Origin of the sequence: Eubacterium ventriosum, assembly GCF_025150745.1 — a bacterium.
Taxonomy (GTDB): Bacteria; Bacillota; Clostridia; order Lachnospirales; family Lachnospiraceae; genus Eubacterium_G; species Eubacterium_G ventriosum.
Genome location: NZ_CP102282.1, coordinates 1,718,600 through 1,776,270 on the forward strand (window position 1 = coordinate 1,718,600; position 57,671 = coordinate 1,776,270).

The 57,671-nt window shown below is 33.8% G+C and carries 53 protein-coding genes, 1 riboswitch and 1 other annotated feature (2 of these 55 running past the window's edge); of the genes, 43 read left to right on the plus strand and 10 right to left on the minus strand.

Annotated elements, in window-relative coordinates:
* The 3 genes from NQ558_RS07685 to NQ558_RS07695 form a co-directional block, all read left to right on the plus strand.
* Window positions 1-62, plus strand: partial view of an Ig-like domain-containing protein gene (locus tag NQ558_RS07685; protein ID WP_005362988.1) — the 3' portion only. Its footprint begins 1,540 nt before the window's first position; only the last 62 of its 1,602 coding nucleotides appear in the window; its start codon lies beyond the left edge, outside the window; its stop codon occupies window positions 60-62.
* Between the two features lie 203 nt (window positions 63-265).
* The gene (locus NQ558_RS07690; RefSeq protein ID WP_005362987.1) at window positions 266-964 is read left to right on the plus strand and encodes an ABC transporter ATP-binding protein; all 699 of its coding nucleotides are present in this window, start codon (window positions 266-268) and stop codon (window positions 962-964) included.
* A 10-nt stretch (window positions 965-974) separates the two neighbouring features.
* A complete protein-coding gene (locus NQ558_RS07695) occupies window positions 975-3,224 on the plus strand; it encodes an ABC transporter permease (protein WP_005362986.1) in 2,250 nt (749 codons plus the stop codon).
* A gap of 46 nt (window positions 3,225-3,270) precedes the next feature.
* On the opposite strand, the gene NQ558_RS07700 is transcribed toward NQ558_RS07695, so the two are convergent.
* On the minus strand, window positions 3,271-4,374 hold the full coding sequence (locus tag NQ558_RS07700; protein ID WP_005362984.1) for a prephenate dehydrogenase: 1,104 nt from the start codon (window positions 4,372-4,374) through the stop codon (window positions 3,271-3,273).
* Between the two features lie 329 nt (window positions 4,375-4,703).
* On the opposite strand from NQ558_RS07700, the gene NQ558_RS07705 reads away from it, so the two are divergent.
* The 14 genes from NQ558_RS07705 (at window position 4,704) to NQ558_RS07770 (ending at window position 21,610) form a co-directional block, all read left to right on the plus strand.
* Window positions 4,704-6,779 (plus strand): elongation factor G, encoded by a 2,076-nt coding sequence (locus tag NQ558_RS07705; protein ID WP_005362983.1) that lies wholly within the window; start codon window positions 4,704-4,706, stop codon window positions 6,777-6,779.
* A gap of 156 nt (window positions 6,780-6,935) precedes the next feature.
* Window positions 6,936-7,191 (plus strand) — a binding site (T-box leader).
* 122 nt (window positions 7,192-7,313) lie between these two features.
* Entirely contained in the window at window positions 7,314-7,403 is a 90-nt protein-coding gene (gene trpF / locus NQ558_RS13210) for a phosphoribosylanthranilate isomerase (protein WP_005362982.1), read from the plus strand.
* 18 nt (window positions 7,404-7,421) lie between these two features.
* Window positions 7,422-8,627: a tryptophan synthase subunit beta gene (gene trpB / locus NQ558_RS07715; protein WP_005362981.1), complete on the plus strand. Its 1,206-nt coding sequence runs from the start codon at window positions 7,422-7,424 to the stop codon at window positions 8,625-8,627.
* Entirely contained in the window at window positions 8,620-9,393 is a 774-nt protein-coding gene (gene trpA, locus NQ558_RS07720; protein ID WP_005362980.1) for a tryptophan synthase subunit alpha, read from the plus strand. Before trpB ends, trpA begins: the two co-directional genes overlap by 8 nt.
* Window positions 9,394-9,570: 177 nt before the next feature.
* Window positions 9,571-9,676: riboswitch (TPP riboswitch) on the plus strand.
* Window positions 9,677-9,744: 68 nt separating this feature from the next.
* Window positions 9,745-10,566 (plus strand): hydroxyethylthiazole kinase, encoded by an 822-nt coding sequence (thiM, locus tag NQ558_RS07725; RefSeq protein ID WP_005362976.1) that lies wholly within the window; start codon window positions 9,745-9,747, stop codon window positions 10,564-10,566.
* On the plus strand, window positions 10,553-11,200 hold the full coding sequence (thiE, locus tag NQ558_RS07730; RefSeq protein WP_040447092.1) for a thiamine phosphate synthase: 648 nt from the start codon (window positions 10,553-10,555) through the stop codon (window positions 11,198-11,200). Before thiM ends, thiE begins: the two co-directional genes overlap by 14 nt.
* A gap of 8 nt (window positions 11,201-11,208) precedes the next feature.
* On the plus strand, window positions 11,209-11,874 hold the full coding sequence (locus NQ558_RS07735) for an HAD family hydrolase (protein WP_005362972.1): 666 nt from the start codon (window positions 11,209-11,211) through the stop codon (window positions 11,872-11,874).
* Between the two features lie 449 nt (window positions 11,875-12,323).
* Window positions 12,324-13,112, plus strand: coding sequence for a bifunctional hydroxymethylpyrimidine kinase/phosphomethylpyrimidine kinase (gene thiD / locus NQ558_RS07740; protein WP_005362970.1), 789 nt, complete (start codon window positions 12,324-12,326; stop codon window positions 13,110-13,112).
* A 21-nt stretch (window positions 13,113-13,133) separates the two neighbouring features.
* The gene (gene cytX / locus NQ558_RS07745) at window positions 13,134-14,303 is read left to right on the plus strand and encodes a putative hydroxymethylpyrimidine transporter CytX (RefSeq protein ID WP_005362968.1); all 1,170 of its coding nucleotides are present in this window, start codon (window positions 13,134-13,136) and stop codon (window positions 14,301-14,303) included.
* A 70-nt stretch (window positions 14,304-14,373) separates the two neighbouring features.
* Window positions 14,374-16,044 (plus strand): PP2C family serine/threonine-protein phosphatase, encoded by a 1,671-nt coding sequence (locus NQ558_RS07750; protein WP_040447091.1) that lies wholly within the window; start codon window positions 14,374-14,376, stop codon window positions 16,042-16,044.
* A gap of 141 nt (window positions 16,045-16,185) precedes the next feature.
* Window positions 16,186-17,598: a hypothetical protein gene (locus NQ558_RS07755; protein ID WP_040447089.1), complete on the plus strand. Its 1,413-nt coding sequence runs from the start codon at window positions 16,186-16,188 to the stop codon at window positions 17,596-17,598.
* 33 nt (window positions 17,599-17,631) lie between these two features.
* Complete coding sequence (leuS, locus tag NQ558_RS07760; RefSeq protein WP_005362960.1) at window positions 17,632-20,046, plus strand: leucine--tRNA ligase; 2,415 nt, start codon at window positions 17,632-17,634, stop codon at window positions 20,044-20,046.
* Between the two features lie 121 nt (window positions 20,047-20,167).
* Complete coding sequence (locus NQ558_RS07765; protein WP_005362958.1) at window positions 20,168-21,286, plus strand: Ig-like domain-containing protein; 1,119 nt, start codon at window positions 20,168-20,170, stop codon at window positions 21,284-21,286.
* Between the two features lie 6 nt (window positions 21,287-21,292).
* Entirely contained in the window at window positions 21,293-21,610 is a 318-nt protein-coding gene (locus NQ558_RS07770) for an HTH domain-containing protein (protein WP_005362956.1), read from the plus strand.
* A gap of 69 nt (window positions 21,611-21,679) precedes the next feature.
* Here the strand turns inward: NQ558_RS07770 and NQ558_RS07775 are convergent, their stop codons facing one another.
* From NQ558_RS07775 to NQ558_RS07785, 3 genes are all read right to left on the minus strand, one after another.
* On the minus strand, window positions 21,680-21,973 hold the full coding sequence (locus NQ558_RS07775; RefSeq protein ID WP_005362955.1) for a hypothetical protein: 294 nt from the start codon (window positions 21,971-21,973) through the stop codon (window positions 21,680-21,682).
* 14 nt (window positions 21,974-21,987) lie between these two features.
* Window positions 21,988-22,344: a hypothetical protein gene (locus NQ558_RS07780; protein WP_005362953.1), complete on the minus strand. Its 357-nt coding sequence runs from the start codon at window positions 22,342-22,344 to the stop codon at window positions 21,988-21,990.
* A 203-nt stretch (window positions 22,345-22,547) separates the two neighbouring features.
* Window positions 22,548-22,781, minus strand: coding sequence for a hypothetical protein (locus NQ558_RS07785; protein ID WP_005362949.1), 234 nt, complete (start codon window positions 22,779-22,781; stop codon window positions 22,548-22,550).
* A gap of 73 nt (window positions 22,782-22,854) precedes the next feature.
* Here NQ558_RS07785 and NQ558_RS07790 point away from each other — a divergent pair, with 73 nt between their 5' ends.
* From NQ558_RS07790 to ppk1, 6 genes are all read left to right on the plus strand, one after another.
* Entirely contained in the window at window positions 22,855-23,841 is a 987-nt protein-coding gene (locus NQ558_RS07790; RefSeq protein ID WP_005362948.1) for a S8 family peptidase, read from the plus strand.
* A 90-nt stretch (window positions 23,842-23,931) separates the two neighbouring features.
* Window positions 23,932-25,140 carry an NADP-dependent isocitrate dehydrogenase gene (locus NQ558_RS07795; protein WP_005362946.1) on the plus strand — a complete coding sequence of 403 codons (1,209 nt, stop codon included), beginning with the start codon at window positions 23,932-23,934 and terminating at the stop codon, window positions 25,138-25,140.
* A gap of 143 nt (window positions 25,141-25,283) precedes the next feature.
* Window positions 25,284-26,480, plus strand: coding sequence for a hypothetical protein (locus tag NQ558_RS07800; RefSeq protein ID WP_005362944.1), 1,197 nt, complete (start codon window positions 25,284-25,286; stop codon window positions 26,478-26,480).
* A 138-nt stretch (window positions 26,481-26,618) separates the two neighbouring features.
* The gene (locus NQ558_RS07805; RefSeq protein WP_005362942.1) at window positions 26,619-28,352 is read left to right on the plus strand and encodes an ABC transporter ATP-binding protein; all 1,734 of its coding nucleotides are present in this window, start codon (window positions 26,619-26,621) and stop codon (window positions 28,350-28,352) included.
* A 214-nt stretch (window positions 28,353-28,566) separates the two neighbouring features.
* Window positions 28,567-29,643 carry a 6-phosphofructokinase gene (locus tag NQ558_RS07810; protein ID WP_040447087.1) on the plus strand — a complete coding sequence of 359 codons (1,077 nt, stop codon included), beginning with the start codon at window positions 28,567-28,569 and terminating at the stop codon, window positions 29,641-29,643.
* Window positions 29,644-29,666: 23 nt separating this feature from the next.
* Window positions 29,667-31,892 (plus strand): polyphosphate kinase 1, encoded by a 2,226-nt coding sequence (gene ppk1 / locus NQ558_RS07815; RefSeq protein WP_242652144.1) that lies wholly within the window; start codon window positions 29,667-29,669, stop codon window positions 31,890-31,892.
* A 931-nt stretch (window positions 31,893-32,823) separates the two neighbouring features.
* Here ppk1 and arcC read toward each other — a convergent pair.
* Both arcC and abc-f read right to left on the minus strand, forming a co-directional pair.
* On the minus strand, window positions 32,824-33,756 hold the full coding sequence (gene arcC, locus NQ558_RS07820) for a carbamate kinase (RefSeq protein ID WP_005362938.1): 933 nt from the start codon (window positions 33,754-33,756) through the stop codon (window positions 32,824-32,826).
* A 69-nt stretch (window positions 33,757-33,825) separates the two neighbouring features.
* Entirely contained in the window at window positions 33,826-35,745 is a 1,920-nt protein-coding gene (gene abc-f, locus NQ558_RS07825; protein ID WP_040447085.1) for a ribosomal protection-like ABC-F family protein, read from the minus strand.
* A gap of 185 nt (window positions 35,746-35,930) precedes the next feature.
* On the opposite strand from abc-f, the gene NQ558_RS07830 reads away from it, so the two are divergent.
* The 5 genes from NQ558_RS07830 (at window position 35,931) to NQ558_RS07850 (ending at window position 40,483) form a co-directional block, all read left to right on the plus strand.
* Window positions 35,931-36,566 carry a redox-sensing transcriptional repressor Rex gene (locus NQ558_RS07830; RefSeq protein WP_005362934.1) on the plus strand — a complete coding sequence of 212 codons (636 nt, stop codon included), beginning with the start codon at window positions 35,931-35,933 and terminating at the stop codon, window positions 36,564-36,566.
* Window positions 36,567-36,569: 3 nt separating this feature from the next.
* Window positions 36,570-38,051 carry a bifunctional ADP-dependent NAD(P)H-hydrate dehydratase/NAD(P)H-hydrate epimerase gene (locus NQ558_RS07835; protein WP_005362932.1) on the plus strand — a complete coding sequence of 494 codons (1,482 nt, stop codon included), beginning with the start codon at window positions 36,570-36,572 and terminating at the stop codon, window positions 38,049-38,051.
* Window positions 38,051-39,238: an alanine racemase gene (gene alr / locus NQ558_RS07840; RefSeq protein ID WP_005362931.1), complete on the plus strand. Its 1,188-nt coding sequence runs from the start codon at window positions 38,051-38,053 to the stop codon at window positions 39,236-39,238. Before NQ558_RS07835 ends, alr begins: the two co-directional genes overlap by 1 nt.
* Window positions 39,239-39,314: 76 nt before the next feature.
* Window positions 39,315-39,662 carry a type II toxin-antitoxin system PemK/MazF family toxin gene (locus NQ558_RS07845; RefSeq protein ID WP_005362929.1) on the plus strand — a complete coding sequence of 116 codons (348 nt, stop codon included), beginning with the start codon at window positions 39,315-39,317 and terminating at the stop codon, window positions 39,660-39,662.
* Window positions 39,663-39,754: 92 nt separating this feature from the next.
* Window positions 39,755-40,483: a YebC/PmpR family DNA-binding transcriptional regulator gene (locus NQ558_RS07850; protein ID WP_005362927.1), complete on the plus strand. Its 729-nt coding sequence runs from the start codon at window positions 39,755-39,757 to the stop codon at window positions 40,481-40,483.
* Window positions 40,484-40,653: 170 nt separating this feature from the next.
* Here the strand turns inward: NQ558_RS07850 and NQ558_RS07855 are convergent, their stop codons facing one another.
* Window positions 40,654-41,274, minus strand: coding sequence for a hypothetical protein (locus NQ558_RS07855; protein ID WP_005362925.1), 621 nt, complete (start codon window positions 41,272-41,274; stop codon window positions 40,654-40,656).
* A gap of 304 nt (window positions 41,275-41,578) precedes the next feature.
* On the opposite strand from NQ558_RS07855, the gene NQ558_RS07860 reads away from it, so the two are divergent.
* The 5 genes from NQ558_RS07860 to NQ558_RS07880 all read left to right on the plus strand — a co-directional run bounded on the left by NQ558_RS07860 (window position 41,579) and on the right by NQ558_RS07880 (window position 47,525).
* On the plus strand, window positions 41,579-43,147 hold the full coding sequence (locus tag NQ558_RS07860) for an O-antigen ligase family protein (RefSeq protein WP_198006744.1): 1,569 nt from the start codon (window positions 41,579-41,581) through the stop codon (window positions 43,145-43,147).
* A gap of 87 nt (window positions 43,148-43,234) precedes the next feature.
* Window positions 43,235-45,532: a fibronectin type III domain-containing protein gene (locus NQ558_RS07865; RefSeq protein ID WP_005362922.1), complete on the plus strand. Its 2,298-nt coding sequence runs from the start codon at window positions 43,235-43,237 to the stop codon at window positions 45,530-45,532.
* Window positions 45,532-46,011, plus strand: coding sequence for a 23S rRNA (pseudouridine(1915)-N(3))-methyltransferase RlmH (gene rlmH / locus NQ558_RS07870; protein ID WP_005362921.1), 480 nt, complete (start codon window positions 45,532-45,534; stop codon window positions 46,009-46,011). Before NQ558_RS07865 ends, rlmH begins: the two co-directional genes overlap by 1 nt.
* A 338-nt stretch (window positions 46,012-46,349) precedes the next feature.
* Window positions 46,350-46,913: a DUF3793 family protein gene (locus tag NQ558_RS07875; RefSeq protein WP_040447082.1), complete on the plus strand. Its 564-nt coding sequence runs from the start codon at window positions 46,350-46,352 to the stop codon at window positions 46,911-46,913.
* A 189-nt stretch (window positions 46,914-47,102) separates the two neighbouring features.
* Entirely contained in the window at window positions 47,103-47,525 is a 423-nt protein-coding gene (locus tag NQ558_RS07880; protein WP_005362917.1) for a flavodoxin, read from the plus strand.
* Window positions 47,526-47,678: 153 nt separating this feature from the next.
* Here NQ558_RS07880 and NQ558_RS07885 read toward each other — a convergent pair whose 3' ends face one another.
* Window positions 47,679-48,848, minus strand: a complete 1,170-nt coding sequence (locus NQ558_RS07885; RefSeq protein WP_005362916.1) for an FprA family A-type flavoprotein — start codon at window positions 48,846-48,848, stop codon at window positions 47,679-47,681.
* Window positions 48,849-49,070: 222 nt separating this feature from the next.
* Between NQ558_RS07885 and NQ558_RS07890 the strand changes: the two genes are divergently transcribed.
* On the plus strand, window positions 49,071-49,514 hold the full coding sequence (locus tag NQ558_RS07890; protein ID WP_005362914.1) for an RrF2 family transcriptional regulator: 444 nt from the start codon (window positions 49,071-49,073) through the stop codon (window positions 49,512-49,514).
* An 89-nt stretch (window positions 49,515-49,603) separates the two neighbouring features.
* The gene (locus NQ558_RS07895; protein WP_005362912.1) at window positions 49,604-51,088 is read left to right on the plus strand and encodes an AAA family ATPase; all 1,485 of its coding nucleotides are present in this window, start codon (window positions 49,604-49,606) and stop codon (window positions 51,086-51,088) included.
* Window positions 51,089-51,309: 221 nt separating this feature from the next.
* Here NQ558_RS07895 and NQ558_RS07900 read toward each other — a convergent pair whose 3' ends face one another.
* Entirely contained in the window at window positions 51,310-52,491 is a 1,182-nt protein-coding gene (locus NQ558_RS07900) for a polysaccharide deacetylase family protein (RefSeq protein WP_005362911.1), read from the minus strand.
* 137 nt (window positions 52,492-52,628) lie between these two features.
* On the opposite strand from NQ558_RS07900, the gene NQ558_RS07905 reads away from it, so the two are divergent.
* From NQ558_RS07905 to NQ558_RS07940, 8 genes are all read left to right on the plus strand, one after another.
* Window positions 52,629-53,480 (plus strand): ATPase, T2SS/T4P/T4SS family, encoded by an 852-nt coding sequence (locus tag NQ558_RS07905; protein ID WP_005362910.1) that lies wholly within the window; start codon window positions 52,629-52,631, stop codon window positions 53,478-53,480.
* Window positions 53,471-53,992: a stage III sporulation protein AB gene (locus tag NQ558_RS07910; RefSeq protein WP_005362908.1), complete on the plus strand. Its 522-nt coding sequence runs from the start codon at window positions 53,471-53,473 to the stop codon at window positions 53,990-53,992. The genes NQ558_RS07905 and NQ558_RS07910 overlap by 10 nt, the downstream gene beginning before the upstream one ends.
* 8 nt (window positions 53,993-54,000) lie before the next feature.
* Window positions 54,001-54,195: a stage III sporulation protein AC gene (spoIIIAC, locus tag NQ558_RS07915; protein WP_005362907.1), complete on the plus strand. Its 195-nt coding sequence runs from the start codon at window positions 54,001-54,003 to the stop codon at window positions 54,193-54,195.
* 15 nt (window positions 54,196-54,210) lie between these two features.
* Window positions 54,211-54,591, plus strand: a complete 381-nt coding sequence (locus tag NQ558_RS07920; RefSeq protein ID WP_040447081.1) for a SpoIIIAC/SpoIIIAD family protein — start codon at window positions 54,211-54,213, stop codon at window positions 54,589-54,591.
* Window positions 54,592-54,675: 84 nt separating this feature from the next.
* A complete protein-coding gene (locus NQ558_RS07925) occupies window positions 54,676-55,824 on the plus strand; it encodes a stage III sporulation protein AE (protein WP_005362905.1) in 1,149 nt (382 codons plus the stop codon).
* A 55-nt stretch (window positions 55,825-55,879) separates the two neighbouring features.
* Window positions 55,880-56,194 (plus strand): stage III sporulation protein AF, encoded by a 315-nt coding sequence (locus NQ558_RS07930; protein ID WP_005362904.1) that lies wholly within the window; start codon window positions 55,880-55,882, stop codon window positions 56,192-56,194.
* Window positions 56,166-56,711 carry a hypothetical protein gene (locus NQ558_RS07935; RefSeq protein WP_005362903.1) on the plus strand — a complete coding sequence of 182 codons (546 nt, stop codon included), beginning with the start codon at window positions 56,166-56,168 and terminating at the stop codon, window positions 56,709-56,711. Before NQ558_RS07930 ends, NQ558_RS07935 begins: the two co-directional genes overlap by 29 nt.
* Window positions 56,712-56,723: 12 nt before the next feature.
* Entirely contained in the window at window positions 56,724-57,404 is a 681-nt protein-coding gene (locus NQ558_RS07940; RefSeq protein WP_005362901.1) for a SpoIIIAH-like family protein, read from the plus strand.
* Window positions 57,405-57,442: 38 nt separating this feature from the next.
* On the opposite strand, the gene NQ558_RS07945 is transcribed toward NQ558_RS07940, so the two are convergent.
* Window positions 57,443-57,671: the 3' portion of a metal-dependent transcriptional regulator gene (locus tag NQ558_RS07945; protein ID WP_005362899.1), read on the minus strand. It continues 137 nt past the right edge of the window; the window shows 229 of its 366 coding nt (coding positions 138-366); its start codon lies off the right edge, out of view; its stop codon occupies window positions 57,443-57,445.

Below are 57,671 nucleotides of genomic sequence, written 5' to 3' on the forward strand. Positions count from 1 at the left end.
ATTCAAATACAAAACTTAACAGTGATAAGACACCGGCATATGCCATTGAAATAGGAAAATAAAAGATTGTGAATATCCCACAATTCTAAGTGTAAATAGCACAAAGAATTGTGGGATATTTTTTTTGACAAAAAATAATAACGGTGCTATATTTTATGTAGTTAGTAAATACTAACACGAATAAGACATATATAATTTCTAAAAGGGCAATCTAATTTGCAAAAGATATATCTAAAAAACATATTTAATTTGAAGGGAGAAGAATATGTATCTGGAACTAAAGGATATTAAAAAGTCATTTGGAACAGGGGAGAACATAACTCAGGTTTTAAAGGGGATTAGTTGTGGTATAGAAAAAGGGAAGATATGTGTGTTACTTGGACCATCAGGTTCAGGTAAATCAACACTTCTTAATATCATAGGTGGAATTGAAAAGGCAGACGGGGGAAGTATTTCAATTGATGGCGAGCTAATGGAGTCAATGAATGAAAAGAAACTTTCTCTTTATAGAAGAAAGCATTTGGGATATGTATTTCAGTCTTACAACTTGATTCCAAATCTTACAGTTAGGGAAAATATTGAAGTTGGAGCTTATTTAAGCAGTAATCCATTACCTATTGATGATATGATTAAAACTTTAGGTTTATGGGAACACCAGAATAAGACTCCAAATCAGTTATCAGGTGGACAGCAGCAGAGAACTGCCATTGGTCGTGCGATTATAAAGAATCCGGGCATTCTTCTCTGTGATGAACCAACAGGAGCCCTTGATTACAACACTTCAAAAGAGATATTAAAGTTAATTGAAGATGTAAATAAGAAATATGGAAACACTGTAATTCTTGTTACGCATAATGATGCCATAAAGAATATGGCTGATTATGTAATTAAGTTAAAAGACGGTCAGATTAGAAAGACAGACATTAATGAAAATAAAATACCTGCAATGGAATTAGAATGGTAAGGAGGCAGACATGAAAAATCCTCTTAATAAAAGATATTTCAGAGAATTAAAAAATGATTTTGGCAAGTATATAGCACTGTGCCTCTTTCTTATAGTTACCATTGGATTTTGTTCAGGATTTTTAGTTGCCGATGGAAGTATAAAGGGCGCATATGATGAAAGCTTCGAGAAGTACAATATAGAAGACGGTCATTTTATTCTTGCAAAAGAAGCAGACAGCAGCCTTATAGATAAGCTTGAAAAAGAAAATCTTTCAATAGGTCAGTTGTTCTATAAGGATGTGGACAGAAAGAATAATCACACAATCAGATTATACAAGAATCGTACTAAGGTTAATAAAGCATGTTTAATGGATGGCAATATGCCAAAGGCAGATGATGAAATTGCAATTGACAGACTTTATGGAGAAAATAATAATATTGTAATTGGCGATAAAATCGATATAGGTAATAAAGACTACAAAGTTACTGCCTATATTGCATTATCAGATTACAGTGCATTATTTAAAAACAATACTGATATGATGTTTGATGCAAATAAGTTCTCAGTTGCTATTGTAACAGACAAGGCTTTTGATGATGTAGAAACAGAGGCGAAGTATTGTTATACATGGAATTATACTAGTGATTCAGAAAAGAATATGTCAGACAAGCAACTTACAAAAAAATCTGAAAAGATTCAGGATATTCTTACAGAATCAGGTCTTTTGACAGATTATGTTTTACAAAGAGATAATCAGGCAATTAATTTTACAGGTGAAGATATGGGTGGCGATATGGTAATGGTTATGGTATTACTTTATATCGTTATGGCAATTATAGCTTTTGTATTTGGTATAACAACAAGAAATACAATTGAACAGGAAGCAGGAGCAATCGGAACACTTAGAGCTTCAGGTTACACAAAACAGGAAATGGTAAGACATTACTTCGTATTGCCGGCACTTATTACTTTTATTGCGGCAGTAATCGGTAACATCCTTGGCTATACAGTAATGAAATTTTATGTTGCTTCAATGTATTACGGAAGTTATTCACTTCCAACTTATGTAACAAAATGGAACGCAGACGCTTTCATTCTTACAACTGTAATACCTTGCATAATTGTATTTGTTGTAACATTAATTGTACTTAATGTTTCACTTAGAATTTCACCGTTACAGTTTTTACGTCACGACTTAAAGAAAAACAAGAAGAGCAAAGTAGTAAAACTTCCAAACTTTAAGTTCAAAACAAGATTTAGATTAAGAATAATTTTTCAAAATACATCAACGTATATAACATTATTCTTAGGAATATTGTTTGCCAGCGTCCTTCTTATGTTTGGTATGATGATGTCACCTTTACTTACAAACTTTAAGGATAGAGTATTGGATTCAAAAATTGCAAACTACCAATATATTTTGAAAGCACCAATTGAAGTAGATGACAAAGATACTGAAAAGTATGCAGTATCAGCACTTAATACAACAGACAGCGAAGAAGAAATAACAATATATGGTGTTAACGAAGATTCTAAATATATTAACACTAAGAACATTCCTGACACAAGGAATCAGGTACTTGTATCTAAAGGATATATGGAGAAGTATGGTTTAAAAGAAAACCAGACAATAGAGCTTAAAGAAAAATTTGGCAGTAAAAAATACAAATTTACAATAAAAGGAACTTACGTTTATCCGGCATCATTATGTATCTTTATGACAAGAGAGAACTTTAACAAAGTATTCGATAAGGATAAAGATTATTTCTGTGGATATTTTTCAAATAAGAAGCTGGATATAGATGATATGTATGTGGCATCAATTATTACTGAAAAAGACTTAACAGTTATGTCAGACCAGTTAGAAGACTCAATGGGGCAGGCATTTTATTTGTTCTGGGGATTTGCCACATTAATCTATATCATAGTAATCTACATCCTTGCAAAGATGATTATAGAAAAGAACAAACAGTCAATTTCAATGATAAAAATTCTTGGATACACAGACAAAGAAGTAAGCTCACTTTACAACATTGCCACAGCAATAATAGTTATTGCATCAATGATTATATGCGTGCCAATGTCAGCATATATAATTAAATATATATATTATGTAATGATGAAAGATTTTAATGGATGGCTTGATTACTATATTGCACCATGGATATATCCGGGTATGGTATTAATAGGCGTTGTATGTTACTTTGTGGTTCATATAATTCAGATGAAGAAAATCAAGAAAATACCAATGGAACAGGCACTAAAGAATGTGGAATAGAAAGGAAGCAAATGCCCCCTCAAAACGAGGGGGCAAAATTATAACTCTATTTTCTTTTTATTACATTATATCTATGGCGTTCAAGTTGTTCCACAGCTTTGTTGGCTGATGTTTCATCATAGAATGAAATCTTTAATACGCCATCTTCAAATTCTCTATTATGTATAATGCCGATGTTTTTGATGCTGACTCCGTTTGTTGCAAGTATTGTGGCAATTGTAGCTATTGCACCGGATTCATCTATAATGTTGCAGTAAACATTGTAGCTTCTTGAAATAAGACTGTTGTTACGGTCTTCAATGCTGTCGCGGTAGTCACGGCTTTCTGAAATTAAATCAAAAATGCCCTGTCCCTTATGCTGGTCAAGGTCTTCTTTAATTTCAAGAAGGCTGTCAATATATTTCTGTAACATGTCACTAATATTAGTATTGTTTGTCATACAAATCTGTTCCCACATTTCAGGTGAAGAAGAAGCAATTCTTGTAATATCCTTAAAACCACCGGCTGCCATAGTTTTCATATATTCATTTTTTGAATCATTATGCTTAACCAGATTAACAAGGCTGGCAGCAATAAGATGTGGCAGGTGACTGATTGTAGCAACTACCTTATCATGTTCTTCATATGATATATTAATTGGAATAGCCCCAATACCCTGAACGATTTCAGTAAACTCTTCAACACGCTCTTCACTAACAGCGTCAGTAGGAGTAATGGCATAGTATGCATTTTCAACCAGACGGTCATTAGCATAAGTGTAGCTTGTTTTTTCAGAACCGGCCATTGGATGTCCGCCAATAAAATTTTTCTCCAGCCCAAGTTCTTCAACAGCCTTATGGATATTGCCTTTAACACTTCCCACGTCAGTGATAATGCAATCATCTTTTATAATATCTTTAAGAATCTTTAAATATTCAACATTTTTTTCAACAGGAGTGCAAAGAAAAATATAATCACACTCATTAAAAGTTTCATTAACTTGTGGAACAGCAATATTGGCAGTTCCGTCATTGATAGCCATAACTCTAGGCTCAGCGCTTCGATTGTATACAATAATCTTACAACTTGGGTAAACACGTCTAAGTGCCTTGGCAATTGAACCCCCTATTAAACCAATTCCTACAAATCCAAAAGTAATATGTTCTCTCATAACTCTATTAAACTCTGATAAATCAGATTTCCTCCTCCTTTAACTTTAACGCTTTAAAGTTTAACACTTTAAAGTCAAAACTGCAAGCATAAATTTAGAATTATCTAAAATTATTAAAAAAATATATTCTAAAATATAAAAACTAAAAAACAAAGTTATAAATATATAATAAAAACAGTAGATACAAATTAAAAAATTAGAGAACCCCAAAAATTTGCTTACACGGCTTGTTAAAGATTTAACTTTGTTGTAAAGAACCGGCATATAGAGTAAAATATATTACATAGAATTGTAACGGATTTTAAAAATTAAATAAGGAGGCCGGATTTATGAACGTATATGAAACATCCAGTATTAGAAATGTTGTTTTTCTTGGTCACGGAGGATCAGGAAAGACTACTTTGGCAGAAGCCATTTCTTATTCTACAGGAGTAATTACCAGAATGGGACGGGTGCAGGACGGTAATACTATCAGTGATTATGATAAGGAGGAGATTAAACGAAAGTTTTCCATAAATGCTTCAGTTATACCGGTAGAGTGGAATGGTTTGAAGATTAACATTCTTGACGCACCGGGATATTTTGATTTTGTGGGTCAGATGGAAGATGCAATGAGTGTTGCTGATGCAGCAGTTATTGTTGTAAATGGCAAGGCGGGAATCGAAGTTGGAACAATTAAGGCTTGGGAGATTTGTGAGAGAAGACAGATTCCAAGAATATTCTTTATTACCAACATGGATGATCCTAATGCTAAATATATGGAAATCGTGGAGCAGTTGAAAGAAAGATTTGGAAAGAAAGTGGCTCCATTCCATTTGCCTATTATTGAAGATGGAAAGTTAACAGGATATGTTAACGTGGTAAAAATGGGAGGCAGAAAGTTTACCGACGACCTTGGAAGCTATACGGAAAGAGATATTCCTGAGGATTTAACACCAGAACTTGAACCTTGTAGGGAACAGTTAATGGAAGCAGTGGCAGAATCAGACGAAGATCTTATGGATAAATATTTTTCAGGGGAAGAATTTACATACGAGGAGATTTCAATGGCTCTTAGAAGAAGTGTTATCAAGTGTGACATTGTTCCGGTACAGATTGGCTCAGGAGTAAATTGTCAGGGCGTTAACAGCTTTCTTCAGACTTGCGAGAAATATTTTCCATCAGCAGATAAAGCTGAAGTAATGAAGATTGCCATAAACTTAGAAACAGGAGAAGAAGTTATAGGTGATTTTGATTGGAACAAACCTGTTTCAGCATATGTATTTAAAACTATAATGGATCCTTTTGTTGGTAAGTATTCTCTTGTAAAAGTTAGAACCGGAGTGTTGTGTGCAGGGGATACAGTTTACAACGCCACAAAAGATGTAGAAGAAAAACTAAGTAAGCTTTACGTAATGCGTGGCAAGAATGTAATAGAGGTTCAAAAACTATACGCAGGAGATATTGGAGCAATTGGCAAGCTTGCCAGCACAAGAACAGGAGATACCTTATCAACTAAGGAATGGCCTATAGAATATCATCCAACAACAATGTCAAAGCCTTATACATATGTAAGATATAAAGCAGTTAACAAGGGTGAAGAAGAAAAAATAGCCCAGGCTTTAAACAAGCTTACAATTGAAGATTTAACATTGAAGGTGGTTGTAGATGATGAAAATAAGCAGACATTACTTTATGGAATAGGTGAACAGCAGTTAGAAGTTGCAGCATCTAAGCTTGAAGAAAGATATAAGGTTAAGATTACATTAGAGAAACCTAGAATTGCTTTTAGAGAAACAATAAAGAAGAAAGTTCAGGTTCAGGGCAAACACAAGAAACAGTCAGGTGGTCATGGTCAGTATGGAGATGTTGTAATGGAATTTGAGCCGTCAGGAGATTTGTCGAAACCTTATGAGTTTGAGGAGAAGATTTTTGGTGGAGCAGTTCCAAGAAATTATTTCCCTGCTGTAGAAAAAGGTATTCAGGAATGTGTTAAAGCAGGTCCACTTGCGGGGTACCCTGTAGTTGGAATTAAGGCTACTTTAATTGATGGCTCATATCACCCTGTTGATTCATCTGAAATGGCATTTAAGATGGCTACAGTATTAGCATTTAAGAAAGGTTTTATGGAAGCTAACCCGATATTGCTTGAGCCTATTGCACTTTTAAGCGTTACAGCACCTGATAAATATTCAGGAGACATAATGGGCGATTTAAATAAGAGAAGAGGAAGAATAACTAACATGATTCCAACAGATACAGGAAAGCAGATTATAGAGGCTGAAGTCCCAATGTTAGAATTGTCGGGTTATTCAACTTCACTACGTTCAATTACCGGAGGAAGTGGAGATTTTGAATATGTAGTATCAAAATACGAGCAGGCACCGGCAGATGTTCAAAACAGAGTGATTGAAGAGCAGAAATAATCAAACTTAAAAAACAAAAGACTACGATGTCTAATTAAGTAATGCAATGAAATCAAAATAAAGTAAAAATAGTGAAATAATAAAAATAATCAATTGATTAGATAAAAATAGTCATTGATTTTTAGAAAAAAACAATATAGAATTGTCCCAACAGTGATTAAACCGTTGATCGGGAGTAAGTAGTTACAAGAGATGTTTTTCAGAGAGTTGTCGGTTGGTGTGAGACAATAAACTATCAGTAATGAATGGACCTGAGAGGGCAGCTTGAAACCAATATGATAATCATAGGAAGTAGACGCTGACGGATCCTTACCGTTATAGAAGGTAGCATATGATGGTATGCAATGAGTGAATGTGTTATACATTAATTTGGGTGGCACCGCAGAAGTTTATTATAGCTTTTGTCCCTTTACGAGAAGTAGAGGGATGAAAGCTTTTTCTTTTGTCCCAAAATAAAAATAAGGAGGACAACATGAAAACACAATCGTTTAACGAAATCGAAAATTTGACTAAAGAGTACAGTATGATTCCAATATGCAAGGAGATTTATGCAGCGGAGTTGAAACTGACGGAATTAAGGACAAAGAAAAAATCAAAAAAGTAATAGAAATTGTAAGGCAATAATTGCAGATAGGAGATAAAATGAGCGATACAAATAATACAAACTCAAAAGGACGATTTGGAAGATATGGCGGACAGTATGTTCCGGAAACATTAATGAACGCAGTAAATGAATTGGAAGAAGCATATAATCATTACAAGGACGATCCTGAATTTAATAAGGAATTAACAGACCTTTTAAATAACTATGTAGGCAGACCATCTTTGCTTTATTATGCAGAAAAAATGACAAAGGATTTAGGTGGCGCAAAGGTTTATTTAAAGAGAGAAGATTTAAACCATACAGGTTCTCACAAACTTAACAATGCCATGGGTCAGGTTTTACTTGCAAAGAAAATGGGAAAAACAAGAGTTATAGCTGAAACAGGTGCAGGACAGCATGGTGTGGCAACAGCAACGGCAGCAGCTTTAATGGGAATGGAATGTGAAGTCTTCATGGGAAAAGAAGACTGCCAAAGACAGGCACTTAACGTATTTAGAATGCAACTTTTAGGAGCAAAAGTTCATCCTGTAACAAGTGGAACAATGACATTAAAAGATGCAGTAAACGAAACTATGAAGGAATGGACTAACAGAATTGATGACACACATTATGTTTTAGGTTCAGTAATGGGACCACACCCTTTCCCGACTATTGTACGTGATTTTCAGGCAATAATCAGCAAGGAAATAAAAGAACAGTTAATGGAAAAAGAAGGCAAATTACCTGATGCAGTAATCGCCTGTGTAGGCGGCGGTTCAAACGCAATCGGTGCTTTCTACAATTTCATTGAAGATAAAGACGTTAAATTAATCGGTTGTGAGGCAGCAGGACTTGGAGTTGATAATCCAAAGAACGCAGCAACAATGGCTAACGGTTCAGAAGCTATTTTCCACGGAATGAAGTCTTTATTCTGCCAGAATGAATATGGTCAGATTGCCCCTGTTTATTCAATTTCAGCAGGACTTGATTATCCGGGAATCGGACCTGAACATGCAATGCTTCAGGCAGAAAAAAGAGCAGAATATGTGGCAATTACAGATGAAGAAGCAGTTGATGCTTTTGAATATTTGTCAAAAACAGAAGGAATTATTCCTGCAATTGAAAGTTCTCACGCAATTGCATATGCAATGAAGTATGTGCCAACTTTGGACAAAGATAAAATCGTAGTAGTTAACGTGTCAGGTCGTGGTGACAAGGACGTGGCAGCAATAGCAAGATATAGAGGAGTACAGATTTATGAGTAAAATAAAAGAAGCATTTAAGAATGGAAAAGCATTTATACCTTTTATAACAGGAGGAGATCCTGACCTTGAAACAACAAAGAAACTTATTATTGAAATGCAGAATGCAGGGGCAGATATAATTGAAGTGGGAATACCTTTTTCAGACCCAATCGCAGAAGGACAGGTTATTCAGAAGGCAGATTTAAGATCATTGGAAGCAGGCTGTACAACAGATAAGTTAATGGATGCTTTAATTGAAATAAAAGACCGGATTCATATTCCATTAGTTTTTATGACATACATAAATGTTATTTACAAATATGGGAAAAAGAAATTTATGGACAGGTGTAGTGAATGTGGAATTTGTGGAATAATTGTTCCGGATTGTCCTTATGAAGAAAAAAATGAACTTTTGCCTGAATGTACAGAGGCAGGAATTGAATTGATTTCTATGATAGCTCCAACATCTCACGACAGAATAAAAATGATTGCAAAGGAAGCTCAGGGATTTCTTTACTGCGTATCTTCACTTGGAGTTACAGGTGTTAGAAAAGAAATAAAAACAGACATTAACGGAATGATTGAACTTGTTAAGGAAGTTTCAGATGTACCTTGTGCAGTAGGTTTTGGAATTTCCACACCAAAGCAGGCAGAAGATGTATGCAAATATGCCGACGGAGCAATTGTTGGCAGTGCTATTGTAAGAATTGTGGCAGAACATGGAAAAGACAGTGTACAATATGTTTCACAGTATGTAAAAGAAATGAAAGAGGCTGTAAGAAAATAGAATTAATCAATAGAATTAGGTGTCAAAAAGCCAGAAGTTTATTATACGGATTAATATAAGCTTTGCACTCCCACAATTCTTCCATATAATAATAAATATCTATTGAATTATTTTCCAATAGGTTATAAAATATACTCTGTAAAGTGCTTATGGACACAGAGAAAAAGGAAAATTTAATAATTATAACAGGGGAGCTTGTAGGCAGGCTGAGAGGAAGTAATCAACTTCGACCCATGAACCTGATTTGGATAATGCCAACGTAGGAAGAAATCAATTTTAAGATTCATTGCGGACAGACCAAATAGGTTTGTCCTTTTTCTTTTGTGAAAAATTAAATTCAGGAGGACAAAGATGTTTAAAGAATGTTTAGAAAATGTTAGAAAGAATGTGCCATTAGTACACAATATTACAAATTATGTAACAGTAAATGATGTTGCAAATGTTTTACTTGCCTGTGGAGGAAGCCCTATTATGTCTGATGACATTGATGATGTGGTAGATATTACATCTATTTGTGGTGGACTTAACATTAATATTGGAACATTAAACAAGAACACTATTCCTTCAATGTTTGCAGCAGGAAAGAAAGCAAACGAATTAGGTCATGTTGTTTTACTTGACCCTGTTGGAGCAGGAGCAAGTGCCTTAAGAACTAACACAGCTAACGAACTTATGAAAAAAATAAAGTTTGATGTTGTTAGAGGAAATATTTCAGAAGTTAAGACTTTAATGGTTGGAAGTGGAAGTACTAAAGGTGTTGACGCTGACGTAGCCGATAAAGTTACAGATGAAAATCTTGAAGAAACTATTTCTAAATTAAAAGCTTTTTCAAAAGCAACAGGAAGCATTATTGCCGTAACAGGAGCAATTGACTTAGTTTGCAATAGTGAAAAATGCTATGTAATAAGAAATGGTAAGCCACAGATGAGTTCAATTACAGGAACAGGTTGTCAGCTTTCAGGACTTATGACAGCATATTTAGTAGCTAACTCTGAAAACAAGTTAGAAGCAGCCGCAGCTGCAGTTTGCTTAATGGGACTTGCAGGAGAGATTGCTTATGACAGAATGCAGGATGGTGATGGCAACTCAACATACAGAAACAGAATTATTGATGCTATCTACAACATGGATGGAGAAACATTGGAAAAAGGAGCAAAATATGAAATCAAGTAATACTACAACAGATGAGTTATTACTATATGCAGTAACAGACAGAGCCTGGCTTGGAAACGAAACACTTTATGAACAGGTTGAAAAATCATTAAAGGGTGGAGTAACTTTTGTACAGCTTAGAGAGAAAAAACTTGATGAAGAAAGTTTTTTACAGGAAGCCATTGAAATAAAAGAGTTATGCAAAAAGTATAACGTTCCATTTGTAATAAATGATAATGTAGACATTGCCATAAAAATGGATGCAGACGGAGTACACGTTGGACAAAGCGATATGGAAGCAGGAGACGTTAGAAAGAAACTTGGTCCTGACAAAATTATTGGCGTTTCAGCCCAGACAGTCGAACAGGCAATTTTAGCTGAAAAACACGGAGCTGACTACTTAGGAGTTGGAGCAGTATTTCCAACAGGCTCAAAAGATGATGCAGAAGATGTACCTTTTGAAACATTAAAAGCCATATGTGAAGCGGTAAGCATACCAGTAATCGCAATTGGCGGAATAACAAAGGACAACGTAAAAGAACTTGCAGGAAGCGGTATTTGCGGAATCGCAGTAATAAGTGCCATATTTGCAAGCAAAGACATAGAAACTGCAACAAAAGAACTAAAAGTCAACACAATAAAAGCTGTAAAGTAGGAGAACAAATGTCAACAGGATTTATATTTGATGTAGATGGAACAATACTAGACTCAATGGGAATATGGATGAACGTAGGAGAACTATATCTAAAAGATATGGGAATAAAGGCGGAACCAAATCTTGGAGAAATTCTATTCGAAATGACAATGAATGAAGGTGCAGAATACATACAAAAAAAGTATAATCTAAACCTTACAACAGAAGAAATATGCACCGGAATAAACAACCGTGTATACAAATTCTACGAAAAAGAAGCAATGCCAAAACCAAAAGTTATCGACTTTATAGAACAAGCCTACGAGAACAAAATCCCAATGACAATAGCAACGTCAACAGACAGACCAATGATAGAAGCAGCTTTCAAAAGACTGCACATAGACAAATATTTTAAAAAAATATTTACCACGACAGAGGTTGGGTATGGAAAAGACAAACCGGACATCTTCATAAAAGCAATGGAAGAAATGGGAACAACACCAAAGCAAACATGGCTATTTGAAGATGGAGCATACTCAATAGAAACAGCCAAACAACTAGGCATAAAAACAATAGGAATCTACGATCCTGCAAGCGAAAAAGACCAGGAAAAAATAAGAAACCTAACAAACATCTACATAAAAAATTGGACAGAACACAAAACCCTACTTAACCAAATACAAAACAACAAGTAGAAACAACCTAAACAAAAAACAACAGGGAAAAACTATTTAATCAAAAACAAACAACAGGGTTTCCTATTATTCAAACAAACAATAATAAACCCTGACAAAGCGATAAATTGGGGGCACCACCTTATATCGCTATACAAAACACAAGCCAACCTAAAAGGAACAACTTGTGAACCACAAAAACTAAAAACTTACAGGCAAAACATTATATAGTGAAAGTACTATTATCACCGGCGGAAGAAAATTTTGAAAACAAACAATAGGCAGATTTTGGCAATTTTGCGAGCATAGTGTAAAGCGAGAAACCTACTGTTTGAGCCGTAGGCGAGTTTAGGTTTTCGCTTTACAATAGACGGCGGAGCAAAATAACAAAATCAACGTGTTTGTGACAAAATTTTCTTTCGCCGGTGAGGAAAACTATCAGTAAAGTTTTGCCGGAAAAGGAGAAAAGAATGAACACAGCATTAACAATTGCAGGAAGTGATTCTTGTGGAGGCGCCGGAATACAAGCAGACATAAAGACAATGACAGCTAATGGAGTTTATGCCATGAGTGCTATTACAGCCTTAACTGCTCAAAATACAACCGGCGTATCAGACATCTATGAAGTAAGCCCTGAATTTTTACAGGCACAGCTAAAAGCTATATTTGAAGACATAACACCGGATGCCATAAAAATAGGAATGGTATCATCAAGTGACTTAATCAAAACAATAGCTAAAAGCCTAAAAGAATACAATGGAAAGAACATAGTTCTTGATCCCGTTATGGTTGCAACAAGCGGAGCAAAATTAATAAGCGATGATGCCATAAGCACTTTAAAGGAATACTTAATTCCTTTGGCAACAGTAATAACACCAAATATTCCGGAGGCAGAAGTATTATCCAATATGGAAATACATAACGAAGAGGAAATGATAAAGGCAGCAGCAGTTATTAGCGAAAAATATGACTGCGCCGTATTATGCAAGGGCGGTCACAGCATAAATGATGCCAACGACCTTCTTTACAGAAACGGTGAATACAAGTGGTTCTATGGTAAGAGAATTAACAATCCTAATACACATGGAACAGGATGTACACTTTCCAGTGCCATAGCTTCAAATCTTGCAAAAGGCAGAGATTTGGATACATCAGTGGAAAAGGCAAAAAAATATATTTCAGGAGCATTATCAGCAATGCTTGATTTAGGAAAAGGCAGTGGTCCTATGAATCATGCATTTGCAATTAAGTGCGACTAAAAAAGGAAAGAGGTACATAAAATGGATAAAAAAGGGACATCAATATTTAGTAATAGTTTAATTTGGTTTGGAGCAGGTGTATCAATTGCAGAAATTGTAACAGGTACATATCTTGCTTCACTTGGAATGGAAAAAGGCATTCTTGCGATTATTATCGGACACTTAATTGGCTGCTCACTTTTATTCCTTGCAGGAGTAATCGGTGCAAAGACAAAGAAAAGTGCAATGGAAACAGTAAAGATAAGTTTCGGTCAGAAAGGAAGTATTCTGTTTTCAGTATTAAATGTTATTCAATTGGCAGGATGGACAGCCATTATGATTTATGACGGCGCACTTTCAGCCAACGGAATTTTTAATACAGGAAACTGGGTGTGGTGCATTGTAATCGGTGTACTTATTATTATTTGGATTTTTATTGGAATAAAAAACATCGAAAAAGTAAATGTTGTTGCAATGACAGCTTTATTTATTCTAACAATTATTTTGTGTAAAGTTGTTTTCTTTGACAACGGTGTGGCAACAAGTATTCCTGATGATGGATTAACGTTTGGTGCGGCAGTAGAACTTGCAGTAGCAATGCCACTTTCCTGGCTTCCATTAATCAGTGATTACACAAGAGAAGCAGAAAAGCCAATTAAGGCAACAGCAGCAAGTGCCATTGTTTACGGAGTTGTAAGCTGTTGGATGTATATAATTGGAATGGGTGCAGCTATTTTTGCACAGAATGCAGGAATCGACCAGATAATGTTAAAGGCAGGTCTTGGAATAGCAGGACTTCTTATAATTGTTTTTTCAACAGTTACAACAACATATTTGGATGCATATTCAGCAGGTGTTTCAAGTGAAACAATCTTTAGCAAAATTAATGGAAAGTATATGGCAATTGCAGTAACAATCGTTGGTACAATAGCAGCAATTATTTACCCAATGGACGATATTACTGATTTCCTTTATTTAATAGGTTCAGTGTTTGCACCTATGATTGCAATTCAAATTGCAGACTTCTTCATTATCAAAAACAATAGCGAAGATAAAAACGTTGAAATTACAAATATTATAATCTGGGTTATTGGATTTATTCTATACAGATATCTTATGACAGTTGATATAATTGTTGGAAATACATTGCCTGATATGGCAGTTACTGTTATTATATGTATTATAGTCAGTAAATTTAAAAAGGCTAAATAAGTAGCGCAGATTATTTTGACTTAAAGAACAATCATATATAATCTGTGCCAAATGGGAAATGGAGAAATGTATGATTAATTATGGATTTTCAATAAAAGGAAAGTCCCACAGTACCAGAAATATGGCCTGTCAGGACGCTAATAAAGTAATACAACTTAATAATGGATGCTCAGTAGGTTTAGTAGCTGACGGTGTAGGAAGTGCAAAATCTTCCGATATAGGAGCAAAGATTGCAGTAGAAAAAGCAGGAGAATATTGTAGTGAAAATATTAATTCCGGTATGAATTTAGACCAACAATTGCAGGTATTAAAGGATTCTTTTTCTTATGCATTAAATAGCATTAACCAGTATGCAACAGAGAACAATGCACAGATTGAAGATTTCGATACAACTCTTAGCGGAGCGATTTATGATGGACAAAGCATTGCTTATGGACACGCCGGGGATGGTGGCATAGTTGTAAAAAAGAATGACGGAACTATGGATATCATAACTGAACAGCAACAGGGTGAGAACAAGCAGTATGTTAAGCCATTGAGAGCAGGAGAAGGCAGTTGGAGCTTTGGAAAGTTAGATAACAACATTGCTTCAGTTATGCTTGTTACAGATGGTATTCTTAATGAACTTATTTCACCATTTTTGTTAAATGCCACAGACAGTGTTGCAAAAGCAACAGGTCAGAAGAAAGTTTACAATTCAGCAGCAGAATTTCTTATGAATCCTGACTGTGTTATGAATAATAAGTCATTTAACAATCCTAAGAACATTCTTGAAAGTTTCTTAGACGGAGATATGGACAGAAATGTTTTTTCTAATTGCTTGAAGAATGGATATAGTAAGTTTTTCGACGAAAATCTTACAAAAAGATTGTGCGACGGAATGGCTAAGTATAGCTATCCTGTTTGGGCAATAGACCAGATTACAGACGACAAAACTGTTGTATGTATGATGAATGAACAGGCAAAGGTTTCATGCCAGCCACCTGCATTTTACAGCGAACCGGATTGGCAGGGATTAAAAACCACATATGAGAAAATGGTTCATCCTGAAAAATTTGCTAATGAACAGCCTAAGAAAGATTTGGAAAGTACACAGCAGATTAATACAGACAACAATGCCAAAAAGCAAAGTCAGAACAAACCTAAGTCAGAAGACAATGCTAAGAAGCAGTCTGACAATAATAAAAACAAAACAAAAAAGACAAAGAAAACTAAGACTAAAAAGACCAGAGGCAGAAGCAAAAAGTCAAGAGGAGGCATAAGCACTCCAAGCTTAGGTCGCAGGGAGAGAAGAGGAAGAAGAGGCAGACGTCAGAGAAAGCAGCATCATTTCTTCACTAACCTGTTATTATTCTTAATTCTTATTTGTATGGCTGCAGCAGTTGCAGTGGGAGGTTTGTTTGTATATAAACGTTATTACCAGAATAGAAATAATAATGATAGCCAGACTGAAAGTGTAAATAAGAATAGCAAGTCAGATACAAACAGTGGAGATTCAAACGGAAGCGATGATGTAGGTTCTGATAATGGTTCAGATAGTTCAACTGGAAGTGATTCAGGAAGTTCAGATGACAGTTCCAGTGGAAGTTCAGAAAAGTCAGATAGCGATTCTAGTGGAAGTTCTGATTCAGGAAGTTCAAGCTCAGATTCATCTAATAACGGAAGTAGTAGCGATTCATCAGATTCAGGTGACAGTTCATCAAGCGATGGCACTGATTCACAGGCAGTTGATGGAGAATAATATCCTACAAAAATAATATAAAATAAAAAGGTTTCTTGAAAAATGCTCACAATGATGTATAATATTGTGGTATGCGTAGGCATTTTTTTAGAAGCCTTTTTCTTTTAATAACAAAATACCTACAGATTTAGGGGTACTAAGTTGAATATTAAAGATTTATTAAAAAGTAAAAAGTTTAAAAATATACTGATAACAATAGTAGAAATTCTTGTTGTGGCAGGAATAATATTTGCAGCGTTAATGTATATGCAAAGCAAGATTAACAAAGATGCAGATAAGACCAGCGGTGTTGGAAATAATATCGCCAAAGATGAAGAAGAGGAAACAGTACAGAAACAAGCAGATGAATTTTATTTGCAGATTAATATGGCAAAGAATGTTATGGTAGTCTACAGATATGATGCTGACAAGAAGAACAAGACAGCCTATAAGATTTTTCCATGCACATTGGGAGAGAATGTTAAAAAGGGCAAATACAAAACTGAAAAGAGCTATTCATGGGTTAAAAACAATGGATGGCACAGGTACAATACTTTATATACTTATTCAGCATGGATTCAGTCAGCAGAATATAGCGACAGATATCCTGATACTTTAGTTAAGAAATCTTATGATTCAGTAGGTAAGAATAAGAAAGTTGACAAGTCAATTATTTTGTATGCATCAGATGCAGCTTGGGTTTACAATAACTGTAAGAACAAGACAGTGCTTGAAATAGTGAAAGGTTCAAAGAAAGACCAACTTCCACTACAGGTTGGAAAAAAGACTGAAACAAACAAGTATTGTGGATGGGATCCTACAGATCCTGATAAAAGCAATCCATACTTGAAGAAAGCTAATGGCACAATAGCAACAGGATACACACCTGTTAATGTTGAAAAAGGTGAAAAGATAGATTATTTTAGTAACCTGTTAGCATTAGATGAAACAGGAAAGAATATTACAGGAAAGCTTAAGTATAATAAGATTGATTCTTCCAAAACAGGAACATCTAAAGTGACATATACTTACAAGCTTAAATCAGGTAAGAAGATAACAGCTTCATTATCATACAAGGTAGTTGATACAACAAAGCCTAAGGTTACATGTTCTAAGACTCAGTTTACTTATGAAGTAAAAAGCAAAGACCAAAAGGATATGAACAAGGAATCTAACGCTAAGGCTATTAAAGAAATGGTTAGAAAGTATGTATCCTGTAATGAAAGTGACGTAACAATCACAATAACAACAGTTGATCCATTGGAATTAAAGGAAGGCAACTTCCCGGTTTCAATTAAGGCACAGGACAAGGCAGGAAACGTTGGCTCATGTCAGGTAATGTGTGAAATAAAAGTAAAAGAATCTGAGGGTAATAAGCGATTTGAACCGTCAAAGGCTCAAAAGAAGAAACTTAAGCTTCCTAAGGAGACTACAAAGAAGTCTGAAAAAACAACAAAGGAAAAAAAGACTAAGGAGAAAGCAACAAAGAAGGAAAGCGAAACAACAAAAAATGTTAAGCAGCCTGAAACAACTAAGTCTTCTAAGAAAGACACAACAACAATAGCTAAAGATTAAATTTTTATACATATTTTTAGGAGGAAATAAATTATGGCAACACCTTATAATCATAAGGAAATTGAAAAAAAGTGGCGTCACAATTGGGATGTAACCCCTATTAATAAAGACACTACAAAACCCAAATATTATTGTCTTGATATGTTCCCTTATCCATCAGGATCAGGACTTCATGTAGGACATTGGAGAGGATATGTTATTAGTGATGTATGGAGTAGATATAAGATGCTTCATGGTTATCATATTATTCATCCTATGGGATGGGATGCTTTTGGTCTTCCGGCAGAAAACTATGCTATTAAGATGAAGACACATCCAGCTATTTCAACAGCAGCTAATATTGCAAACATTAAGAGACAGATTAATGAAATTGCTTCTCTTTATGACTGGGATATGGAAGTTAACACAACAGATCCTAAGTTCTATAAATGGACTCAGTGGATTTTTGTTCAGATGTTTAAGAAAGGACTTGCTTACGAGAAAGAAATGCCAATTAACTGGTGTCCATCATGTAAGACAGGTCTTGCTAACGAAGAAGTTGTTAACGGATGCTGTGAAAGATGTGGAGCAGAAGTTACAAAGAAGAACCTTAAGCAGTGGATGTTAAAAATCACAGCTTATGCTGACAGACTTCTTGCAGATTTAGACAAGCTTGACTGGCCTGAAAAAGTTAAAAAAATGCAGGCAGATTGGATTGGAAAATCATATGGTGCAGAAGTTGACTTTAAATTAGAAAACTCAGATGAGAAGATTACAGTATATACAACAAGACCTGATACACTTTACGGTGCAACATTTATGGTACTTGCTCCTGAACATACTATGGCAAAATCTCTTGCAACAGATGAGACAAGAGCAGATGTTGAAGCATACATTCAGATGGCAGCTAATAAGTCATCTGTAGACAGACTTCAGGGAAAAGAAAAAACAGGTGTATTTACAGGAAGTTATGCAATTAACCCATTAAACGGTGCAAAGGTTCCAATCTGGCTTTCAGATTATGTACTTGCTGACTATGGTACAGGTGCAATTATGTGTGTTCCTGCACATGATGACAGAGACTTTGCTTTTGCAACTAAGTTTAACATTCCAATTATTCAGGTTATTGCAAAAGATGGTAAAGAAATCGAAAATATGACAGAAGCTTACACAGAAGCTGTAGGTACTATGATTAACTCAGGTGAGTGGAATGGTATGGAATCTTCTGTTCTTAAAAAAGAAGCTCCTCACATTATTGAAGAAAAAGGATTTGGTAGAGCTACAGTTAACTATAAATTACGTGACTGGGTATTCTCAAGACAGAGATATTGGGGTGAACCTATTCCAATCGTACATTGTCCTGACTGTGGAGCAGTTCCGGTTCCTGAAGATCAGTTGCCATTATTATTACCTGACGTAGAATCATATGAACCAACAGGTACAGGTGAATCACCACTTGCAGCAATAGATGAATGGGTTAACACAACTTGTCCTTGCTGTGGAAAACCTGCAAAGCGTGAAACAAATACAATGCCACAGTGGGCAGGATCATCATGGTATTTCTTAAGATATATTGATAATAAGAATGACAAAGAACTTGTTTCAAGAGAAAAAGCTGACAAGTATCTTCCTGTAGATATGTACATCGGTGGTGTTGAACATGCAGTTCTTCACTTACTCTATTCAAGATTCTATACTAAGTTCTTACATGATATCGGAGTAGTTGATTTTGACGAACCATTTAAGAAATTATTTAACCAGGGTATGATTACAGGTAAAAATGGTATTAAGATGAGTAAATCAAAGGGTAACGTTGTTTCACCTGATGATTTGGTAAGAGATTACGGATGTGACTCATTAAGACTTTATGAAATGTTTGTAGGACCACCTGAACTTGATTCAGAATGGGATGAAAGAGGAATTGATGGTGTATATAGATTTATCACAAGATTCTGGAAGTTAGCAGTAGATAGTATTGAAGCTAATGTTGAGCCAACTAAGGAAATGATAAAACTTCGTCACCAGATGGTTCATACAATTACAAGACGTCTTGAAGACTTTAGTTTAAATACAGTAGTTTCAGGTTTTATGGAATTTAATAACAAGTTTATTGAATTAGCTAAGAAAGAAGGCGGAATTGACAAAGAAACAATTCAGACTTTCGTTACATTATTAGCTCCATTTGCACCACATATCGGTGAAGAATTGTGGGAAAGACTTGGAAACACAGGTAGCGTATTTGAAAACAACAAGTGGCCTGAAGCTGACGAAGAACTTATGAAGGATGATGAAATCCAGGTTCCTGTTCAGATTAACGGTAAGACAAAAGTTGTAATCAGTGTACCTGCTGACATCTCAAAGGATGACGCTATTGCTCAGGGTAAGGAAGCATTAGGCGACAAGTTAACAGGAAACATTATTAAGGAAATTTATGTTCCGGGAAGAATTATAAATATAGTTGCTAAATAATTAAGTATTTAGTTGAAAAGCTGTTGTTAGGTTGTGATGACCTGATGGCAGCTTTTATCTTTATAGACAAGAAATACCAAGTGTGATAAAATTTTGAAAAAGATAACGTTTAGGGGGCAATATGAAACAGATAAAACATAATCTAAAATTCATCATATCAATAGCAATCTTAATAATGGTTACATTTATAACTAATTGTTATTTGGTAAAAGCAGATGAAACAAAAAATCCAAGTATAAATTCAACAATTACTTTTTATGGAAATATGTCAAACGAAAAGGGCATAATTTTGAAATGGTCTAAAGTACCAAAGTCAAAGGGTTATGTTATTTACAGAAATAATAAAAAAATAGCTACAATAAAAAGTAATAAAATAAAAAACTATACTGACAAAAAAGTTAAGGCAAGAAAAAAGTATACATACGAAATCGCTCCTTATACGGAAGTTAAGGGAAAGAAAGTCTTAGGTGTAAAAAGCTATAAAATAAGAGTGAAAGCAACTAAAAGAAACGCTAAAAAAATCAACCCGGCAAGAGTGGTAATTCCTGATCTTTATTATGAAGATAATTACTATGTAGGTTTGTATGAAAGTATAAAATTACATGCAAAAGCAAGAGTAAATAAAGGATTAAAAAAGAAGAAAGTATATAACAGTAATCTTGTTTGGAGTAGCTCAGATGAAAGTTTGGCAACAGTAGATCAAAAAGGTGTCGTTACGGCTAATGATAATAGGAAAACAGGAACGGTCTATATTACAGCCAGAGCAGTAAACGGAGTGAAAAAGATTATAAAAGTGGATGTGATGAATTATTATAATCCTGTCAAATTTAAAAATTATAAAGTTGTTCCAGAAGAATTAGCACCTTTATTTGGAAAGTACAAGAATGAAATGTGCGATATAGCTACATATTTTGCTTTTGATAATAAAATTAGTAATGTGAAAATTGACTTAGAAGAAGATGGATTGTCGGTAAAAACACAACCTGAAATAAAATTAAATGAAAAGATAGAAAAGTCATTATACACTGTTATGAATGATTTGTGCCTTCATTTTGAAATTAAAGATGGTTATTTAAAAGTAACTTACAACGATTACTTTTCAGATGGAAGTATTTTTAAATATAATATTATTTGTTGTATTGACAAGGCATCAGAAGAAAAATTTAAATATCAAATTGGTTATGCAAAACTATGTGAGCGTTGGTATTATAGCGAAGAGAGAAAATATAATATGGAGTAAGAGGTTATGGAATTACAGGACAAAAAATATAGGATTTTAGATATTTTCTTTAGACTTCTTAAAGGCGAGTTTGTGTCTGTGAGACAGTTGGCGGATGAATATTCTGTTTCAGGCAAAACGGTTTCCAGAGATATAAATGAAATAAGGGCATATTTATCTGAGAACGAATATAGAAACGGAAACGCCCAGATTGAATATTCCCATAGGGAGAAGGCATATTATTTGTCTATGGATGATTTTTTGTCCAGTAAGGAATTGCTGGTGCTTATAGAAATTTTAATAGCAAGCCGTTCTTTGCCGAAAGACAGTATGGAAGAAATATGATTACAGTGTACAAAGTCATTCATCCACTTGTGATGAAACAAAAGAGGATGAGTGACTTTGGGACACACATCAATTCATTTTCTTTCGTTTCCCAAGCATGCTTACCATCCTTTTTATGGTATCAATTCTTTTGATTTCCTCAGGCGACATATCAGCTTTTAGAACTTCAAGTATGGCATCTGTTTCTTTGTCGGTGAAGTTTATGCCATTTTTGGATGCCTGATTAGTTTCTTTAATAAAATATGTAAGCATTTGCTTTGCATCCATATCTCCTGCACCATTTAATATTTTAGTTAGAACTTCCATTTTTTCAGTAGAAATATCTGAAAGTATAGGATTTTCCATCCATTTGTTATTAATCATAGAACCTCCTTAAATCACATACCAAACATATCCATGTATCCGCTTAAAATATCCTGCTTTGCCCCGTCATCCATATTCATCATTTCTATAACAGTCATTAAAGTTTCAAGAGTTTCCTTGTCCCCGTCATTTAAAAATTCCTTAATATCTTCAAGCATACTTTCAAGCCCTTTATGATTGGCATTCATAGTTGCAATGGAAACATTTTGGTTAACACGAAAGGTATTTTCAAGCTCTATAAACTTGATATAAACCCCGAGAACAGTTGCAAGATTATTATCAATATAAGGGATTATGGCTTTTACTAACTGCATAGTCTGATTAGTTACCATGGAATCGAATTTTGTTTGCATAAAACGGTTGTTTTCCATATAACCATAATCCCCCCGGATAATATTGTGTTGTCTGTTTTATTAAGTTTATGCTGTAAAAACAAATAAAATACTAAATTAAAAATATGCGCACATAATACTTGTAAGTAAAACAAACAGGTTTGTGTCTTCTATATTATTGTATAAAAGAGCGTTTTTGGTCAGACATAGAAAGTCGTATTGGTAAAAGTCGTTGTCATCAACTAGCAGCCGCAACCACAGCCGTTTCCATTACCAAAGAATGAACCACAACCGCCACAGCAGCTAAGAAGCAAAATAATCCAGATAATGCTTGAGCAGTCATTACCGCCACAACCACAGCCTGAGCCGTTGCCACAACCTCCACAACACAAAAGTATAAGGATAAGGAGTAAACAGTTGTTGTTTCCACCGTCTCCGCAACCACATCCACAGTTTGTTGCTGCTAAATCACTCATTTTGAATCTCCTAATTTTTGTTTACACTAAAGTATATGTAACCTGACCTGTTCCGGTTACAAAAAAATAAAAAATGTTAAAAAGCTACAAGGACAAAAGCAAAAATAAGCCATATATTATAGTAGAAATATCAGATAAAATAATGGTAAATATAATGAAGAAGGTAAGACAAATTCTAAACATAGATAGTTTGCACAAAAATAATATAATGGGAGAAAATGTGACAGTTGCAGTCCTTGATACGGGAATATACAATCATCCTGATTTTGGGGAAAGAATAATAAAATATAAGGATTTTGTAAACGGAAAAACAGCCATTTATGACGATGAGGGACACGGAACTCATGTAACGGGAATACTGGCAGGAGATGGAAAAATGTCTAACGGCTTTTTTAAAGGAATTGCGCCTAAGTCGGACATAGTATCACTGAAGGTTCTTGATAAAAGAGGCATTGGCAAGGAAGATAACGTAATAAGTGGAATTTGGTGGATTATTGATAATGGAAAGAAATATAACATAAAAGTGGTTAACATATCTTTTGGCACATTTAATAAAGAGGGAAATAATAAGAAATTAATTGAGGCTGTGGAACTTTTATGGGACATGGGATATGTTATTATAGCTGCAGCAGGAAATAATGGACCGGAATATGGAACTGTGTCAATTCCCGGAAGCAGTAAGAAGATAATTACAGTTGGGGCATTAGATGATAATATTAAGATGATAGTAAACGGTAGGATTACAAAGAATTACTCAGGTAGAGGTCCAACAAAAGAGTGCGTTCAAAAACCTGATATTTTGGCTCCGGCCAATGGCATATACAGTTGCAGTAATGGCATAAAGTCAGGATACAGCTATGTACCAAAAAGCGGAACATCAATGGCAACACCTATAGTTTCAGGCGTGATTTGTATGATTTTAGGCATTAATAAGGAAATGTCTAACATACAATGCAAGAAGTTGATAAGGAATACGGCAATTGATTTAAAAATGGAAGGAAACAGGCAGGGCTGGGGAAAAATCAACCCTGAAAAAATGGTTAATTTTTGTAAGAAATAAAAAAAAAGCAGGGGAATTTGTTTACTTTAGCAATGTAATTAGTTATAATCTAGTGGAGTAGTTTGATAGCTTAATTTAGGAGGAAATATAATGGAAAAGATTAAAATGACAACTCCATTGGTAGAAATGGATGGCGATGAAATGACAAGAATCCTTTGGAAAATGATCAAAGAAGAATTGTTATTACCTTTTGTTGATTTAAAGACAGAATATTATGATTTAGGACTTGAGTATAGAAATGAGACTAATGACCAAGTTACTTTTGATTCTGCAGAAGCAACTAAGAAATACGGTGTAGCTGTAAAATGTGCAACAATCACACCTAACGCAGCAAGAATGCCGGAATACCATCTTAAGGAAATGTGGAAGAGTCCTAATGGTACTATTAGAGCTATTCTTGACGGAACAGTATTTAGAGCACCTATCATTGTAAAAGGTATTGAACCATACGTAAAGAACTGGAAGAAGCCTATTACAATTGCAAGACACGCATATGGTGATGTTTACAAGGGTGTTGAAATGAAGATTCCTGCAGCAGGCAAGACAGAACTTGTTTACACTAACGAAGCAGGAGAAGAAACAAGAGAATTAATTCACGATTTTAAGGGTGCAGGAATTATCCAGGGTATGCATAACTTAAATGAATCTATAGAAAGTTTTGCAAGAAGTTGTTTCAATTTTGCATTAGATACAAAGCAGGATCTTTGGTTTGCAACAAAAGATACAATTTCAAAGAAATATGACCACACATTTAAAGATATTTTCGCTGAAATTTTTGAAGCTGAATATAAAGAAAAATTTGATGAAGCAGGAATTGAATATTTCTACACACTTATTGACGATGCAGTAGCACGTGTAATGAGATCAGAAGGTGGATATATTTGGGCTTGTAAGAACTATGACGGTGATGTAATGTCAGATATGGTTGCAACAGCATTCGGTTCATTATCAATGATGACATCAGTACTTGCTTCACCACAGGGTTACTACGAATATGAAGCAGCTCACGGTACAGTACAGAGACATTATTACAAGTACTTAAAGGGTGAAGAAACATCAACTAACCCTATCGCAACAATTTTTGCATGGTCAGGAGCTTTAAGAAAACGTGGAGAACTTGACAAACTTCCTGAACTTATGGAATTTGCAGACAAGCTTGAAAAGGCATGTATCGACACAATTGAAAATGGCGAAATGACAGGAGATTTATATTTAATTTCAACACTTGAAAACAAGAAGAAATTAAACACAGAAGAGTTCATTATGGCTATTAGAAAGACATTAGAAGGATTAATGTAGGGTAATAAATATTAGAACGTGTCCAAAGGTTATTTTTCTACCATTGTACAAGCACAGATGGGAAAGACCTTTTGACACTGTGATAATATTTTATTATATAGTTTCTATTATTAATAAGGTTAAAAACGAAGGGAGAAGGGAATATGAAAATTAGTAAGAAGATTTCAGTAATTACATTGGCAGCATTGTTTTCATTGTTATTTGCAATGACAGCTTTTGGTGCAACAGGAAAGGTTACAGGATTAAAGCAGGAGAAGGCTTCAACTACTACTGTAAGTATTGCTTGGGATAACTATTTAGGAACTAATGTGAAATATATAATTGAAACATCTTATGATAATCAGACTTTCACAAGAACAGATTCAAGTTATTCAGCATCAGATTTACTTTATGTTAAGGCATTAAAGCCTGTTTATGTAAGAGTAAAGGCTGTAAGTACTACTAATGAGAACACAGTTTATGCTATTTCTGATTCAATTCAGGTAGCATCAGTACCTGCTGATGTTAAGGATTTAAGACAGACAACAGCTACAACATCAAGCATAACAATTAGTTGGACAGCTAGTGAAGGTGCTACATCTTATGAGATTGTCAGATTTGTAAATAATAATGAATATGTAGTAGGTTCAACAACATCAACTACATATACAGTAGACGGTTTTAACAACAAACTTCAGAACGATACTTGCGTTGGTGTAAGACCTGTTAGAACAGTTAATGGATTTTCTGCAAAGACAACAGGATTCTATAATACGGAATACTTGAGTCCATATAAGATTAATCTTGTTCCTGAAAAGGTTCAGGGATTAGCAATTACAAACTATTATAATTCTTTAAAAGAGGTTACATTTGGGTTTACACAGCCTGAATACCACGATGGTTATGTATATGAACTTTACACATACAAGAATAAGAAAGTATCTTCAGGTAATATTACAAGTACATCATACAATCTTTTAAAGAACATTAAGAACCAGTTCTACAAATTACGAGTAAGAGCTTATGTAACAATTGATAACAAGAACTACTATGGTGCATGGTCTGATTACACAGTTTTTGCATTACAGCCAAAGGTTGGACTTAAGAAATCAGGTAAGAAGTTAAAGATTACTTGGAAGAAAGTTAGTGGAGCAAAGAACTATACAGTTTACATGTCTACATCAAAGACTGGTGGTTACAAGAAACTTACTACAACAAAGAAGCGTGCTTATACAGCTAAAAAATTCAAAAAGAAGAAGCTTAATAAGAAGAAAACATACTATGTTTATGTAGTGGCAAACAGAAAAGAAGGCAAGAAAACTTATAAATCAAAAGCAGTTAACTGCTATTATTTATACTAAAAGTATTTGCCTGTAACGATTGCAGGTAGTAACAAAGGGATCGTCGTGGTGGCGGTCCCTTTATGATAAAAAATATTCAATAAGATATTGGTATTTTAAAAGAAATTGAGCAAAATATATTTAAGGCAGGAAGAGAAAATGTTAGAGAATTTAAAGAAACTTGTGTCATATTACAAACCTTATAAGAAAGTTTTTCTGGCAGATATGTTTTTTGCAATAATGGCATCATTTATAGCATTGCTAATACCGCTGGTGGTAAGATATGTTACGGCAAAAGTAATATATATGCCAGCAGAACAGGTTGTAAAAACAATGATTATCATAGCTATCGTTGTAGGAATTTTGATTTTGTTCCAGTGTTATTGTAATTATTACATTGCCAATTATGGTCACGTAATGGGTGCAAAAATCGAATATGACATGAGAGCAGAAATATTTGGACATTTTCAAAAATTATCTTTTTCATTTTATGACGATGAAAAAGTAGGACAGTTAATGTCAAGAATAACATCGGACCTTTTTGACATTACTGAATTATTACATCATGGCCCGGAAAACGTAACCATATCAGTAATAAAGATTATAGGAGCTTTGGCAATTCTTTTAAGCATAAATGTAAGACTTGCTCTTATAGCATTTTTATTAGTTCCATTTATGCTTGTTTACGCATATTTCTTTAATAAGAAAATGAAACAGGCGTTTAGAGTTAACAGAATTAAAATAGCGGAAATAAACGCACAAATAGAAGACAATCTTTCAGGAATAAGAGTGGTAAAATCTTTTGCCAACGAAGACTTGGAAAATAAAAAATTTAAAGTGGGAAACGATGCTTTCCTTGAAGCAAAAAAGAACAACTATAAGTATATGGGTGGATACAACTCAGGACTTACAGCTTTTACAACAATGATTAATCTTCTTGTTATAGTTTCAGGGGGATTAATGATAACTAAGGACATGATATCTGTAACAGACCTTGTTACATTTTTATTATATATAAATATTTTTACAGATCCTATTAAAACGTTAATTGATTTTACGGAACAGTTTCAGAATGGATATTCAGGATATGAAAGATTTCTACAGATTCTTTCAATTGAACCTGAAATTAAGGATAGTGAAAACGCAGTTTCAATAAGTAATGTTAAAGGTGACATTAAACTTGAAGATGTTTCATTTAAGTATAATGACAGCTCTCATAGAGTTTTGAAGCATATTAATCTGGAAGTTAAGGCAGGCTCTTATGTGGCACTTGTAGGTTCATCAGGAGCAGGTAAGACTACACTTTGCAATCTTATTCCAAGATTTTATGAAGCCACAAGTGGAAAAATAACTATTGATGGAAAAGACATTAAAGACATAAAATTAAAAGATTTAAGAGATAATATAGGTATAGTGCAGCAGGATGTTTACCTTTTCGTTGGAACAGTTTATGACAATATCAGATACGGTCGCCCTGATGCTACAAGAGAGGAAGTAATTGCGGCGGCAAAAGAAGCTAATGCGTATGATTTTATAATGTCACTTCCAAATGGCTTTGAGACAGATATAGGACAGAGAGGTATTAAGCTGTCAGGCGGACAGAAACAGCGAATTTCAATAGCAAGAGTATTCCTTAAGAATCCTCCAATATTGATTTTTGATGAGGCAACATCTGCACTTGATAACGAAAGTGAAAAGATAGTACAGGAATCAATGGAAAAACTGGCAAAGAACAGAACAACAATGGTAATTGCCCATAGATTGTCTACTATAAGAAATGCAGAAAAGATTCTGGTTTTAACAGACAAGGGAATAGAAGAACAAGGTACACATAAGGAATTAATGGACAAACATGGAATATACTATGATTTGTACAATGTGATTGAAAAATAAAAATGTCACATAAAAAGATATTGCACAATATCATTTAAAAGTGTACTAGAAAACATATAACAAAGAGACAAAATAATAGAATATTTAACACGGATTTAACCAAACCCGGACAGAACATTTACATTGATATAGTAATATTGAAGAGACATATGATTGGAATGTTCTGCCGGGTTTTCTTTTATTATAATAAAACAAAAAATCAGGAGGTGCGGTTGTGATTAAAGTCGGAATACTTACAAGTGGTGGAGATTGTCAGGGATTAAACGGAGCAATGTATGGATTGGTTAAAGGATTAACTGAAACCAATAAGGATAAGGTTGAAATTTATGGAATTTTGGACGGTTACACAGGTCTTATTAATGGTGATTATAAGAAAATGAAGCCGGAAGAGTTTGAGAATATTTTAAATTTGGGAGGCTCCATCCTTGGAAATTCAAGACAACCATTTAAGAAGATTAATGAGCCTGATGAAAAAGGCAGAAACAAAGTAGAGGCAATGATTTCTAATTATAAAAAGATGGAACTTGATTGTCTTGTGGTTTTAGGAGGAAATGGTTCCCACAAAACAGCAAATCTTTTGTCAGAGAAGGGCTTAAACATTGTAACTCTTCCAAAAACTATAGATAATGATATTAACGGAACAGATATGACTTTCGGATTTCAGTCAGCCATTGATATTGCAACAAGAACTCTTGATGAGTTGCATACAACGGCAAAGTCACACGGAAGAATTATGATTGCTGAAATTATGGGAAATAAGGCAGGCTGGCTTACGTTATATTCAGGAATAGCAGGAAAGGCAGATGTAATCTTAATACCCGAAATTCCATATAATATTGAGAAAATAAGCCAATATATAAAAGATAAGCTTAAAAATGGCAGAAAGCATATTATTCTTGCAGTGGCAGAAGGAATTATTTCACAGGAAGAGACAAAGCTTTTAAAGAAAGAACTTAAGCAGAAAAGAGCAAAAGACGGATATATTTCAGCAGGCTACCGTTTGGAGGCTGAACTTAGTGAAAAAATTGACGGCGAAGTTAGAGTTGTTGTACCGGGCCATATTCAAAGAGGTGGTAATCCTTGTGCTTTTGATAGAGTTCTTACTTCAAGAATCGGTGTTAAAGGTGCAGAACTGATCCTTAATAAGCAATATGGAAGAATGGTGGCCGTACAAAGCAACAATATTACAAGTGTGCCATTAAGTACAGCGGTTGAAAAACCAAAACGTGTAGATCCAAATGATGAAATTATAAGACAGGTTAGAATGTTAGGCATATGCTTAGGAGATTAATAAGTAAACTCAGGTGGTTTAAAATGGAAATAAATAAGAAAAACGAAATAGACGTAACTGAAAATAATCCAATCATAGAGAAGAATAAAGGTCCTCAGCCGGAAATGAAAAGTGGGTTACAGGAAAAGAAAAACTTAAAGGCAGAAGGAACAAAAGCTGAAAATGTAAAAGAAGTTGTTAGAGGAAAGCACAAAGTTTTGCCTTGCTATGATAACAGGGAATTGTCATGGCTTAAATTTAATGAAAGAGTTTTAGATGAAGCCAGTGATGAAGATGTTCCGTTGTGTGAAAGATTAACTTTCGTAAGTATTTTTTCAACTAATCTTGACGAATTTTATAGAGTTAGAGTAGGCTCAATTTATGATCAGATGATTATTTCTGACAAAAAAAGAGAAAACAAAACTTATATGACATCAAGCGAGCAGTTAGAACATATTTTTAAAAGAACGAAGGAATTGTTAAAGAAGAAAGAGCATATATATAATGACTTGATGAAAGAAGTTAAGAATTATGGCGTGCAAATTGTAAATTTTGATAAACTTTCAAAAGAAGAAAAAGATGGAATGGAGAATTATTTTAAGAATAATGTTATGCCGTTATTATCTCCACAGGTAATTGGAAAGAAGCATCCATTTCCATTCCTAAATAATCAGGAAATATATGCTGTTGCACTTCTTGAGTCCAAAAACAATGATAAGATTTGCATTGTTCCTTGCAGAAGTAGTGTTTTTAACAGGCTTGTTCAAATAGTGCCGGGTAGTGGCAGATATATGCTTATTGAAGAACTTATACTTCATTATATGCCTATGATTTTTGAAAACTATACAGTAAAAAGCAAGTCTTTAATAAGAATTACAAGAAACGCAGACATTGATATTGATGAGATTTTTGCAGACGAAGATATTAGCTACAGAGAATCAATGGAAGAAATGATTAGAATGCGTACAAAGCTTTGTCCAATAAGAATGGAATATTCAAGAGTGTTAGATGAAAAGGTTATTAGAAGTCTTTGTAAAGAATTAAATCTTAAAAAAGAGCAGACTTTCCATCAGGAAACACCACTTGATTTTGATTTCGTATTTAAGATTCAGGATATGCTTAGAAACAGAAAAGAATTATTCTTTAAGAGAAGGATTCCGCAGGTTTCTACAGCAATTGACAAAACACAACCTATGATTGATCAGATTGAAAAGAAAGACATTCTGTTAAGTTATCCTTTTGAAAGCATGACAAGTTTTATTAATCTTTTAAAGGAAGCTGCCGCAGATCCAAATGTTGCTTCAATAAAGATGACTCTTTATAGAGTTGCCAAAAACTCACAGGTAGTTGAGGCTTTAATTGACGCGGCCGAAAACGGAAAAGAAGTTGTGGTAATGGTTGAACTTAGAGCAAGATTTGATGAACAGAACAATATTGAGTGGTCAAGGAGAATGGAAGATGCAGGATGCAGAATTATTTACGGAATCGACCATACAAAAGTTCATTCAAAAATTTGTCTTATTTCATATAAGAAAGACAATCAGGTTAAGCATATTACACAGGTTGGAACAGGCAATTATAACGAGAAGACATCAAAACTTTACACTGACTTGTCACTGATGACAGCTAACGAAGATATTGCTAAAGAAGTAGCAGAAGTCTTCAACAAAATATGTTTGGAACAGGTAGTTGAAGAAACAGAGCATCTTCTTGTATCACCTAAATGTATGCAGAGCAAAATAGTGGAGCTTATTGACAATGAAATCGAAAAAATAGCAGAAGGTAAGGAAGGATACATAGGATTTAAGTGCAACTCACTTACTGATAAAGTTATAATTAAAAAACTTATTGAAGCTTCTAACAAAGGTGTAAAGGTTGATATGGTTATAAGAGGAATTAGTTGTCTTATAGCCGGCGTTCCGGGATATACCGAAAACATAACAATAAAAAGTATAGTTGGAAGATATCTTGAACATTCAAGAATCTATATTTTCGGTAAGGAGCCTTTGGACAAAATATATATATCTTCAGCAGACTTAATGACAAGAAACACAGTCAGAAGAGTAGAAGTTGCTGCACCAATATACGATGAAGCAATAAAGAAACGTATAAGAGGTATGTTTAACATAATGCTTTCAGATAACGTAAAAGGAAGAAGAATGAAGCCTAATGGAAAATATTGCAAAGACGAAATCACAGGCGAAGCAATCAATTCACAGGAATACTTTTTTGAGGAAGCTTATGGAGAACATAAGCTAGAGAAATATTGAATGGTTAATTGATTTCCTGACAGCTTTTTCTTTGGAAGTAAGGTGATTCTTTGAAGATTTATCTTCTCATTTTCCGTACTAAGTCGTCCGGGGCGGTGTCCACGCCACGGGGTACAGTATACTTATGATTGTTGTAGGAATTACGTGTCATATGAAAGAAATATTGTGACACACGTAATTTATTGAAGAAATCTTTGATATTTTGCCTGCGATTACGTGTCATTTGAAGTAAATGCTGTGTCACACGTAATTTAATGAAGAAATCTAGAAAATTCGTCTGCGATTACGTATCATATGAAGTAAATGCTGTGTCACACGTAATTCAATGAAGAAATCTAGAAAATTCGTCTGCGATTACGTGTCATTTGAAGTAAATGCTGTGTCACACGTAATTTAATGAAGAAATCTAGAAAATTCGTCTAAAATTACGTGTCATATGAAAGAAATATTGTGACACACGTAATCAGAAGCAAAAAGCTTGCTATCACGTGAAAAATTACGTGTCAGCAAAAGAAATTATCATATGACAAGTAATTGAAAATACAATTACGGATTGTGAGACAAAATCACTCCTGGAAAACGTAAAATATGTCAATTTTCTTCTCCAATAACCACCGATTACGGAATCTAGCAACCGAAACACTATATAATCCGTAAATCATAGAAAAAAGCTTGTCTGTTCGTCACCGATTACGGAATCTAGCAACTGAAACGCGCTATATAATCCGTAAATGAAAGAAAAGGTTTGTCCCAATCACTGGTGATACAATACCGACACAATATTCTGACAACAAAAAACACAGGGCTGATTCACAGCCCTGTGCCATTGTCATTATATCTTGTTTTAATAATGGTATTAATATATCCAAATATCAATATATTAATATATCAATATATCCAAATACCAAATATCAATATATCCAAACCTGAATTATTCAATTATTGTTCCGACTTTTCCACGGATTCCTTCTTTAGCTTTTGAAAGGTTTGTAATTATAGCCTTACGTCCCTTGCCGGCTAATACGAATGAAAGTGAAGCATCAATCTTAGGTAATGATGTTACAGGATCAAAGTGTCCTTCATCGATTAACTTCTGAGCTTCTTCAGCAGTAAGGTTCTTTAATTCCTCCTGTGTGCCGTTGTTGTCGATTGTAAGGTAATCGTTTGATGTAAGAATCATAAGAGCAGAAGCGTCTAACATGTCAGCTAACTTAGCTGCTGTGTAGTCTTTTTCAATAACTGCGCTGGCACCCTTTAAACCTGTACGCTGTTCAAGAACAGGAATTCCGCCACCACCTGCTGCAATAACAAGCTGGTGAGCATCAACTAAAGCCTTGATAGCATCAATTTCATAAATATCAATAGGCTTAGGGCTGGCAATTATTCTTCTATAACCATCCTGATCCTCTTCGTATTCAACATAGTTACCTTTCTTCTTTTCGTTTTCAGCTTCTTCCTTAGTCATTAATCTGCCGATAACCTTAGAAGGAGCATTGAAAGCTCTATCGAAAGGATCAACACGAACCTGAGTGATAATAGTACTTACAGGTTTGTAAATTCCTCTGTGAAGTAATTCAGTACGAATAGCATTCTGAAGGTCAAAACCGATATATCCCTGACTCATTGCACCACAAATTGACATAGGAGCAACTGTTCTGTCAGGATCAAGTCTTGAATATTCAGTCATGGCTGTCTGAATCATACCAACCTGTGGTCCATTACTGTGAGTAATAATAACTTCATATTTTTCTTCTACTAAATCAGCAATAGCCTTTGCTGCTGCCTTTACACGTTCCTGCTGCTTAGGAAATGATTCACTGAAAGCATTTCTTCCTAAAGCAACAACTACTTTTTTATTCTCCATAATACTGTCTCCTTAAACGTAAAAACTATAAAATTATTTTAAGATAAATTAGCACAAAATGCAATATTATTAGTCAAGTTGGTCAGATAAAATCTCCCATTGATCCATAAGTTCATCTAATCGTTCGCTTATTTCATTCTGTTCTTTGCTAATTTCGTTAAGTTTTGCGGAATTAGTGGAAACAGCAGGATCTGCTAATAACTCATCCAGTTCATTTAATCTGTCTTCTTTTTCTTTAATTTCTTTTTCGACTTTTGAAATATCATTTTTCAATTTCCTAGTCCTTGCGGCTTCAGCCTTCCTTTCTAAATAATCCTGCTTGCCGGAAGAAGTAGAAGTAACTTTTTTCTCCTTTTCAATGGCAGGCGCATATGTTTTGGTTAACTCTTCGCATTTTTCTTCGTAATAATCGTAGTTGCCAAGATAGTTAATTATTTTAGTATTTGTAAGTTCAAGAATTCTTGAAGCAGTCTGGTTAATAAAATAACGGTCATGAGATACATAGAAAACAGTTCCGGTATAATTATTAATGGCATTTTCAAGAATTTCTTTAGATGTCATATCCAAATGGTTAGTAGGTTCGTCAAGGATAATAAGATTAGCCTCTGAAAGCATAAGCTTAGCAAGAGAAAGACGACCTTTTTCGCCTCCGCTTAAATCCTTTACAAGTTTGAAAACATCATCTCCGGTAAACATAAAAGCAGCAAGAGTATTTCTAATCTTAGTATTAGTCATATCAGGGTAAGCATCAGCAATTTCCTCGAATAGAGTGTTAGAATCTTCAAGGTTGTGATGTTCCTGATCATAATATCCTATATGAACGTTAGTACCAAGCTTTACAGTTCCGGCATCAGCACTGATAATATCATTAATAATCTTAAGAATAGTAGTTTTTCCTGTTCCGTTATCGCCAATTAAGGCAACGTGTTCACCACGTTTGATTTCAAAACTAATATCAGAAAAAAGATGAAGATTATCAAATGATTTTGAAAGTCCTTCAACTGTCAAAACATCATTACCGCTTATACAGTCAGGTTCTAACTTAATATTCATTACATCTTTTAATTCTTCAGGTTTATCAATTCGTTCCATATTGGCAAGAGCTTTTTCACGGCTTTCAGCACGCTTATAGAACTTTTCCTGCTTATAAGAACGAAGCTTTGCAATAACCTCTTCCTGGTGCTTGATTTCACTTTGCTGTTTCAGGTAAAGATTCAGCTGTGCCTGACGTAATTGTTTTTTCTTAACCGAAAAATCAGAGTAGTTGCCATCATAAACGTGGCAGTGTGTATTTTCAATTTCAATTACCTTAGTAACTATTTTGTCGAGAAAATATCTGTCGTGGGCAATTATGAGAACTGCACCATTATAGTTAGATAAATATGTTTCAAGCCACTTGATTGAAGTAAGGTCTAAGTGGTTGGTAGGTTCATCAAGCATAATAATGTCAGGCTTTTCAAGAAGAAGCTTGCAAAGGGCAACTCTTGTTTTCTGACCGCCGGAAAGAGTGCCAACCTCTCTGTTAAAGTCATCCTCAGTAAAACCTAAACCTTTAATAACACCTTCGATTTCACTTTTGTATGAATAACCATTAAGTAATTGAAAGCGATGTTCCAAATTAGTGTAATTTTCCATAAGTTTGTGGAGTTCATCACCTGAAACACCGGACATTGCCTTTTCATATTCAACAAGTTTCTTTTCCATATTTATAATATCAGCCTTAACGGATTTTACTTCATCATAGATTGAATTGTGTGAAGCAAGATCTTGGTACTGAGCAAGATATCCTATAGTCTTGTTTTTACCAAGGGTGATTGTACCGTTATCAGCACTAAGTTCACCCATTATAATTTTCATAATAGTAGATTTTCCTGCTCCGTTATTACCGACAATGGCAGCTTTCTCACCATCATTTACGAAAAAAGAGCAGTCGTCCAAAATTGTATCTACACCGTAAGATTTAGATATATGATTACATGATAATATCATGATAAATCCTCCTAAAGTATTTGTGTTTGCTAACAGTGAACAGTTTACCATAAAAAGACAAAATTTTAAACATATTAGAATGACAAATATTTGACAATCTTTAGGCTAATAACTATAATTGAAACTATATATTGTAGTCTGGGGATAGTGTCGGATTACAAGCACTTAAGCAAGGAGAATAATTAATGAACAAAATATCAAAGGCGGTGGTTACAAGGCTGCCCCGATATTATAGATATTTAGATGAGTTGCGCCAGCAGAATGTGGAGCGTATATCTTCTAAGGAACTGAGTAAACTTATGAATGTAACTGCTTCTCAGATTAGACAGGATTTAAACAATTTTGGTGGTTTCGGGCAGCAGGGATACGGATATAATGTACAGTATCTATATGATGAAATCGGAAAACTTTTAGGACTTGATGTAAAGCACAAGATGATAATAGTTGGAGCGGGAAATCTTGGTCAGGCTATTGCAAACTACGGTAACTTTAGAAACAGAGGATTTGAAATTGCTGCATTGTTTGACAAGAATCCTGATTTAATAGGAAAGAAAACAGCTCACGGTCAGATTTTGGATATTGCAGATATTTATGATTATGTAAAAAAAAATAATGTGGAAATTGTTGCATTAACATTGCCAAAGGGACCGGCTAAAAAGATAGCACAAAAGCTTGTAGAGTGTGGAGTAAAGGCTTTTTGGAACTTTGCACATACAGATTTAAGTTTTTCAGACGATATTATAGTAGAAAATGTTCACTTATCAGAAAGTTTAATGAAGCTTACATATAGAATTTCAGAAAAGAACGATTCTAAGGAGTAATATATGAAAAATATTGTTACAGGTACAGATATGAAAAAGGTAGACAGTTATACCATTAATACAATTGGAATACCGTCATTGGTTTTAATGGAAAGGGCTGCACTGAGTGTGGCAGAGATTGTCTGCAAAAACCAGTTAAAGGATAAGAAAATACTTGTGGTAGCAGGTGTTGGAAACAATGGGGCAGATGGTGTCGCAATCTGTCGAATATTACATTTAAAAGGTTACAACACAGAGTTGTACATTTTAGGTGACATATCAAAAGCCAGTACAGAATTTAAACAGCAGCTTTCCATTGCACATAATATTGGAATTAACATAGTTGGTGATTACAACGATGCAGATGTTATTATTGACAGTATTTTTGGAGTAGGCTTATCCCGTAATGTGGAAGGTGTATATAAAGATGTTATTTCAAAAATCAATAAGGGAAGGAACATTGTATATTCAGTTGATATTCCGTCAGGTGTTAGTGCGGACACAGGTAAAATCTGTGGCGTTGCAGTAAAGGCTAATTGCACTGTAACTTTTGGAAGTTATAAAATTGGTACTGTTTTATATCCTGGAGCAGAATATTGCGGTCAGGTTGTTGTGGCAGATATCGGATTCCCTCAGGAAGCTTATGAACAGATAGAAGAGCAGGTTAAAACTGCAACATTAGAGGATTTTAATTTTATTCCACCAAGACCTAATTATTCTAATAAAGGCACATATGGCAAGATTTTGATTATCGCAGGAAGTAAGGATATTTCCGGTGCGGCGGTTCTTTGTGCTGAAGCGGCATTTAGAGTTGGGGCAGGATTAGTTCGTGTATTTACTGCAGAACAGAACAGACAGATTATTCAAAGATTACTTCCGGAAGCAATGGTGAATACTTATGATGTACATCATTTTAATATGAAATCATTGGAAGCATGCCTTAAGTGGTGTGATGTTGTTGCCATTGGACCGGGAATTGGAACAGGCGTAATTCAAAAGAACATGATTGAAAAAGTTCTTGAATATAATTTGCCAACAGTTATAGATGCAGATGGGATTAACAATATTTCAGAAGACGAAAGATTGAAAAAGAAGTTACACAAGAATGTTGTAATTACACCTCATTTGGGAGAAATGAGCAGATTTTTAAATATTCCGGTTGAGGAGATTGCTTCTAATCTGATTAAATATGGAAGAGAAGTTAATTATAAATATAACATTAACTGTATTTTAAAGGATGCAAGAACAGTTATTACAACGGAACAGGAGACTTTCATTAATCTGTCAGGTAACAGTGGAATGGCTACAGCAGGTTCAGGCGATGTTTTAACAGGGATAGTTGCGGCGCTTATAGGCATAGGTGTTGAATTTAATAACGCAACTGTTTTGGCACCATACATTCACGGATTGGCGGGGGATAAAGCTATGGAATATGTGTCAAAGACATCAATGATGGCAACAGATATTATTGAAGGAATAAAGATTTTATTTAAAGGAATGAGATAATGAAAGATATAGAAAAATACTTTAGAGTATATGCTGAAGTAAATTTAGATGCAATAATTAAAAACATAGAAATGATGAGAGAAAAAATTAAACCTGAAACAGGAATTGTAGGAGTTATTAAGACAGATGGATATGGTCATGGAGCTGTACCCATTGCAAAAGCACTTGAAAATGAATGCGTTGGTTATGCAGTAGCAACAGCTTGGGAAGGACACAATCTTAGAAGACACGGCATTGATAAGCCGTTGTACATACTGGGAGTTGTTCCTGAAAACCTGTGCGATTTAGTAATTAACGAAGAAATGTTACCACCTATATTTACATATAAGATGGCTAAAGCTTTTTCAGATCACGCAGTTAAGTTAAACAAAACAGTTAAATTTAACATTGCAGTTGACACGGGAATGAGCAGAATCGGTTATATTCCAAGTGAAGAAGCAGTAAATGAGGTCGTAGAAATAAGCAAGCTTCCAAATGTGGAGATTGAATCTGCATTTACTCATTTTGCAAAGGCTGATTATGTCGATAAGTCTTTTGCTGAAAAGCAGTTTAAGGAATATAATGATTTTATTGCCAAGGTAGAATCAAAAGGTGTTAAAATACCAATTCATCAGTGTGCAAACAGTGCAGCTATGATGGAAATGCCTGAAACTTCCCTTACAATTTCAAGAGCAGGAATCTCAATGTATGGTTTGTATCCATCAGAAGAGATGGATAAGGATAACATGAAATTAATACCTGCAATGTCTATATACAGTCATGTTGTATATGTTAAGAACATTGAAAAAGGCAGAGGCGTAAGCTATGGTCAGACATTTGTGGCAGATAAGCCGATGACAATAGCAACTATTCCTGTTGGATACGGAGACGGATATCCACGAAACTTAAGCAATAAAGGCTATGTTCTAATTAATGGTAAGAAATGCAACATTCTTGGAAGAGTTTGCATGGACCAGTTTATGGTTGATGTAACAGGTATGGACGTTAAGGAAGGGGACAAGGTTACTCTTGCAGGAAAAGATGGTTCAGAGGAAATATTAATTGATGATTTGGCAGCGTTAGCCGGAACATTTAATTATGAGTTTGTCTGTGACCTTGGAAAAAGAGTGCCAAGAGTATTTGTTAAAGATGGCAAAATAGTTGGCACAAAGGACTACTTTGAAGATGATTATGAAGTAGAAATATAATTTTTTATTATATTTTGAATACACATTACAAAAATTGGAATACTTATATATAAATAAACAATTTTTGGAGTGTGAAATGGTTATTAGACGAGGGGATATATATTATGCAGATCTGCGACCTGTTGTAGGCTCTGAGCAGGGAGGAATAAGACCTGTTCTGGTTATTCAAAACGATACGGGAAACAGGCACAGTCCAACAGTAATTGTTGCGGCAATCACATCAAAAATGACTAAGGCTAAACTGCCGACTCATGTAAAAATAGACTGTGACAAATGCAATATTATAAAAGATTCAATTATTTTATTGGAGCAGTTAAGAACAATCGACAAGAAGCGATTGAAAGATAAGGTTTGTCATTTAGACAGCGAAATGCTTAAAATAGTGGACAAAGCATTATTAATTAGTTTGGAATTAGATACATAAGCTTAGTTGACTATTAATATATAAAATGTTAAAATTTCTAGTGGTTTAAATTAGAAATAGAAATAAAGAAGATTACGGAAGAGAGGATTAATATGTCAGGACATTCAAAATTTGCGAATATTAAACATAAGAAAGAAAAGAATGATGCAGCAAAAGGTAAGATGTTTACAATCATCGGAAAAGAAATCGCTGTAGCAGTTAAGGAAGGCGGAGCAGATCCAAATAATAACAGCAAGCTTCGTGATGTTATTGCAAAGGCAAAAGCAAACAACATGCCTAATGACACAATTGAAAGAGGAATTAAGAAAGCAGCAGGAAATGCAAGTGCAATTAACTATGAAACAGTAAGATATGAAGGATATGGTCCTAATGGTATTGCAATTATTGTTGATGCACTTACAGACAACAGAAACAGAACAGCAGCTAATGTTAGAAACTGTTTCACAAAAGGTGGTGGAAATGTAGGAACACAGGGTTGTGTAGCATACATGTTCGACGAAAAGGGACAGATTATCATTGATAAGGAAGAATGTGATATGGATCCTGATGAACTTATGATGACTGCAATTGATGCAGGAGCTGAAGATTTCCAGGACGAAGAAGACAGCTATGAAGTTATTACAGATCCTAACGAATTTAGCGTAGTAAGAGAAGCATTAGAAGCAGCTGGAGTTGCTATGGCACAGGCTGAAGTTACAATGATTCCACAGAATTATGTTGAATTAACAGATGATGAAGCAATTAAGAAGATGAACATTATTATTGACAGACTTGATGAAGATGAAGATGTTCAGCAGGTATATCATAACTGGGATGAATAATATTAGAAATATTTACATATAAAAAAAGATGGTTTCAAGCGTTAAAGAAAATAAAGTTTGGAACCATTTTTTTATTACAAAGATTGAAATTAGTATATAAAAGAAGCTATAGGGATAGGTAACCTATAGCTTCAGAGGACTAGAAGAATAGTCAAGAGAGTTAATAAAGGCTATTCTTCATATAGTGTATGAAAAATCTGTTCTGTAAGTTCATCTATTAAAGGTTCGTCAGCATTTTCAAATTCCATCATAAGAGCCTTCTTAATACGTTCAGCTCTTGAAAAGAAAAGAATTTCATCAGGCTGGCTTAAGTCAAGTCCCTGATCTAAATCGCTAATTTTCAAATTATCATTAGCCCAGGTATTAATGCTGTCAATAAGTTTATCCTCTTCAGCAGCTTCAATCTTAACCTGCTTAGCATGCATAAAAGAAACAATTCCGGCTATTACAAAAATAATAAAAACACCACCCATTACAGAGTAGAACAACCATGAAGTTTCTGCACTGATTGGAAGAACAATAACCTTGGCAATAATTAAAGCCATAAGAACAAGTCCAACTCCTCCAACAATAAGCATTGTTGCAGCAGAAGATTTAATGTCTTCATATTTGTCTGAAAGTTTCACATAGCTGTTGACCTTATCAGTTGAAAAAACATCAATGTTAGGAACGTACTGTGATTCTTTATTATCTGTTGTTCCGTTATAATCTTCATTAGTTAAATTATTATCTAAATTATCATTTTCAGAAGCTGTTTCAGCTTCATTTAAAATATTATTATTATCAGCCATATTAATTCTCCGTTCTGTAAATATCTTATAAAACAAGTATAAACTAAAACTAAATTTATAACAAGTAAATAACTGATTTTGATAAAAATAAACAGTCAATAAAATAAAAAAGTCTGCGAGTAGTTAATTGATAAAAAAATAAGAATACACCGGGCAAAGAAAACATGGGAGGAGAAAATGAAAAAATATTAATGGATTGTATTTTAAAATGTATAATACCCGGACAAAACATTATAGTTAAGATTGAGAACATAAAATCCATATGGTAAGATGTTAATATAAATCGGACGAAAAGGTAATGGTTATGACAATTTTATCAATTATTTCATTTATTATTCTTTTAATATTTCAGGGAGGTTTTTATCCTTATGCATATTTGATTGTTGCATTAATTGGATGTGCCGGGCTAATAATCTCAAAAAGAAGTATTAATATTACCAAAGAGTTAGTATTTTTGCTTGTTATTTCTTTAGCATATATTTTATCAAGCCTACATAATGGTATTTCCTATGGAATATTAGGACAAACATTTCTTCCGTTAGCTTGTTTTGTTATGGGAGTTGTCTTTTTTTCTCTTGATGATATAGAGAAAAAGACGATTTTAAACAGTTTAATACTAATAGGGATTGTGAGTAGCGTAATCGCTGTTATTATGTATATTTTCTCTGTTGGAGAAAGTAATGGCTTTATAAATGTAGGAAGATTACAATTTACATTTCAGTATGCTAATGTTGCGGGAACTTGGTTTGGTGTAAGTTTTATTTTGGCAAGAGACTCGGAAAATAAAACTTATCAATATTTAAGTGTTTTTAATGTTTTTGCACTTCTTGCTACGAAATCTGTTGGAGCCATAGCAATATTTATTATTCTACAGGTTATTTGGTATGTAAAGAAATCTAGAAAGAATAGAATATTATTAATTGGTACATCTGTGGCTTTAATTATATCTGCGTTTGTAATTGCACGAAGATTTAGCGAGGCTAAATATACATTTATAGAAAGAATAATTCAAAGTATGGACGGAATAAAGGTACAGTTATCACATTGCCTATTTGGAATAGGCACAGGAAACTGGCAATATTTATATCCATATTATCAGTCAGCACAGTATAAAGCAGGAGTTATACACAATAGTTACGTACAGGCAGGGGTAAGTGCAGGATTAATTCCAATGTTAATTTTAATTATTCTATTGGTTATATGCATAAAGAAATATATTAGAAATTATGGATTTGTAACAGAAGCAGCACTTTTTATAATGTTACATAGCATTATGGATTATTGTATGTCGTTTGCTTTTATAGATATTTTACTTGTTTTTCTTTTTGTATATAGCAATGAAGAAGAAATTAAGGTTTTGGATAATAAAATTCAATTAAAAATACCTATAGTTTTATGTTTTATATTGATGAGCCTTGGTCTTTATGGAGTTTTTCAAATAAGGACAATTGAATCATATGAATTACACAATAATTATATTGGACTGATGAAACAATATAATTCTCACAAAAGTATGATGAAGAACGGTTATAGAGAAAATCAGTTATATCTGGAAGCATTAATTGGCTTAAACAAGTCAAAAAAGGTAGAAAAATTTATAGAAAATAATTATCACTTACCGGCAAATTCAGCTTTTGATAAATTGTTGTTGAAAAGTGAAGAGAATGGTTTGATTGTAGATATGGCAATAAATGAAATAAAGAAACAACCATATAATTATGAATTAATACAGCAAGTTACTAAATTAATACAAGAAAAAAAGCCATCAGACAGTGACAAAGAAAAATACAGGAAATATTTAGAAGAGGTTAATGCTAAAATCAAAGAAAAACCTGCTAAATGGTTAAATAATCAGGAAGAAGTGTTGTATTAAAAATATGAACAAAGTGTGAAAATACCCTTGAATGTATAAGTAACATATATTAAAATTTATTTATAAAATTAACGAAGGAGGAAAGTTATGAGATTAAAAACAAGTATTAAAAAAATAAGTGCCATAGGGCTTTCATTAGCTATGACAATTGGTATGGTTCCAATATGGTCAACACAGGCACTTGCAGAAACAGCACAGAAAGCTTATGAGGTTATTCTTGAACCAACAATGGTATATGATAATGTTTATAGTTCTTTCGGAAATAAATTTATAGTGTCAAAGAATAGCTTAAGTGGTGTTGTAGGAGAAGATGGCAAGGAAATTATACCTTGTATATATTCGGGAATTAAAGGAATATATGGAAATAAGTATTTGGCACAGTCAAAGGATTCTATATGGAGTTTGATTGACGAAAAGGGAAATACTGTAACAAAATTCCAAAAAAAATATCAAGATATGCATGGTAGTGAAGATGAGCTATATGGTTATATAAGCGATGAAGAAGGTACTGATTTATTAGATTCAAAAGGAAATGTAATTGAACACTTTGTTGCTAATGATTCAGATCTATACACAGGAACTATAAAATATGACAATATAATATTATTGACCGACAGAAAACATTTTATAGCAGCAAATTATGTTAAAACAACAAGCGATCATGAAGATGTAGAACATTTATATTTGATAACTTTAGATGGAAAAATAGTAAAGGATATAGGTGAATGTACAGGATGGACTGATGAGAATAATAGTATTGTCAGATTTGTTCAGTATGATGAAAAAAATGAAGATAGCTATTACAATACTGGATACGTTAATATGGATGGCAAGACTATTATGGAGAACAATTACGATGATTCCGCTATTATAGATTTAGGAATTGAAATGTATGATAACAATGAATATACATTATATGATTTATCAACTTTCAAGAAAATCTGGACATTAAAATACACTTCTAACGAAGACGAAAAATGTGAGGAGTATGTAATTAATGATAAAGGAATCTACTTTAATATTGACAATAAAAACTGGTATTATGTTGACAAAGAAACTCATACAAAAAAGACATTGGCAGTAGATGGAAAAGTAAGTAGATTACAGACGGTAAGTGATAATTTACTATTAGGATTTGGGGATGATTCAGACAAAAAAATTGCATATATTTTTGATTTAAATGGTAATGTAAAGAATAAGTTTGAATATAAGGATGTTGATTATTTAGCAAATGACATAAATGATTCAAATGGTAAGATTCTTACACTGCGTTACTATACAGATGATTGGGAAAATGAATATGTAGATGCATATGATTTGAGTACAGGAAAGAAAATATTACAGAAGTATAATGATATTAACACAGATGATGGAAAATGGTTTATTGCACAGAAAGATGGAACATTATATCTGATTAATTCAAATGGAGAGAACATTGCAACAATAGGTAAAGGTGGTTATGGATATGTAGACGAAGTAGGACAGTTCCTTTCAGTTAGATTCTTTACAAGTGATGGAAAGTATCTTGGAACATATGCATATAACAATAAAGGAAAGAAATTAATGGATATTGGTGATCAATCAGATTTAGAAAAAATCGACTTTGCCAATGATTGTGTATTAGTTACAAAATATGGAGAGAAAACAAGCTATGAAATAATCGACGTTGATGGAACATCAATCATTAAGGGGACAGATTGTGCAACAGATTCAAAATTGACATCTGATGATATGTGGATAATAACAAAAATTGCAATAAAAGATAGCAATAATAACTGGAAGATGTTTACAGGAAAAAATAAAGCTACAGTTAATTTAGGAAGTTATAATAGTTTGTATTTTTCAGGAAATATAGTAGTTGGTTACAATTATGATTCAAAAGGACAGAATAGAACATACGAAATAATGTCAAGTGTGGATGGAACAATGATAATTCCTAAAGGACAGATTGGAGGAATATCTGAGCCGTATGATGGCAATAAATATGCTGTTAAAGTTAACGGAAAATGGGGAATTTATAAATTTAACCGCGTAACAGCAGCAACTACACCATCAACGCCATCAACACCATCAACACCATCAACACCGGCTGCAAAGATTAAAACTCCGTCAAATGCTAAAGTTGCAAAAGTAAAGGCTGGAAAGAAGAAAGTAACTATTTCAGTTAAGAAAGTGAAAGGCGCTAAGGGATATCTTGTTCAATATTCAACAAACAAAAAGTTTAAAGGTGCAAAGAGCAAGTATGTTAAAAAAAATAGTGCCACAATTAAGAAATTAAAATCAAAGAAAACATATTATTTTAGAGTAAAAGCTTACAAAATGAATGGAAAGAAGAAAGTTCTTTCAAAGAAGTGGAGTGCTGTAAAGAAGGTAAAGGTTAAATAATGAAGATAACAGTTTTAACAGTTGGAAAAATTAAAGAAAAGTTTTACACAGCAGCCATTGATGAGTATTCAAAGCGATTATCAAGATACTGTAAACTTAATATTATTCAGGTGGCAGACGAGAAGACCATCGAGAATAGTACTGAGAAAGAGATGGATATTATAAAAGCTAAGGAAGGCGAGAGAATTCTCAAAAATATTCCCGATGATGCTTTTGTAATAACATTGGAAATCAATGGCAAGATGCTTGATTCAGAAGAACTTGCCGACAAAATTAACAAGTTGGGAATAATGGGCGAAAGCCATATTGTGTTTGTAATCGGTGGTTCCTTAGGATTGCATCAGGACGTTTCAAAGAGAGCAAACTTTAAACTTAGCTTTTCTAAGATGACTTTTCCACACCAGTTAATGAGAGTTATTTTGTTAGAGCAGATTTATAGAAGTTATAGAATAATAAATAACGAACCTTATCACAAATAAAAACAAAATAATAATGCCGTTGCTTTGAAATTAGATTAGTCTATAGGATTTAGGCAACGGACCAAAAGGTATAATCCCTACAGATTTAGAAAAAACTAAATCTGTAGGGATTTTTGCTGTAGAGATATTAAAGAATATGGTAAAAATTTTTAATTGAGAAGCTAGAAGTATAACAAACTAGTTGGGAAATTTTATCAAAAACAGTGCTTGCAATATTCCTAAAGTTAGGATATTATAATAACAGTTAGAAATAACTAACCAAGAATAAATCATTTTGAACCGGATTTATAGGGGGAGGTGTAGTAGCCTCTTCCGTATAAGTCTAAAGGAGGATGCTTATGAGCAGAAATAATGTTTTGGAAAAGTACATAATTGATTTATGCTCACCTACATTGGCATCACTTAAAACAGCAAGTTTAATTAATTGTTACTTCATAAATGAAAAACAACTTGAAAAAGACATGGCAGAATTAAATCTTTTGCTTAACGGCAAAGGGATAAAAATCCAAACTCTTCGTAAAAGTAAAAAATCAGTCCTTATTTATGTATATAGAATAGATATGTTGGCGAAGGATTTAATGAAGCCAGGGGTTAAAGAGGTGTTGACCTATTACGGGTACGACAGTACAGAGCCTGAGAAGGCTATTGAAAAACTTAAAATGAGATTAAGTGAAACTACAGAGTTCCCTCACGAAATTGGATTGTTTTTAGGATATCCGGTGGGGGACGTTGTAGGATTCATAAAAAACAAGGGGAAAAATTTTAAGTGCTGTGGATGTTGGAAAGTTTATTGCGACCAGTGTGAAGCTGAGCGTAGATTTGAACTTTTCAATAAATGTACAAGAATTTACATGAAACAGTGGAAAGCCGGCAAGAGCGTTTTAAAACTTACGGTAGCATAAAATAGTTATATATTAGGACTTTGAAAGAAAATATATAATAAATGTTATATATGAAATAAATTGTATGGAAAATCATTACATATTAGAAACTTAAAAATATATAATAAACGTTATATATAATAAAAAATGAAAATAATAAAAAAGTCCCTATACATATAAATCATTTCAATACAGGAAAGGAAGACAAAAATGAGTAAGGTAGCAGTAGTTTTTTGGAGTGGAACAGGAAATACAGGAATTATGGCAACTAAGGTTGCAGAAGGAGTAACAGAAGCAGGCGGAGAAGCAACAATTCTTCCTGCAGACCAGTTTAACGCAGAAATGATGGATTCATATGATGCCATTGCATTTGGTTGTCCTTCAATGGGAGCTGAACAGCTTGAAGAAAGTGAATTTGAACCAATGTTTATGGAATGTGAACCTAAGTTAAAAGGCAAAAAGATTGCTTTGTTTGGTTCTTACGGATGGGGTGATGGTGAATGGATGCGTACATGGGAAGAAACATGTATCGCTGATGGAGCCGTTATGGCGTGTGATTTCGTAATTTGTCAGGAAACACCTGATGAAGAAGCAGAAAAAGAGTGTAAGAATTTAGGTAAAGCTCTAATTTAGATTTAATAAATGATCTTTCACAGGCACTTGAAACTATATAGAAGTATATAATTACAGCGGCAAAAATCTTGTTGTGTAATATATATAAACTGTACAAAAGGGAGACTTTGCACAAGACTTAAGTTTTATGCAAGTCTCCTTTTTGTTTAAAGTTTATTTATTTAAGATTTCATCAACCAATGCACTAACACTATCCATATCAGCATCCTTTAATGTAGACTTGATTGTTACTGTGTTATCGCATATTGTAATATTTTTCATGTTTTCAACAAATCCTTTCATAGCTCTTGCAGCACATGGAGCCCATGAACCGTTTTCTACGAGCCCTACAGTTCTGTTCTGGTAAGCCTTGTGTGAAAGTCTGTTAAGAAAGTCTTCCATAGGTGGAAAAACACCACCATCATATGAAGAAGCAGCAATAATAAGTTTGCTATATCTGAAAGCATCTTCAATGGCCTCAGCCATATCATCTCTTGTTAAGTCAGTAATGGCAACTTTAGGAGCACCTTTTTCCTCTAAAGTTTTTGCAATTAATTTGGCAGCTTTTTCAGTGTTGCCGTGAATTGAAGCATATGCAACAAGAACGCCTTCGTCCTCAGGCTGATAGCTGCTCCAAGTGTTATATTTATCAATGTAATATCCAAGATTCTCTTTAAGAATTGGTCCGTGAAGAGGGCAAATCGTCTTGATATCAAGATTTGCAGCTTTTTTTAAAAGAGTTTGAACAGGAGCACCGTATTTACCAACTATGTTAAAGTAATATCTTCTAGCCTCACAAGTCCAATCTTCATCAGCAGAAAGAGCACCAAACTTACCAAATCCGTCTGCGCTGAAAAGTATCTTTTCTTTTTCTTCATATTCAACCATTACTTCAGGCCAGTGAACCATAGGTGCCATAATAAAAGTAAGTTTATGCTCACCAAGTTCAAGTGTGTCGCCTTCTTTAACAGTAATGCAAATATCATCTAAGTTATCAATTTCAAAAAACTGTGGCATCATTGCTTTAGCTTTCATACTTAAAACCAACTTAGCTGTAGGATATTTTTCAACAAAATTCTGAATATTTGCAGCGTGGTCAGGTTCAAGATGGGAAACAACAAGGTAATCAGGTGTTTTTCCATCTAATGCCTTATTAAGATTATCAAACCATTCGTCTGTCTTTCTCTGGTCAACAGTGTCCATAACAGCAATTTTTTCATCCATAATAATGTACGAATTGTATGAAACCCCGTTAGGAACAATATACTGGCTCTCGAAAAGATCTAAAGTAGTATCATCTGCACCAATGTATTTAATAGAATCTGAAATATATGTATCGCTCATATGTGCCTCCTAAAAATTATATAAGTGGGACAAAAATTGCCCCCTGCGTACTACAGTATAAATAGTAATATAATATGGAAAAATATACAAGAACTTGACAAAATTAAGTAAAAGATTTAGAGTACTAATATAATACCTACCAAATAAGTAGGAAAAGTACAAATTACATTAAAATCATAAAAATCGGGAAAAGAAATTATAAAAGAGAAAAGGAAGAGAAAAATGAATTTATCAAAGAAAAGCAGATACGGATTAACAGCCTTAATAGATTTATCAATTCATTCTACAAAAGGTCATGTTTCATTAATAAGCATTGCAGAAAGAAACGGAATTTCACCACAGTATTTGGAACATATTTTTGCCTCATTAAGACGTGCAGGAATTATTAAGAGTATAAAAGGTGCTCAGGGCGGATATTTACTTGGGGACAGCCCTTCACGAATTACAGTGGCATCAATTATCGAAGCTTTAGATGGTGCATACAGAATTGAGAGAGAAGAAGTATCAGAAAGCGAAAATCCGAGAATTGCCTTAACAATTCAGAACTTAATTATTGACAAAATCAATGACAGACTGGATGAAGTACTTGAAAACACCACTTTGGCAGACTTAGAAAGCAGCTACAAAGATTATGACGAATACAATCAGGGAATGTACTACATTTAATACATTATTTCTATTAAAAGTGTTGTAATTTTTGAAATATGCTTTAAAATTAACAGAGAATAAAAAAGAAAAAAGAGAGAGTAGAAGTTATGCCAGTATTTGATTTTAACAATGCACCTGAAGAGAAAAAAGAAGTTGTATGTACATATACAACATTTAGCTCTAATGAGAAAACAACTTCAGCAGAGAAGCCAATATTAGTATTGGACAATAAGAAAAGACAGTGGAAACATCACTCAAGCGGTAAGTTCACTAATCCTACAAAAGCTACAACTTTTGAGTTTGAAGAGGAAGACGGAACAGTTACAGCAGATATTTTAAAAATAGATTCACGTTTTGTAAGTTTATTAAAGTGGTTAGGTGAAAACCATATTAATGTAAGACTTTCAGGTGAGAATACAGAGAATGGTTATGCTGTTTACAAAATCAGGGAAACAGCAGCAGGGGGAGTTACAAAGCTTTCAGCAGAAGACGGATTCCTTCAGTTTATGATTGAAAGACTTCTTGCAAGCAATCCTCCTATTGAAGAAGAACTAGACGAGGATCAGGAAGAAGAAGGGGACAGCATGAAGCTTACAAGTATTCAGAGTATTACTGACTTTATGAACTGCGCCGGAAGAACTTTACCTGATAATATCAGACTTTGGGCAAGAAGAAACTTAGCAGTTGCCCGTTCAAATGAAGTTTCACAGGAAGAAAGACATCACGCACAGAGAGCACTTTCAATTATGATGAACATTCAGTGGAAAAATAATTATTTTGAAGCTATTGATCCTGTGGAAGCAAGAAAAATATTAGACGAAGAATTATATGGTATGGAACGGGTAAAACAGCGTATTATGGAAACAATTATCCAGATTAACCGTACACATACACTTCCTGCATACGGACTTTTACTTATCGGACCTGCAGGAACAGGAAAATCACAGATAGCTTATGCGGTTGCAAGGATATTAAAACTTCCTTGGACAACACTTGATATGAGTTCAATCAACGACCCTGAACAGTTAACAGGTAGCTCACGTATTTACTCAAACGCCAAACCGGGAATTATAATGGATGCCTTCTCAATGGCAGGCGAGTCTAACCTTGTATTTATCATAAACGAATTAGACAAAGCAGCATCAGGAAAGGGTAATGGTAATCCGGCAGACGTGTTATTAACACTTCTTGACAATCTTGGCTTTACAGACAACTATATGGAATGTATGATTCCAACAGTTGGTGTTTACCCAATTGCAACAGCTAACGAGAAAGACCAGATAAGCGCGCCATTAATGTCAAGATTTGCAGTAATAGACATTCCTGACTACACAATCGAAGAAAAGAAAATTATCTTTTCAAAATTTGCACTTCCAAAGGTATTAAAGAGAATGAGCCTAAAAGAAGACGAATGTGTAATGACAGAAGAAGCACTTGATGCAGTAATGGAAATATACAAAAACACAAGCGGAATAAGAGATTTAGAACAGGCAGCCGAACATCTGGCAGCTAACGCATTATACCAAATCGAAGTAAACAATCTTAAAAAAGTAGAATTTAACGGCGAAATGGTAAAAGAACTCTTAGGCTAAGATTTTAATGGCAAAACGAAAAATTTTTTAAGTTAAAATTTTAGAGCAAAAATCAATAAAATTTATAAAAAAAGAACAACCAACTCTAAAGAAAGTGCTTTGAGGCCGTCGGTTCTTAGAAGATAGGGCAGTGAAACTGTCATAGATTCTTAGTACCGCTACGAGCCGAGAGCAGCGAAAGTGTGCTTTCGTTGAGTTGGTTGTTCTTTTTTGTGGAAAAGTTAATCCCTATTAGGACTAAAATACATTACTCCGTTTTTGAGTTTTTTGCCTTTAAGGCTGTACAATTCGCTTACTGTTACCAGTTCGTAACCTCTCTTTTTAAGGGTTGGCAACGCCTTTATAAATCCGTCTACTGATGTCTGATGTATATCGTGTAGAAGTACGATATCCCAAGCTTTTGTTTCTTTTAGGATTGTACTTGATACGTAGTTTACGTTTCTGTATTTCCAGTCAAGTGTGTCTACTGACCAGTATATCATTGGTACGCCTGCGTACTTTCCTGTTGTTTTATTATAGCTTCCATATGGTGGACGAAGTAGCGTAGGTGTTGTACCGATTACACTTTTTACTACTTTATTTGTTGAACCAAGTTCTTTTTTGATTTGTGGCACTGATAAAGTTTTCAGGTTGCTGTGATTGTATGTATGGCTACCTATTTCCATATGAAGTTTATATTCATTCTTTAATTGTGTCTTATGTGAGTTTACACATGAGCCAACTACGAAGAATGTTGCTTTTGCATTGTTCTTGTTTAAAGCTTTAAGAAGCTTGTCTGTGTAGATTCCCGGACCGTCATCGAAAGTGAAGGCAACGTATTTTGTCTTTGCAACGGTAACTTTACATTTTACGGTTTTGCCTGTGATTTTTGATTTTAAAGTTATGTATGCCTTTCCGTTTGATTTTCCTTTTACTACACCTTTCTGGGAAACAGTAGCAACTTTTTTGTTTGACGTTTTCCAGATTAAAGGTTCGTTAACTCCTTTTTTACGCTTCTTGTATTTTACGTAAGAAGTAAGAGTTCTTTTGTCGCCCTTATTTAAACGAATAGCTTTCTTGTCTAATGAAATAGATTTTACTTTGTTGTAAATCTTTGTTGTTTCTTTAACATTGTTCTTAGCAGCTGTTGTAGTTTTAGGCTTTGTAGCTGTAGGTTTAGTAGTAGCCACCGGCTTTGTTGTAGGTTTTGTCACCGGTTTAGTAGTTGTTACCGGCTTGGTTGTAGGATCAGTAGTTACAGGTGTTGTAGTTGCAGGAATTGTTGTAACACTTGGTGTTGATTCCTGAGTAGCTTCATAAGTGTTAATGTTTTTGTTGCCTGAACTTTCATATCCGTAGATTGTTATTGTGCTAAGTAGAAGCACTGTAACTGAAATTATGCCTATAATACGTGTATTTTTCATAAGCTCCTCCTAATTATTTATAAAAATTGTTACATAAAATAATATGTGTACTTAATATTATTTTACTTTATATTTCATAAAAGTAAATAGAATAATAGCAGTTTTTTCACATATATTTTCATAAGGAGATTGAAAAGATGGAAATAATTGAAAAATATTTACCGCCTAATGTGAGAAATGCCATCAGAAATAAATGTGAAAATCAGTGGATGGATTTTAATGATATAACTGAAATTAGGCTGCGTATTAATTGCCCTTTAATAATTTTTATTAAGAATAATGAATATGTAATTTCAGAATATATTGTAAATGAGGAAGATATTAAAACAGCTTTTAATCTGATAACTGAATATTCGGCTTATTCTTTTGAAAGTAGCATTCGTAACGGATATATTACAATTCCCGGAGGACACAGAGTTGGACTTGGAGGACAGGTTGTAATGGATGATAAGGGAATTAATATAATAAAAAATATTAAATTTATGAATTACAGAATTAGCCACGACTTAAAAAACGCAGGTTGTGAATTGGTAAATAAAATTGTGGAAGAAAAAGAAAATCTTCTTATTATATCCCCGCCGGGTTTGGGAAAAACTACTTTGCTTAGAAATATTATAAGGGGTTATAGCAATTTAAAAGGAATAAATGTAACAGTTGTGGATGAAAGAAATGAAATAGGTGGAAGTTACAGGGGAGTTCCAATGATTAATTTAGGACTTAGGACGGATGTTATAAGTGATTGTACAAAGTATAGTGGCATTGTTATGGCAATAAGGTCTATGGCACCTAAAGTTATAGCTGTTGATGAAATTGGAAGTGGAGCTGATTTTAAGGCGATTGAATATGCAGTAAACAGCGGGGTAAGTGTTGTGGCAACTATTCATGGAAAAGATTTGGCAGAAGCAAGGGAAAAGCTGGGACAAGATATAGATAAGATTTTTAAAAGAAAAATAGTTATAAAAAGTATGGGGGAATATGTATGTATCTGAAAATAACAGGAATTGTTCTGATTATGATGTCAGCCTCCTTAATGGGATATTTGTTTAGCAAAGATTATATTGAAAGAATTAACAGATTAGAGCAAATACAGAAAATGCTGATTTTGCTAAAAGGGGAAATTAGTTATAGCAATAATTCTGTTCAGGAAGCTTTGGAAAATATATCGGAAATGATAGAGGGGAAGGTGGGGGAATTTGTGACAAAAGTTCAGGAAAGTTTTAAAAAGTCAGAAATACCTTTAAGCGTGGCATGGAGTTTAGGTGTGGATAATATTTTTGATAAAAAATCATCACTAAAATCAGAGGATAAAAACAGTCTGAAAGATTTTGGCAGAGGGCTTGGAATAACTGACAGACAAACCCAGATTAATAATATTGAAAAATATCAGTCACAAATCCAATTAACAATAAAAGAATTAAAAGCAGAAAAAAATGAAAAATGTAAGTTGTACAGAATGCTTGGAATTACTTGCGGGGCATTTTTAGGAATAGTTCTTATATAGGGAGAAATATGGATATTAGTTTGATTTTTAAAATTGCTGCCGTGGGCATAATAGTTTCTGTTGTGGGTCAGATTTTAAAACATAGCGGAAGAGAAGAGCAGGCTTTTCTTACAAGTCTTGCAGGACTTATTCTCGTTCTTATGTGGATTGTGCCTTACATATATGAATTGTTCAGTACTATACAGCGTCTTTTTGAATTATAAATTAAAGGTTAGAAAATGTTAGTTATAGGAATAATGGGAATTGTTGTTGTGCTTATGGCAATTCAGTTTAAGTCAATAAAACCTGAATATGGAATAATGATTTCGGTGGTAGGATGCGCTTTTATTTTCTTATATTCACTTGTAAGAGTGAATGAAATTGTGGAAATGGTAGAAAGGCTTGCCGGCATAACTTCTGTTAGCAGGGAATATATAAAAATTATTTTAAAAATAACAGGGGTGACTTTTATATCGGAAATTGCTTCGGATATAGCAAAGGATTGTGGGTATCAGGCGGTGGCAAATCAGGTTCAGATTTTTGGAAAATTATCTGTATTGGTTATAAGTTTTCCTGTTTTTACGGAACTGATTTCTTCTATTGGAAAGTTATTATTGTGAGAAAATTATTGCTGTGAGAAAATTATTATTCCGAGAAACTTTTAGAAAAGAAATATTCCAATCAATTATCGTAAGGAAAATATTATGAGAATTATTAATACAAAATTTATATTTAAGCTTGTTTTGCTATTTTTTATTTTGTTATTTTTAACGTCTAAACCTGTTAAAGCAGGAGTGATTTCGGAAGAGATTATAACAATTGATGATTTTGACTTGGAAGACAGCGGAAAAATTCTTAAAACTCAGGGGTATGATAACATTGATTACAAATATATATTAAAAAAGTTAAGGGACGGAGATGTGCTTCTTGTTTTAAAGGAGATAGGAAGAACTGCCTATGAAAAAACAATAGGGGATGTAAGTCTAATCGAAAAAACTCTTGTTAATCTGCTTTTGATTACAATTATTGCTTCTTTTTTTACAAACTTTGCAAATGTGTTTTCAAAGAATGGCATTAGCGATACAGGCTTTTATATATGTTATATGGTTACAGTTGCAATAATGGTAACTATGTTTGAGGAGTTTTCAATTATAGCTGCCCAATTAGTGAAGCTATTATTAAAGTTTGTTGGCGGAATAATTCCGGCGTATTTTTTGTCGGTGGCAATAGTGGGACAGGCGGCAGCGGCCGGTTTTTATCAGTTAACACTTGTGATTATTGAGGTTTGCCAGTTCGTTTTTTTGAAAATAACATTGCCTGCAATAAAAATATACATGGCAATAAGTCTGGTTAATAATATTTCCAGAGAAGATTTTTTGTCGGGAACAACCCACGTAATAGAGAATTTTATAAATTTTGTAAATAAGACAATGGTGGGAATAGTAACCGGGCTAAATATTATTCAGGGATTAATTTTGCCCTCAGTTGATATGGCAAAAAACACTACAATAAAGAAGTTTATCGGAACCTTGCCGGTTATAGGCGATGGGGCTGATGCGGTTACGGGAATGCTTTTAGGTTCAGCTAATTTAATTAAAAACTGCATCGGAACATTTGGAATCATAATGATAATATTGATTTGCTTTGTTCCATATATGAAACTTCAAATATATTCAGCGTCGATTCAGATTTTTACGGCAATAATCCAGCCCGTTGCAGATAGACGAATAATTGAAAGCCTTAACTGCCTTTGTAAGGGCATAAGGCTTCTTATAAGAGTTGTAATAAGCAGTGGTTTTCTTTTTGTAATAAGCATTGCAATTATATGTATGACAACTAATGTAAAAACATAATGGAATCAAATTTTAACATTTTGAAGCTCTAATCATAATAAAAAAGGAATAGTAAATGGAATTTTTGTATCAATATATAAAAAATATATGTATTTTTTCACTGGTAATTTCCCTTGTTTTAAATATATTTCCGGAAAGCAGCAGTAAGAAATATATAAAACTTTTTGCAGGTATAGTTTTGCTTGCACTAATCGTTAATCCCATTATTAATATAAAAAACAACAGTGGTGACATTGAGCAAATAATTAAAAACTACACTCATGGCAGTTTAAAAGAAGAAAATTATACTTTTGAAAATAACAGGGAGAGTCTTGAAAATAAGGTTTATGAAAGGGTGAGCAATGGATATAAAGAAAATGCCGGAAATTAAGAACATTAGTAAAATCGGAAAAGAAAAAATACTTCTTTTGGCATTGGCAGGAATAATGCTTGTAGGTGCATCATATTTTGAAAATATAAAAGATAAAAAAGTGCCGGACAGCAATGTTAAAACCAAAACAACGTCAAACAATTACGAAACTGATATGGAAAATAAAGTTGAAAAACTTTTAGAGAATATTAATGGTATATCTAAAGTTTCCGTTGTAATATCTTTTAAATCAGGCAGCGAAAAAATATTACAGGAGGATGTGGAAGATTCGTCAGGAAAGGAAAAAAATGAAAATAGAGATAACATAAATGCTTCATCTAAAAAGTCAACAGTCATATTTTCAGGGAATAACGGAGAAGAGCCTTATATAGTTAAGGAACTTTATCCAAAAGTTGAGGGTATAGCAATTACGGCAAAAGGTATTTCGGATGAAAAAAAGAAGGGACAAATTATTAATATGTTATCGGCATTATTTGATGTTCCGATACATAAAATATCAGTATTAGAAGTTGATTAGGAGGGATGTCCAATGAAAAAAATATTAAAAAAGAATCAGATTATTGTTACGGCGCTGGCTGTTCTGATTGCAGTTGCAGGGTATTTGAATTATACGGATAATCTGTCAAAGAAGGAAAAGACGAAAGAGGCAAACAATAATACATATGACAGTGTTTATTCACAGGATAATATTTCAGATGAAAACGGTGAAATAAAAAGTCTGGACGGTGAAGGTTTGGACAGTAGTGCTGAAAATTCGGGGGATGATGTAAATGGTGAAAATGAAAAAAACGATGGTACTAATCAGGAAGAAACCAAAGAGCCGGGAGCTGCAATATTAACTAATGGCACATCAGTAAGCAGTTATATGGTTCAGGCAAGATTAAACAGGGAACAGACACGTTCAAAAAATAAGGAAACTTTATTGGAAGTGATTAACAATAAGGGCTTGGAGGAGAATCAAAAAAAGAAAGCAGTAACCTCAATGACTGAACTTACAAAAACTACAGATATGGAAAATACAGTGGAAACGTTATTAAAGGCAAAAGGTTTTGAGGATGTGCTTGTAACGATTACAGACAAACAGGTGGATGTTATTGTAAATGATGCTGAGATGGATGAAACAAAGAAAGCTCAAATTGAAAATGTGGTAAAGAGAAAAACGGGAATAGCAGCAAAGAACATAACAATTACACCAACAAACAACCAATAAGAAAAGCCGCACCATTTGGTGCGGCGTTAATATTAAAATTATAATTTAATATGTTCCTTTAAAGCTGCAAAACTTTCTTCGCTTATTACATGCTCAATTCTACATGCATCTTCCGCAGCAATTTTCTCATCAACCCCAAGGCTTGTTAAAAAAGCTGTTATGAAACGATGACGTTCATAAATCATTTCAGCAATTTTTTTGCCTTCATCTGTAAGATAGATAAATCCAGCATCGGTTACTGTAATCTGATTCTTAGCTTTTAAATTC

Bases quoted from the DNA above. Each gene is read 5' to 3' on its own strand.
- NQ558_RS07690 (WP_005362987.1), top strand. From the start codon at position 266: ATGTATCTGGAACTAAAGGATATTAAAAAGTCATTTGGAACAGGGGAG.
- NQ558_RS07695 (WP_005362986.1), top strand. From the start codon at position 975: ATGAAAAATCCTCTTAATAAAAGATATTTCAGAGAATTAAAAAATGAT.
- NQ558_RS07700 (WP_005362984.1), bottom strand. From the start codon at position 4,374: ATGAGAGAACATATTACTTTTGGATTTGTAGGAATTGGTTTAATAGGG.
- NQ558_RS07705 (WP_005362983.1), top strand. From the start codon at position 4,704: ATGAACGTATATGAAACATCCAGTATTAGAAATGTTGTTTTTCTTGGT.
- trpF (WP_005362982.1), top strand. From the start codon at position 7,314: ATGCAAGGAGATTTATGCAGCGGAGTTGAAACTGACGGAATTAAGGAC.
- trpB (WP_005362981.1), top strand. From the start codon at position 7,422: ATGAGCGATACAAATAATACAAACTCAAAAGGACGATTTGGAAGATAT.
- trpA (WP_005362980.1), top strand. From the start codon at position 8,620: ATGAGTAAAATAAAAGAAGCATTTAAGAATGGAAAAGCATTTATACCT.
- thiM (WP_005362976.1), top strand. From the start codon at position 9,745: ATGTTTAAAGAATGTTTAGAAAATGTTAGAAAGAATGTGCCATTAGTA.
- thiE (WP_040447092.1), top strand. From the start codon at position 10,553: ATGAAATCAAGTAATACTACAACAGATGAGTTATTACTATATGCAGTA.
- NQ558_RS07735 (WP_005362972.1), top strand. From the start codon at position 11,209: ATGTCAACAGGATTTATATTTGATGTAGATGGAACAATACTAGACTCA.
- thiD (WP_005362970.1), top strand. From the start codon at position 12,324: ATGAACACAGCATTAACAATTGCAGGAAGTGATTCTTGTGGAGGCGCC.
- cytX (WP_005362968.1), top strand. From the start codon at position 13,134: ATGGATAAAAAAGGGACATCAATATTTAGTAATAGTTTAATTTGGTTT.
- NQ558_RS07750 (WP_040447091.1), top strand. From the start codon at position 14,374: ATGATTAATTATGGATTTTCAATAAAAGGAAAGTCCCACAGTACCAGA.
- leuS (WP_005362960.1), top strand. From the start codon at position 17,632: ATGGCAACACCTTATAATCATAAGGAAATTGAAAAAAAGTGGCGTCAC.
- NQ558_RS07765 (WP_005362958.1), top strand. From the start codon at position 20,168: ATGAAACAGATAAAACATAATCTAAAATTCATCATATCAATAGCAATC.
- NQ558_RS07770 (WP_005362956.1), top strand. From the start codon at position 21,293: ATGGAATTACAGGACAAAAAATATAGGATTTTAGATATTTTCTTTAGA.
- NQ558_RS07775 (WP_005362955.1), bottom strand. From the start codon at position 21,973: ATGATTAATAACAAATGGATGGAAAATCCTATACTTTCAGATATTTCT.
- NQ558_RS07780 (WP_005362953.1), bottom strand. From the start codon at position 22,344: ATGGAAAACAACCGTTTTATGCAAACAAAATTCGATTCCATGGTAACT.
- NQ558_RS07785 (WP_005362949.1), bottom strand. From the start codon at position 22,781: ATGAGTGATTTAGCAGCAACAAACTGTGGATGTGGTTGCGGAGACGGT.
- NQ558_RS07790 (WP_005362948.1), top strand. From the start codon at position 22,855: ATGTTAAAAAGCTACAAGGACAAAAGCAAAAATAAGCCATATATTATA.
- NQ558_RS07795 (WP_005362946.1), top strand. From the start codon at position 23,932: ATGGAAAAGATTAAAATGACAACTCCATTGGTAGAAATGGATGGCGAT.
- NQ558_RS07800 (WP_005362944.1), top strand. From the start codon at position 25,284: ATGAAAATTAGTAAGAAGATTTCAGTAATTACATTGGCAGCATTGTTT.
- NQ558_RS07805 (WP_005362942.1), top strand. From the start codon at position 26,619: ATGTTAGAGAATTTAAAGAAACTTGTGTCATATTACAAACCTTATAAG.
- ppk1 (WP_242652144.1), top strand. From the start codon at position 29,667: ATGGAAATAAATAAGAAAAACGAAATAGACGTAACTGAAAATAATCCA.
- arcC (WP_005362938.1), bottom strand. From the start codon at position 33,756: ATGGAGAATAAAAAAGTAGTTGTTGCTTTAGGAAGAAATGCTTTCAGT.
- abc-f (WP_040447085.1), bottom strand. From the start codon at position 35,745: ATGATATTATCATGTAATCATATATCTAAATCTTACGGTGTAGATACA.
- NQ558_RS07830 (WP_005362934.1), top strand. From the start codon at position 35,931: ATGAACAAAATATCAAAGGCGGTGGTTACAAGGCTGCCCCGATATTAT.
- NQ558_RS07835 (WP_005362932.1), top strand. From the start codon at position 36,570: ATGAAAAATATTGTTACAGGTACAGATATGAAAAAGGTAGACAGTTAT.
- alr (WP_005362931.1), top strand. From the start codon at position 38,051: ATGAAAGATATAGAAAAATACTTTAGAGTATATGCTGAAGTAAATTTA.
- NQ558_RS07845 (WP_005362929.1), top strand. From the start codon at position 39,315: ATGGTTATTAGACGAGGGGATATATATTATGCAGATCTGCGACCTGTT.
- NQ558_RS07850 (WP_005362927.1), top strand. From the start codon at position 39,755: ATGTCAGGACATTCAAAATTTGCGAATATTAAACATAAGAAAGAAAAG.
- NQ558_RS07855 (WP_005362925.1), bottom strand. From the start codon at position 41,274: ATGGCTGATAATAATAATATTTTAAATGAAGCTGAAACAGCTTCTGAA.
- NQ558_RS07860 (WP_198006744.1), top strand. From the start codon at position 41,579: ATGACAATTTTATCAATTATTTCATTTATTATTCTTTTAATATTTCAG.
- NQ558_RS07865 (WP_005362922.1), top strand. From the start codon at position 43,235: ATGAGATTAAAAACAAGTATTAAAAAAATAAGTGCCATAGGGCTTTCA.
- rlmH (WP_005362921.1), top strand. From the start codon at position 45,532: ATGAAGATAACAGTTTTAACAGTTGGAAAAATTAAAGAAAAGTTTTAC.
- NQ558_RS07875 (WP_040447082.1), top strand. From the start codon at position 46,350: ATGAGCAGAAATAATGTTTTGGAAAAGTACATAATTGATTTATGCTCA.
- NQ558_RS07880 (WP_005362917.1), top strand. From the start codon at position 47,103: ATGAGTAAGGTAGCAGTAGTTTTTTGGAGTGGAACAGGAAATACAGGA.
- NQ558_RS07885 (WP_005362916.1), bottom strand. From the start codon at position 48,848: ATGAGCGATACATATATTTCAGATTCTATTAAATACATTGGTGCAGAT.
- NQ558_RS07890 (WP_005362914.1), top strand. From the start codon at position 49,071: ATGAATTTATCAAAGAAAAGCAGATACGGATTAACAGCCTTAATAGAT.
- NQ558_RS07895 (WP_005362912.1), top strand. From the start codon at position 49,604: ATGCCAGTATTTGATTTTAACAATGCACCTGAAGAGAAAAAAGAAGTT.
- NQ558_RS07900 (WP_005362911.1), bottom strand. From the start codon at position 52,491: ATGAAAAATACACGTATTATAGGCATAATTTCAGTTACAGTGCTTCTA.
- NQ558_RS07905 (WP_005362910.1), top strand. From the start codon at position 52,629: ATGGAAATAATTGAAAAATATTTACCGCCTAATGTGAGAAATGCCATC.
- NQ558_RS07910 (WP_005362908.1), top strand. From the start codon at position 53,471: ATGTATCTGAAAATAACAGGAATTGTTCTGATTATGATGTCAGCCTCC.
- spoIIIAC (WP_005362907.1), top strand. From the start codon at position 54,001: ATGGATATTAGTTTGATTTTTAAAATTGCTGCCGTGGGCATAATAGTT.
- NQ558_RS07920 (WP_040447081.1), top strand. From the start codon at position 54,211: ATGTTAGTTATAGGAATAATGGGAATTGTTGTTGTGCTTATGGCAATT.
- NQ558_RS07925 (WP_005362905.1), top strand. From the start codon at position 54,676: ATGAGAATTATTAATACAAAATTTATATTTAAGCTTGTTTTGCTATTT.
- NQ558_RS07930 (WP_005362904.1), top strand. From the start codon at position 55,880: ATGGAATTTTTGTATCAATATATAAAAAATATATGTATTTTTTCACTG.
- NQ558_RS07935 (WP_005362903.1), top strand. From the start codon at position 56,166: ATGGATATAAAGAAAATGCCGGAAATTAAGAACATTAGTAAAATCGGA.
- NQ558_RS07940 (WP_005362901.1), top strand. From the start codon at position 56,724: ATGAAAAAAATATTAAAAAAGAATCAGATTATTGTTACGGCGCTGGCT.